Origin of the sequence: Microbacterium sp., assembly GCF_041641055.1 — a bacterium.
Classification (GTDB): domain Bacteria; phylum Actinomycetota; class Actinomycetes; order Actinomycetales; family Microbacteriaceae; genus Microbacterium.
In genome coordinates this window covers 55,690-111,005 of record NZ_JBEPZB010000002.1, presented here as the reverse complement: position 1 = coordinate 111,005, position 55,316 = coordinate 55,690, and the positions used below count along the sequence as shown (strand labels likewise).

The following is a 55,316-nucleotide window of genomic DNA, read 5'->3' as shown; positions in this document are numbered from 1 at the left end:
GCGGTATCGAGGAGCGCGTCGGCGCGGGTCTCGATGAGGTCGCGTCGTTCGGTGAGCGCCTGCCGGAACTCGCTGCTCACGGTGCCGGTGGCTTCGGGGATGAGTCCAGTGATCAGGCGGGGTGCCTTGCGGGCGCGGCCGGACCCCGCTGGCCTCGCTGTGGCTCGGGAGACGCGGTAGTGGAGGACGGCGGCGATGTCGTCGGCGTCGGTGAACCCGCGCGCCCGCACGAGGCGCGGCAGCAGCGTTTCGATGTCGTGGTGGTTGGCCTCGGCGCGGCGGAGCTCGGCGGTCAGCGCCCCGAACGTTGGGGATGCGATCGCGTCCTCGGCCTCCTCCTCGGTGAGACCGGACGCGCGGACGAGGAGCGCCCACCTGTCGCGTTGCGCGGCTGCCGCCAGCGTCTCGTACTCGGCCGCGAGCTGGCCGATGTTCGCCCAAGCGTCCTGTTCGGCGGTGATGGTCTCGTGGGCGGAGAGCTCGGCACCGACGTGCTGGAGCACCCCGAACAGCACCGACCGGGCGGTGGCCTCGGTGTTGTCGCCAGGATGCGGGCCGTCGTGGGAGTCGTCAGGCTTGTCGGTCACGACGTAGGCGCGGTTCGTCTCCCGTCCGCGGGTGAGCGCCACGTACAGGTTCTCCCTGGTCATGCTCGCGTCCGCGAGCACATGCGAGGTGTCCACCGTGATGCCTTGGGCCCGGTAGGAGGTGACGGCGTAGCCGAGGTCGAGGTGTTCGGCCACATACGCGGCGGGGAGCACAACCGAGGCTCCCCACTTGCGGTCGGCGCGGCGGAGGGTGAGGGAGCCGTCGTCGCGGACCTCGGTGACCGTCCAGCGGTCGCCGTTGCGGACCCAGCCGCGGCCGGCGCGCAGGCGGCGGTCGTTGTGCCGGGTGATGACCGAATCCCCGACGGCGGCGCGCGTGCCGTCCAGCAGCGCTACCTCGCGGCGAGCGTCCACGGTGCCGTCGAGGATCAGGTCCGTGCGAGCGCGCTGGTTAAGCGCCTGGATGGATTCGTTCGAGTCGGTGACCAGCACCGTCGCCCGTCCGGCCTGCCTGTCGGCTTGCCACGCAATGTAGGCGGCGTCGACCATCGTCTCCATCTCGCCGCCCTGGATGCGGTCGTGCTCTATGTAGGTGTCGATGACCTCGGTACGCCCGTGCCGGAGCCCGAGGGACGCGGTCTTCTCCCATATGTTCGTGAAGCGGTGGATGTCGACCAGTTCGGGGGCGTCGCCGCGGTCGTGGATGAGGAGGGAGAAGGCGCCGCCGGCGTCGACGGACTGGAGCTGTGCGTAGTCCCCAACCAGCAGCACTTTCGCCCCGGCCTCGGAGGCGAGACGGGCGATGCGGTCGAGGGACAGGGTTCCCGCCAGCGACGCCTCGTCCACGATGACGAGCTGCCCCTTGCGGAATGTTTCTCCCTGGACGAGGTGGTTCTGCCACCACTTCGCGGTGTTCTCCGTCTGGATGCGGAGGTCATCGGCGAGCACCTGCGCTGCGACCGCAGATGGCGCCAGTCCGACCACGGACCCGCGGCCGTGCTCGTGCTCCCAGGCCCGCCGCAGAGCGTTCATGGCGGTGGTCTTGCCCGCCCCGGCGGGGCCGACCAGGACATCGACGATGCGCCCAGACACCGCGACGGATGCGAGCGCAGCGGTTTGCTCCTCGCCGAGCACCCGCCCCTGCCGGTCGGGGCGGGCCGCGATCCGCTCCACGGTTTCCAGCGGCACCGTGGGAGCGGTCGTCGTGCGGGCGCGCTCGAGGAGGCGGTCTTCGGCGGCGAGCAAGAGTTCGGAGGAGAACACCGTCGAGTGCTTCGGGCGGAACACGCTCGTGCCGTCCGGGCGGCGGAACGCCACCGGGCTTGACGTGAGTTCCGGTGGGGTCAGCCGCAGTGAGGCGGCTTCGGCGGCGTCCATCACCAGCCCGACGATCGCCTCCCGATCCGTGGTGGACGCGAAGCGGTAGCCCATCGTCTGCCGGGCCGCCTCGGCGGTGAGGTTCCACCGCCTCCAGGTGGACCGCTTCTCGCCGACCGTCTCGACCACGCTCTGCCCGAGGGAAGCAATCACATCCAGCGGGACGTCGTCGGCGCGTAGCAGCAACGGCGCCTCCTTCGTGGTGACGCGCCGCGCCCACGCGGTCGCATCCCGCCCGAGCAGGCGGCCGGCTCGCTGCCGCCATTCGGCGGTCAGGTCGGCGAGGGACCGGACCTGCTTCTCGGGCCTCGTGATGAGGGTGGCTTGGGCGCGGAGCTTGAGGATCGTCGCCGTCGACGGTTGCCGGCCGTGCTTCTCGACGTACTCCGCGATGAGGCGGTTCTTCTCCATGTCGATGTGCCGGGAGCGGGAGGAGAACTCCGCCACCAGCTGCTCCGGCACCGTCGTCACCGCCCAGGCGGGGTTGCGGTCTCGCCCCATGTCGCGGGCCTCCCACTCCACGCCGAAGGCGCGTGTCAGGTGGTCGGCGAACACTGCCTCGTGCAGCTCGGAGAGCGCGACCGTGGCGGCGTGCATCGGGCGCCCGTCGAGGGAGCGCCATTTTCCGTCGAGGACGGTCTGCACCTTGTTCGAGATGACGACGTGCGTGTGCAAGTGTGGGTCACCCGCGCGGGAGTCGTAGTGGTCGAACGCTGTGGCGATCAGACCGCGGACATCGACTTGTGCAACGGCGCCGTTGCGGGCGGTTGCGCCGGTGCGGGTGGCTGCGACCTCCCGCTCCATGAACGCAACCACCTCCGCGACCGCCGCATGATGCGCATCCGCGATCAACGCCTGCGTCCCCGCATCCGCAACCGCCCACAACACGCTCGCGGACTTCGGGACCGAGAACGTGAAGTCGTACCCGGCGACGGCGCGACGCGTCCCGCGCGCTCGTTCTTCTGCCTCGATCTGCGCTACCGCCTCGGCGCGACTGACCGGTCCGAGCACCGGGTCGAGCGCGGCGGTACGCTCCTCGACACGCCCAGCCACAGTCTTGTAGGCAGGATACGCAAGGCCCAGTGGGTCGCCCGTGACCGGGTTCCGGCCCATACCGACGAGGAGCTGAAGCTGGGACTCAGAGACCTGATCGTCGACCTGGATCGCGCTGCCGAGCGCAGCGACGCCCGCGCCGAGCCAGTGACCCGGCGGACTGCCTTCCTCGGCGTAGTAGCGCATGAACGGTGTCGAAAGCGATCGGTCGCCGTCACCGGCCGCGACGCTGCGCAGCAGGTACCTGTATCCGTCGCCTGCCGACATGACGCGCATCGATACCGTCATGATGAGCAGGTGGGGCCATGTCTCCCGCAGCATCGACTTGCAGTCCGAAGGTCACCACTCGCGCGAGGGCCGGAGGGTGGTCACCTTGAGGCGGTTCGCTAATCTCCCCAGTATTCGAGGTCATAGGTCAGGCACCACTGGTAGCTCTCATTGCTCAAAGCAGACTCGATCGCTTCATACAGGTCCGGCATCAGGTAGCCGAACACCTCGTCCATGGCATAGGCGGTGTCGTGGAACTCAACGAGTTGAACGTACGCTTTGTCCTCACTGTCCCAAGGCATCCCCGCGTTGTCTAGAGAAGTGAAAGTCATGTGGAATCGGTCGAGCATCTGCTCGATAGCGGCGTCCCAACCTCCGGTGAAGCCGCCCGCCCACTGAGGTCGACCACCATCAGGAGATACCCATGGCAGGCCGACGGAAATCTCATCCAGAATGGCTGTCGCTCCCGCTTCGCTAGACACGATCATGGAGACGTCGCCGAGCTCGAACTCCAGGTCGCCTCGCACACGCCATTCGCGTTCCCATCGCCAGTCGTTCGGACGCTTGCTCTGGCGGTTGCGGACGCCATCAATGTATGGAGTCAGTTGCCAGATCGGCGCGTCTGGCATGTCTTCTGCGTCATCCATCGCGGCGCGAAGCGCTTGCCACTGCGGCGAGGGGTCGCTGAGATACCAGACAGGTTGAGCGTCCAACTTCATGCGCAACCTCTCCTTATCGAAGACGATTCCCCACGGACGCCGCGAAGTCATACGTCCAAGCTCGTGCAGCGGCGTCTCAGTGAGACAAACCGACTGGTGAAGGTGCTGGACGCCTGAGTAGTACCTCCCGGCGCCGAAAGGTGCACGGGCCTCGATCGTGCCCGTTGTCAGTATCGAGATCAGGTCGTCCTCCGAGCGCGTGAGATGCACCAACCAGCGCGACAGATCGGAGGCTTCGCCATGTTGCGCTGTCCCCTGCCATTCGGGCTTGACGTTCATTGGCCCCTCCTCTTGAAGCCCCAGGGTACCCGCGCGCTTCCTCCGCGCTCTGGCGCCTCGCTTACATACAGCATCGTCTTCTTGCGGACGACGAGGGCCGTGAGACCTCGACCTGCAAGACGCGTGGTAGCTCGAAGGCGGTACAGGGACTAGCGAGCAGCCAGAGCGAAATCGAGCATGCCCTCATCGTTCAGAACGCGAAGAGCTTGCGCCGATACCTAACGAAGAACTGGACAATTCGACGGCGCCCACCAAAGACGAGGCCGGACCCCGGCCACAGCATGTGTGGTCGCGCTGGAACTAACAGCACACGATGCGCTTCGCTCCCACCTCGCGCTCGGTTGGGAATCAACACCGACGACATCGCGAGCCCTTGGCAGGCTGCACTGGCCTCTGGTGCCCGATTCTGAGCGGGCGGGATACTGCCATTTCTGGAGGTAATCGTCGCGCCGGGCGCCTGGAAAGTTCCCGTGGCGTTCGGCACCCCGCGTTCGGCTCTTGTGGCGAGCAGAAACGACTAGCACCGGCGCCGGGGGGAGTTCTCGGAAGCGCGGGACGCTACTCGCCTGGAGTAAGGCCGGCGACGAGATTGAACGCGCCGGTGAGGATGTTGAGAGAGACCACCCCGACTACATCGGCGATCTCACGATCGCTGTATCCAAGCTGGCGAAGCCGGTCGATCTGGACGTCCGTGATGGCGGCCGGAGCGCGATAGATGTGGAGTCCGAGTTCGATCATGCCCGCAATCGCGGGGTCGTTCGAGCGCCCCTGTTGTGCGAGCTGGATCTCTTCCTCGCGCACGCCGAGCGACCTTGCGCTGCTGATGTGGGATTCGAGGCATAGCCCGCAACCTTGCTGCGCTTGCACCGCGATCGAGATGAGCTCGCTCGTCTTCCGATCCAGTTTGGCGCGCCGCATCGCCTTACTGAGCTGCAAGTAACCGCCGAGCACCGCCGGGGAATGGGCCATGGTGGACACCATGTCCCCGACGGCGCCATGCCGACTAACGAGGTCGCCGAGCAGATCACGAGAGGCGCCGATGGCGGTCTCGGGAGTCAAGCGGGACAGACGAGGCATGGGATCCTCCTTCGTCATCACCCGGCTATCGAATCCGGCCGAGATCGTGGATGCCGTCACGATCTTGCGCATGGAAGATCGCATTCGACGCCAGCGCACCGGCATGCTCGTTCGCCAGGCGGTAGAAGTCACGGCGTCCTTCCTGCTGGCATGCGATGATGCCGACGGATTCGAGAGCGACAAGTTCCCCGCTGACCTGTTCGAGGGAGAGGTCGGCGATGTCGGCAAGCAGACCCCCGGACATCTCGCCATCTTGCAGCGCGAGCACAATCTTGACGCGAACGGGCGAGGCTAGAAGAGCGAAGACCGCAACGGCGGCGTCGAGATATGGCGTTTCATAGTTGACGTTCTCGTGCTGTCCCTGCCTCATGATAGCCATCATACCCCGTACCCGTAGGGAGTAGTAGCGTGATAGCTCGATCTACTCTCCTGTGAGCGTCTCACGCACCACCCGATGACCGTTCGATCTGGTCATCGCGAAGCCCCTGGCGACTCCAGAGAGGTTCATTCAGCAATGACTGTCGGGTCGATGCAGAGGAAGCGACCATCCACGCGTTCCACTCCGCGGCGGATTCGGCGGGGCGCTTCCTTCGAGCATGGCGGCGATGAACAAGGCTCCGACGAACACCTCACAGGCAAGCTCATCGTGGGGCGTCTGGAGGCGGTTCAGAGTTGCCGCCAAGCTCGGAGCGGGACCGCTCACGCCCGTTTGGGCCCTGATGGAACTCGCACCGCTGGCGCAAAGGACTGCGCCGACATCGCTGTGTGCAAGATCGGCGAGGGTGAGCTGCACGGCATTGATTGCCGGGTATAACAGGAGCCGAGCGAATGCTCTCGGCGATGGTGGCCAGGGTTTCGGCGCGCCGGGCGACCAGGGCGATGTTCCACCCTTCCGCCGCATACTTGGGGGCCATGGCTTGTCCGGTACCAGGACCGGCTCCGAGGATGAGGAGCGTGTGGGTCATCGTATTCCTAGTGAGTCAGGAGCCTGCTGGTGCAGCGGGCGAAGATCCTCACTCTCTACCCCTGGGGTAAGTAGTGAGGTTGGAGAATTTGTTCAGCGTGATTGCGGGCCGGTCCGGCGCACCTCTGTGAGCCCTGCGACGACCGGGCCCCGGTACAGAAGATGTCCGCGTCGGAGGCTTATCCGCGTCCATCGGCCTGCGCGCCACACCAATGCACTCTCGGTCGGCACGCCGACGAAGCCGAAGGCTACGGCAGCGAATGCGACGCCACGGGGAAGGTCTGCGAGCTCCTTCTCGGGCTGCCCCCAGATCCGGGCGCGCACCTTGCCGACGATGTCCCTTCCGGGATTGTAGGGGAGCGCTTGGGCGACTTCAGCATTGCCTGCCTGCGCGACGCGGCTCAAGGTGGCCGCGTTGACCGTCCCGGTCTGCGACCATCCCCCTCGAGGGATCTCCACGCTCGCCCATCCGCGCGCGACAGACACCTCCGGAAGGCGCAGGGCGACAGGGTCAAGGGTCTCGGTAAGCGACTCGACCGTGAGGTCGCAGACCAACTCGGGGTCTGTGCGGAGCACACGGAGCGCGAGCACCATCGGAGTCGAATCCAGCAGCCCCTGCGGGGCCAGTGCAGCCGCGGACATCACCAGCGTCCCTCGTGCCGCCTGCAGTCGGACGGCTTCGTCCCCTACATGCGCTGCGCGCTCGGCGAAAACGAGCGCATCCCGAGCCGACTGGGCATCGGCCAGGATCAGCTGTTCGGTCATCTCACTCCTGTCATCATCAGGCGGTGCGCGGGGAGACCCGGTAGCCGACCGCGAGTAGCATGTCGCGGCCTTCTGCCGTGACGAGTCCTTCATGCCAGCGAGGGGACCAGGCCCAGTCGATGCGGTACTCCACGCCAAGGTGCGCCAGATGAAAGTCGATCTCCCGTTCGATGGTGTCGGTGAGTGGGCACTCGGGGGTGGTCAGCGTGAGGGTCAGCGCGTACGCTCCGTCTTCGCGCCGCTCGACCCCGTACACCAGCCCGAGGTTCACGATGTCGACCTCGAGCTCGGGATCGAAGACGTAGGTGAGCGCGTCCCAGACCGCCTGCGTTGTCACGCGGCCGCTCAGATGATGCCGCTGAGCTTGTCCTCGAGCGCCGGCTTGGGCATGGCGCCGACGATCTGGCGAATCACCGTGCCATTCTGGAACACCTTCAGCGCCGGGATCGAGGTGATCTGGTACTTCTCCGCGAGGGCGGGGTTCTCGTCGACGTTCAGCTTCGCGATCCGTAGCCTGCCGTCCTGCTCGGCAGCGATCTGATCAAGGATCGGCGCCAGTGCACGGCACGGCCCGCACCAGGCAGCCCAGAAATCTACGAGCACGGGGATGTCGCTTTGGAGCACGATCTCGTCGAAGGTCTGCTCAGTGACGATGACGGGCTGACTCATAATGATTCCTTCCTGCGCGGCGATCCCGCTGTAGGTCATGGACCGGATGGCCCACCATCCACAACACACTACCCCCTAGGGGTATTCCCGCCGTCATCACAGCAGCCGCTACTCGGTGACATTGATCACCCTTCGTTTACCGTGCGGGGGTACGGTACTAGCGTTAGGCTAGGAGGGATGATCAGCCTGTCCGCGCTGCGTACCCGGCTACCGCGATCGACGCGGTGGCTGCTCGTGGTGTGCTTCTCCGTCGCGATCATCGTCGGGTTGCTGGGCATGCACACCCTGGCCTCCTCCCACGCGCCTGCGATGTCGTCGACGACGGCCGAGATGGCCGGCAGTGCGGTGTCGGAGGGTCATCATGGTGCCGCGTCTGCCCCGGCGGAGCACTCGGAGCATGCGTGTGCGACGTGCAGTCCAGAGGGCGGTCACGACGCGCTGATGGTGATGTGCGTGCTGGCGCTGCTGGCGACGGTGCTGTTCCTGCTGGTCCCCCGGCTGATCGGCCTATCCCCGCACGGACGGGCCGTGTGGTGGTCTGTGGTGTTCGTGGCCCGGCCGGCTCCGAGCCGCCCGCCCTCACTGCGGGAGTTGTCGATCAGTCGGACGTGAACGCGCCTGACCCCGCCGTCCGGTGGGGTTCCTGCTGTGCCCGTTCGCGGGCGTTCACGTACATCCAAGAGAAGGACTGATTGATGATGATGAAGAAGAAGCTCCGCACCGCAGCACTCGTCGCCGTTCCGCTGGCGACGGCCCTGTTCCTGGCCGGGTGCGCCGACAACGGCGGCTCGATGCCGGGCATGGATCACGGCGACGGGTCCTCGTCGGCGCCGTCGGAGTCCGCAGAGACGGACTTCAACATGGCCGATTCGATGTTCGCGATGATGATGATCCCCCACCACCAGCAGGCGGTGGAGATGAGCGACATGATCCTCGCCAAGAGCGACGTCGACCAGCAGGTGCTGGATCTGGCGCAGCAGATCAAGGATGCGCAGCAGCCCGAGATCGACACGATGCAGGGCTGGCTCGATGACTGGGGCATGTCCGCCGACGATATGGACATGGGCGACATGGACCACGGCGGCGGGATGATGTCTGAGGAGGACATGGCGCAGCTGGAGGCCGCGACCGGCACCGAGGCTGCCAGGATGTTCCTCGAGCAGATGATCGAGCACCACAAGGGCGCGATCGAGATGGCCGAGACCGAGCTGGCCGACGGGAAGAACCCGGACGCGAAGGAACTGGCCCAGGCGGTAGTGGACACGCAGTCCGCGGAGATCACCACCATGGAAGATCTGCTCGCTCAGCTCTGAGGCACCCCGGTGGGGCGTCACCGTCTGGTGGCGCCCCACCCTGATCGTGGAGGGTGCATATGCACGTCCGTTTCAAGACGGCGGCCGTGATCGCCGCCGTCATGTCCGTGCCTGTCGTGTTGGCGGGGTGCGCGAGCACGCCCGCGTCGACAGGGGAAGAACACACCGAGCTATCCACGCATGTGCACGCGGTGGTCGTGGCCCCAGAGACGGGGCAGCTGCTGCTGGGCACCCACGAGGGCATCTACGAAGTGTCCGAATCGGGTGAGCTCGGCGGCCGGGTCAGCATCGCCGACTTCGACGCGATGGGGCTGACGGCGACGTCGCAGGGCCTGATCGCGTCCGGGCACCCGGGCCCGCAGACCCCCGAAGAGTGGGGAGCACCGAACCTGGGAGTGATCCGCAGTGTCGACGGCGGCGCGAACTGGGAACCCGTCGCGTTCACCGGAGAGAAAGACTTCCATGCGCTCACCGCGGGCGCCGATGACACCGTGTACGGGTTAGCGACCGACGACACCGACCTGTTGCGCAGCGTCGATGCCGGCGCCACCTGGACACCGACGGGCGCACAGGTGCCGGCGGTCAGTTTGACCGCGGATGCCAGCGGCCGGGTAGTCGCGGCGACCGCGGACGGGGTGACCGTGAGCACCGACCGAGGCGCGTCGTTCTCGGCATGGCCGGATGCGCCGCTGCTGTACACGCTAGGAGCGTCCCCGGATCGCAAGCGGCTGGTCGGGGTCGGCACCGATGACCGGATCTGGGTGATCGGGTCCGGGGAGGACCAGTGGCAGGAAGCGGGCACGGTGCACGAGCAGGCGCAGGCGGTGGGGATCGACGCGGACGGCCGGGTCGTCGTGGTCGACGCCAGCGGCATCACCGTGCTCCCCCAGTAGCGGGGGCCGCACGGCGGCTGCGGTGACGGGTGGAGGTGCCTACGGGAGTCGAACCCGTCTGGGCGGCTTTGCAGGCCGCTGCCTCGCCGCTCGGCCAAGGCACCAGGTTCCCGCCCGACGCGGGGCGGGGGAGGCCGGACGGGTCGTCCGTCTGGTCCGGGTTAGGACCGGACCAGACGGGCGATCGCGTCGCTGGCTTCCTTGATCTTCTGCTCGGCCTGGTCGCCGTCCATCCGTGCTGCGTCGATCACACAGTGCTTGAGGTGATCGTCGAGCAGCCCGATCGCGACGGCCTGCAGGGCGCTGGTGAGAGCGCTGATCTGGGTGAGGATGTCGATGCAGTACTTCTCGTCATCGACCATTTTCGAGATCCCGCGCGCCTGACCTTCGATGCGCTTGAGTCGGTTGAGGTACTTGTCTTTGTCGGTGATGTACCCGTGTTGGGCATGGGTGGTGTCGGCAGTGGGATTGGACATCTCGGTTCCTCTAGTTCATTGTTCGAGCACCGCACGGGTGCTGGCCTCGGGTGTGAGGTCGATGCGGCGCAGCAGCTGGGCGTTCAGGGCGACCACGACAGTGGACAACGACATCAGGATCGCACCGACCGACATCGGCAGGACGAACCCGATCGGAGCCAGCACGCCGGCGGCGAGCGGCACCGAGATCAGGTTGTAGCCTGCAGCCCACCACAGATTCTGCTTCATCTTCCCGTACGCCGCGCGGGACAGCTGGATCACCGACAGCACCGACCGGGGGTCGGAGCTGGCCAGGATCACCCCGGCGGAGGCGATCGCGACGTCCGTGCCGGCACCGATCGCGATGCCGACGTCGGCCTGCGCCAGAGCGGGGGCGTCGTTGACGCCGTCACCGACCATGGCGACCTTTCGGCCTTCCTTCTGCAGCTCGGCGACCTTGCTGGACTTGTCCTCGGGACGCACGTGCGCGAACACCCGGTCGATGCCCAGCTCGCTGCCGACGGCGTTCGCAACGGCTTCGGCGTCACCGGTGATCATGACCACCTGAACGCCCAGCTTGTGCAGCGCCTCGACGGCTTCGCGGGACTCGGGACGGATCTCGTCGGCGAGCTTGAGCCCACCGATGACCTTCCCGTCACGGGTGACGTGCAGGATGATCGCGCCCTCACCACGCCAGCTGTCAGCCTGGTCGACCTCACGGGCGCCGACCTCCTCGAGCAGGCGCGGACCGCCGACCCGGATCTCCGCACCGTCGACGGTGGCCGTGACGCCCACCGCGGGCGAGGAGGTGAACCCGGTCGCCTTGGGAAGGGTGAGGTTCTTCTCCTGCGCGGCACGGACGATGGCCTTCGCGAGCGGGTGCTCACTGTCGGCCTCGGCCGCCGCGGCGATCGCGAGCACCTGGTCAGCGTCCAGGTCACCGACCGGCTCCACGGCAGAGACGGTGGGCTCACCCTTCGTGAGGGTGCCGGTCTTGTCGAACAGGACGGTGTCGACGGTGCGCATGCTCTCCAGCGCGAGCCGGTCCTTCACCAGCACCCCGCCGCGGGCGGCCCGCTCGGTTGCAATGGACACCACCAGCGGGATCGCCAGGCCCAACGCATGGGGGCAGGCGATCACCAGGACGGTGATAGTGCGGACGACGGCTTCATCGGGGCTGCCGACGAGGGTCCACACCACCGCGGTGATGGCGGCGGCGATCAGTGCGAACCAGAACAGCAGGGCCGCGGCACGGTCTGCGATCCGCTGCGCGCGGGAGGAGGAGTTCTGCGCCTCGGTGACCAGCCGCTGGATGCCGGCGAGGGTGGTCTCATCGCCGGTGGCGGTGACCTCCACGCGCAGACCGGAGTCGGTGGCGACGGTGCCGGCGGTGACCGGGTCGCCGGTGCCGCGGGCGACCGGGCGGGACTCGCCGGTGACCATGGACTCGTCCATGTCGGCGCGCCCGTCGACGATCTTCCCGTCGGCGGGGACGCTGCCGCCGGGGCGGACCACGACGACATCACCGACGGCCAGGTCGGCGGGTGAGATCTTGACGATCTGGTCTCCTTCGACCCGCTCGGCCTCATCGGGCAGCAGCGCGGCCAGGGTGTCCAGGGCGGAGCTGGTCTGGGCGAGGGAGCGCATCTCGATCCAGTGGCCGAGCAGCATGATCACGATCAGCAGTGCCAGCTCCCACCAGAACTCGAGCTCGTGGTGCAGCAGCCCCAGCGTTGCGCCCCAGGACGCGAAGAACGCGACCGTGATCGCCAGGCCGATCAGCAGCATCATGCCGGGCTTGCGGGAGCGCAGCTCGCTGACCGCTCCGGTCAGGAACGGCCACCCGCCCCACACGTACATGACGGTGCCGAGCACCGGGGCGATGAACCGGGCCCAGCCGGGGACCTCGTAGCCGAGGATCATCGCGAACATCGGGGAGAACGCCACCACGGGGACGGCGATGATCAGGTTGATCCAGAACAGCCGCCGGAACTGGCCAACGTGGTCGCCGTGCCCGGCGTGACCGCCATGGCCTCCCCCGTGGCCGGAGTGGTCCGCCTGGCCGCCGTGCCCGGCGTGCTCGCCGTGGCTGGGCTGCACGTCGTGCCCGGCGTGGGTGTCGTGCTGCGTGGGCGGCTCCGGGGTGTGGTCGCCGTGCTCGCCGGTGGCGGTGGCGGCCTTGCCGGTGGGGTGGGTGTTGTGGTGTGCGTGCGGGTCGGTCATCAGTTCACTTCCCTGTGCCTAGCGGCTATTTCGAGTCTGCCGTACCGGTCCCCGTGGAGGCGAGGGCCCCCGCGTCGGTCGCGGTCGAGGTGTACAGCTTGGGCATCCAGCCGAAAACGGCGGGCGCGGCGTCCAAGCCGAGGACACCGACAGGGACCGCGCCATGCTGGCGGATGACCACCAGCGGCTCAGAACTGTCGATGTGGGTGTCGGTCCGTGTATCGGTCAGTCCGGCCCCGGCGATCATTGCACCGTGGACGGTGGCGGTGAACGGGGCGCGAGGCTGGTAGCTGCCGGGCTGCTCCCCCGCGCCGATGTCAGCGAGGAGAGTGCGGGCGGCGTGCTCGCCCTGCGCGGCCGCGTCCGACCAGTGGTCGATGCGCCACACGCCCAGCGTGGAGTCATCGTGCACAGCGACCCCTCCAGCGGCGTAAACGCCCGGGAGTGCGGTGCGCAGGCTGTCATCTACGTCTACGCCCGCGTTCCATGGTGCAGGGGCAGTAGGTTCAGTGCCATGGGCGACGATAAGCAGGTCGGAGGGCAACACGGTCCCATCGTCGAGGGTGACCTCGATACCGTCCGCTGTGTCGCGGATCGTTGTGATCGCACGGCCGAAGGCGGTGTCGAGGACAGCCTGGTGTGCTTCGGCGAGGCGCTGCGCGAGCTCTTCGCCGAAAACGGTCGTGCCTGGGAGCTCAGCCCGCGCGATCAAAGTGACCTGGTGGTCGCGCTCACGAAGCAGGCTCGCGGTCTCGGCGGCGACCAGACCCGCGCCAGAGATCACGACTCGCGCCGGGCGGCCCAGATCTGCGAGGAAGTCGCGGACCGCGATCGCATCGTCGAGCGAATGCAGCGTGGTGATGCGTCCCGGCTGGACGTGCCCGGTAGCTCCCCCGAGTCCGTCGCCAAGCAGGCGAGGTGCGCTGCCGGTCGCGATGACCAACGCGTCATATTCCTCGATTCGTCCCGAGGCGAGCCGGACGATGCGGGCATCCGTATCGACCTCGACCGCTGTGTCGGCAACAACCTCCGCCCCTGGCATGGCCGCCTGCTCCGGCGTGAGCAATCCGATCGCGACGCCCTTGTTCACGAGGGTGCGGTTGTACGGGGTCTCGGCCGTCCGCCCGATTAGAGTCACAGTCACCGCATCCGAACCGGCGAGAATCCGTACGGCGGATGTGCCTGCGGCGCCAGCGCCGAGGACGACGACTTTCTGGGGGGTCATTAGGCTCCTTGAGGATTGTGTGCGGGACCCGGGGACACGCTGTTCTCGGGTCAGAATCAGGCGGCCCGGATGTACTTCTCCGGATCGGCGTCGAACAGGGGCGGGCAAGCAGAACAGCAGAACCAGTACCGTTCGCCGTCATAGTCTCGGTAAAGTCCCTGCGCCTCGGCGACGCTCTTGCTGACAGTGCTGCCCGTCATCACCGGACAGATGACGATATCGTCGGAGGGCGTACCTGCAGGCGCCTCATGGTGGTGTTCGTGATTCATGGCGATGATCCCTTGTCCGTTGTTGTCTCACCGAGAGGAGCAGCCCCTCGGCCAGTGGCGACGCTCAGCCCCTGACACCACCATCGTATACCCCGTATGGGTATGACAACAGTGAGTTCTGATCTTCTATTCCTGGTTGCCAGTCTCGACGCGGATCTTCATCGGGATCTCGACGTTGAGGCCGTCCTGCGAACGGTTGTCGACGACGGGGGTGGTACGCCGCGGCGCGATCCCATCAGCAGAGCCGAACCAGATTGTGGCGTCGGGGGTCGGGGCAGGTTCACGTTGATCGAGAGCACTGTCAGATGCTGCCTCGTGTGACGTTGCCGGTTCAGTCGCGGTAAGCGAGGACGGTCATCATCCCGGCTTCACCATGGTAGATGTTGTGGCAGTGGGTCATCCATCGACCGGGGTTGTCGGCGTCGAACTCTAGGTTGAGGGTCTGCCCGGGCAGCACAATGGACGTGTCCTTGCGGGGCCCGCCGCCGGTGTGCTGGTAGGCATGCCCGTGCAGGTGGAATGGGTGCCACATGTCGGTGTCGTTGGTGACGGTGAGTCGGACGCGCTCCCCCGCGACGATCGCGTGGGCGTCGCGAAGGGGGTCGTTCATATCGAACCGCTTGCCGTTGAAACCCCAGTCATACTTCGCCATGCTGCCGGTGAGGATCAGCTCGATGGTGCGGTCGGTGGCACGGCGGTCGAGCTGGGCATCTGAGGCGGCGGCGAAGAGCTCTGCGGTGGCCACCTGGCGCCCCTCCCCCAGTTCGGGGATCTCGACATCGACGGCCGGCGCCTGCCCGCCCCCGGTGCGGACGATGGCGAAGGCGCGTTCGCGTTTACCTTCCGCCTCAGCGATGAACGGGAACACTCCGTCGCTGAGGGTAACGATCACGTCGTAGCGTTCGCCCATGCCGATGAGCACGCTGTCAACTTCGAGCGGGTCGACGGGGTATCCGTCGGTGTGGGTGACGGTGAGCCGGTGCTCGCCGAGCGCGACGCGGAACGCGGTGTCTCCGCCCGCGTTGATCAGGCGGATGCGGACCCGGGTTCCGGGGGCGCCGGTGAACTGGGCGGGGTCGCCGGTGGGTTTGCCGTTGATCAGGTAGTGCGGGTAGTAGACGTCGCCGGCGTCACCGCCGAGCAGGTCGGAGTCGGCACCCATCAGCATGTTCCCCATCCGCATGAACATGTCCTCCATCCCGCCCATGTCCCCCATCCCCTTACGCAGCTCCTCGAGCACCTCGTCAGGGGTGGCGGTGACCCCGTCGAGCCAATCGTCGAGGATGATGACCCACTCGTCGTCGTAGCGGAGCGGTTCGTTCGGGTCCTCGACGATGAGCGCACCATACAGCCCACTGTCCAGCTGCGCGCCGACGTGCGGGTGGAACCAGTGCGTGCCCGGATCGGGGGCGATGAACTCGTACCGGAAGGAGTCGCCCGCGGCGATGGGCTGTTGGGTGAGCGGCGGGACGCCGTCCATGTCGTTGCGCAGCGCGAGCCCGTGCCAGTGCACGGACGTGTCGAAGGGGAGGTCGTTGCGGACGGTGGCTTGCAGGGTGTCGCCGGCACGGACGCGGAGTACGGGGCCGGGGATACTGCCGTAGGAGAACGTGGAGGCCGACGTCCCTGCCAGGTCCAGGGTCGCGGCCGCAGCGGTCAGGCTCGCGGTGACGACGCGGCCGGTGCTACGCCGGTCTTTCTCCGTGCGGTCGACGGCGGGCCCAGTGGGCGGCACCCACGTGGGGGTCGGGGTGCAGGAAGCGAGAGCGGCGACGGCAACGGCACCCACCCCGAGGGAGAGGAAGCCTCGCCTGGTCACCAGTAGCGGTGGGCGGGAGGTGGGAGTTGTCATGTTCTCACGGTTCCTTTCTGTTGAGGAGACACAGATGTCGAAGCGGCACCGGCACGGTCGGTCAGCCGTAGCCGGGCGACGGTGGCGGTGATGCTCAGCAGCACGACCACCGCGCCGAGCGCGATCGCGGCACCGGGGAGGGTGAGCAGGGGCACGAGGAGTCCGGCCAGCACGGTGGGGACGGACATGGCGAGGTAGGAGATCGTGTAGATGACCGCCATGACTCTCGCTCGCTGCTCGGGATCCACGTGCGGCAGCAGAGTACGCATCGCGCCCATGAAGGCGGTGCCGAAGCCCGCCCCGACGATCGCGACGCTGGCCAGGTAGCCGGGGAAGCTGTGCACAGACAGGGCGAGCACGCTGAACAGTGCGCCCAGACCTAGGGAGACCGTGCCGAACAGGCTGATGCGTCGCGGGCGGGAGCGGTGCAGCAGGAGCGCCGCGGCGACGCCGGCCGCGGCCAGCACGAGGATCGATAGGGCTTCCTCGACGTGGGTATGAGCCGCGAACTGAGTGGAGATGATCACCGGGCCCAGCGCGAGAAACATCCCGTTGGTGACCCATCCAGCGATCACGGCCGGGACGACGGAGACGAGGACGCGTCTCGTCGAGGCGGGCAGTCGCTTTCGCCGGGCCAAGGTAGGGCGCTCATCACGCAGCGGCGCGTGGTGCGGTTCCGGGATGGTCCCGGCGGTTCCGGCGATCAAGACGAACAGGGCGGCCAAGACCAGGAAGACGGTGCCGGCATCGATGCCCTGCAGATCAAGTAGTCCGGCCGCGGAGATCGCTCCGATGCCGAGCCCCGCCATCGGAGCGGCGGTGTTGGCCAGTGCGGCGGCCCCCGGTCGTCCGGCGGGTTCGAAGTCCACCATCATCGCGTTCAGGGCGGGGATGAGCAGTCCTGCCGCGAGCCCCTGTAGCGCGCGGGCGGTGAGCAGTTTGGTGAAGGAGTCGGCTGCCCAGAACAGCAGCAGGCTGGCGGCGAGCAGGAGGGCTCCGACGATCAGGACGCGGCGGCGGCCGAATCGGTCGGACGCGGATCCGAGCACGAGGAGTGCGATCAGGAGGGGGATGGCGTAGATCGCGAAGATGACGGTGGCGGCGACCGGCGGCAGTTGCAGGTCCTGGATGAGCTGAGGGTAGAAGGGAGAGGGTGCGGATGCCGCGGCCATCAGCAACACGGTGCCGGTGACGCTGAGACAGAAGCCGCCGCGTGCGCGGCTGGTCCGGGTGGGTGCGTTCATGCCGCCACCACGTGCAGCCGTGCCGAATTCTGATGCACCGCGGTGACCTGATCGATCCCGGTGACGCCGACGATCGTGTCGCCCGCCATGTGCATGACAAGGGTGTCCTCGAAGCGGGTGTGCTCGTTCGTGGTGGTGGTGTAGCCGATGCCGGAGATCACCGTGCCGTGGATCAGCGCGCCGTATGAGCTGCGCGGTCGGTACGGGCCGGGGTCGTCGCTGTCGAGGTGGTCGTGCAGCAGGGCGGCCGCCGCGTGGGCGCCCTGCGCGGCTGCGTCGGCCCAGTGGTCGATTCGCCAGGTGCCGAGGTGGTCGTCATGATGCGTCACGGCAGCGCCCGCGGCGTAGATGCCTGGTGTACCCGAGCGCAGGTGGTCGTCGACGTCGACTCCGCGGGTGAACGGGTGGGGTGCGGTCGGGAGGGCCCCCAGCGCGATGATGAGCAGGTCCGCTGAGAGGGTGGTGGTGTCGTCCAGGGTGATTCCCAGCAAGGGCCCGCGGTCGTGGAGCGCGGTGATGGTGCGTCCGAGGAAGGTCGTGACGCGCCCGCGGTGCGTGTCCGCGATGCGGGCGGCGAGGAGGGTGCCGAATGCGGCCTGTCCGGGAATGCGGGCACGGCTGATCAGGGCGGCGTGGTGTCCCGCCTCGCGGAGAGCGGAGACGGTCTCCGCGCCGGTGAATCCGCCCCCGTAGACCGCGACACGTTTCGGGCCAGGCCGGTGCGTAAGGATGTTCCGGATTCTGTCGGCGTCGTCCAGGGTGTGCAGGGTGAGAGTTCTCGGGGTGACGGCGGGATCATCGACGCCGGGGAGGGCGGGATCCAGCGGGCGGGGGTGGCTGCCGGTGGCCACAATGAGTGAGTCGAACGACAACTGAGCTCCCGTGCTCAGCTGTACCGTACGGGTGCACCGGTCGACACTGGTGACTGTGTCGCGGACGACAGTGATCTCGGGCAGGTGCGCCTGGATGCTCTCCGCGAGGGTAGGGCCGAAGGCGATGCCTGTGATGTGCATGCGGATGTAGGGAGTCTCATCGGTGCGAGCAACGAGGGTGACGGCAACACCGCCGCGTCGCGAGAGGACCTGTGCGGCGGCGACACCTGCGGCCCCGGCGCCGAGGATGACGACCTGGTGGACGGTCATGGGTACAGCTCGCTTCCGCTGAGAGGGGTCGGGGTCGCAGGGCTGCGAACGAGACGTGGTCAGGGCTGGATCAGCCGGGCGATAGCCACGGACATCGCCGTGATTGTCAGCTCGTCATCGAGGGTGCCGGTGGCTTTTGCGTGGCGGAGGTGGTCGTCGAGGAGGCTGAGCGCCACACCTTGCAGTGCGCGTTTGCTGGCGGAGATCTGGGTGAGGGTGTCGATGCAGGGGCGTTCCTGGTCGATCATGCGGGTGATGCCGCGGATCTGTCCCTCGAGGCGGCGGAGTCGGTTGCGGTAGGTGCGCGGGTCGGTGATGTAGCCGTCCGCGGCGGGTGTGGGGATGGTCATTGGTGGGGTGTCCGTGTCCCGGGCCCACACGACGGTGGTGTGGGCCCGGGAGTGAGGATCAGGCCATGGCGGCGGCGTACTTGGCCGGGTCCGCGTCGAACGCGGGACCGCAACCGGCGCAGCAGAAGTAGTACCGCTCGCCCTCGTAGTCGCGGAACAGGCCGGCGGCCTCGGCGGTGGCCTTGTTGACGGGGGTGCCGGTCATGACCGGGCAGGTCGTCATGTCAGCGCCGGTGGTGCCGTCGAGGAGGTTCTCGCGTCCGCCGGGGGCGGGGGCGCTGGTGCTGCAACAGCTGGTCATGGGTGGGTGTTCCTTTCGTGTGGTGATGGAGTGCGCTGGCGGGAATTGCCCGGTCAGCGCGCGATGCTCTTGAATCCGCGCAGACGCAGGCTGTTGCCAACGACGAACACGCTGGACAGGGCCATGGCGGCCCCGGCGAGCATCGGGTTGAGGAGGCCGAGAGCGGCGACCGGGATCGCAGCCGTGTTGTAGGCGAACGCCCAGAACAGGTTGGTCTTGATCGTGCCCAGGGTCTTGCGGGACAGGCGAATCGCGTCGGCGGCGCTGCGCAGGTCGCCGCGGACCAGGGTGATGTCGGATGCTTCGATCGCGACATCGGTGCCGGTACCCATCGCCAATCCCAGGTCGGCCTGCGCCAGGGCCGGGGCGTCGTTGACGCCGTCTCCGACCATCGCGACGACCTTGCCCTCGCCCTGCAGGCGGGTGACGACATCGACCTTGTCCTTGGGCATGACCTCGGCGATGACCTGGTCGATCCCGACCTCCGCGGCGATCTGGCGGGCGACCGCCTCGTTGTCGCCGGTGAGCAGCACCGGGGTCAGGCCCAGCGCCTTGAGCTGGGCGATGGCCTCCTTGCTGGTCGGCTTGACGGTGTCAGCGACGACGAGGATGCCGCGCGCGGCCCCGTCCCATCCGACGGCGACGACAGTCTTGCCCTCGCTCTCGGCCTGCGCCTTCGCGAACGCGACCTCGGAACTCAACTGCTGCGACCACTCGGCCAGCAGCGACTCCCGGCCCACGAGCAGCGCGTGCCCGTCGACGACACCCTGGACGCCCTTGCCTTCCAGGTTGGTGAACCCCTCCACGGCCGGCAGGGTGCCGGTCTCCTGGGTGGCGCCCTTGGCGATCGCCTGCGCGATGGGGTGCTCGGAGGCATCCTCGAGCGCGCCCGCGAGGCGCAGCAGCTCGTCGCGGTTCACACCGGGTTCGGTGACCACGTCGACCAGGGTCATCTTGCCGGTGGTGACGGTGCCGGTCTTGTCCAGCACCACGGTGTCAACCTTGCGGGTGGACTCCAGCACCTCCGGGCCCTTGATCAGGATGCCCATCTGCGCGCCACGGCCGGTGCCGACCAGCAGCGCGGTCGGGGTCGCAAGACCCAGAGCGCAAGGGCACGCGATCACGAGGACGGCGACGGCGGCGGTGAACGCGGCGGAGATCGGGAAGCCCGCACCCCACCAGGCGCCCAGCGCGATCACCGCGATGAGGATCGCGATCGGCACGAACACACCGGAGATCCTGTCAGCCAGGCGCTGCACCTCGGCCTTGCCGGTCTGGGCGTCCTCGACGAGCTTGGCCATCTGAGCCAGCTGCGTGTCGGAACCCACCCGGGTAGCGCGGATGACCAGGCGTCCGCCCGCGTTCACGGTGGCGCCGGTAACCGGGTCACCCTCGCCGACCTCGACCGGCACGGATTCGCCGGTGAGCATGGACGCGTCCACCGCGGAGGTGCCGGAGACGACGACACCGTCGGTGGCGATCTTCTCGCCCGGGCGGACGACGAACTCGTCCCCGACCTGCAGCTCGTCGACGGAGATCTTCGTCTCCACCCCATCGCGCAGGACCGCGACCTCCTTCGCGCCGAGCTCGAGCAGCGCGCGCAGCGCCGCCCCAGCCTGCCGCTTGGACCGCTTCTCGAAGTAGCGGCCGGCGAGGATGAACATCGTCACCCCGGCGGCGACCTCGAGGTAGATGTTCGCCGCCCCGTCAGAGGGCGCGAGAGTCAGCTCGAACGGGTGCGTCATCCCGGGGACGCCGGCGGTGCCGAAGAACAGGGCGTACAGCGACCACAGGAACGCCGCGGTGGTGCCCATCGAGATGAGCGTGTCCATCGTCGCCGCACCGTGGCGGAGGTTCGCCCAGGCGGCCTTGTGGAACGGGAACGCCGCCCACACGATCACCGGCGCGGCCAGCGCCAATGACGCCCACTGCCAGTAGGTGAACTGCAGCGCGGGGACCATCGCCATCGCGATGACCGGGACGCTGAGGATGATCGAGACGATCAGCCGGTTGCGCAGGCTGGTCAGCTCCGGGTCCGCGTCGTCCGCGTCCCCACCCTGGGTGGTGTCGTTCTTGGTCTTCTTCGGGGCCGGGAGCGCGGCGCTGTAGCCGGTCTTCTCGACCTCGGCGATCAGCAGCGCCGGGTCGTACCCGGCGGGCACGGTGACCTTCGCCTTCTCGGTGGCGTAGTTCACCGTCGCGGCGACGCCGTCGAGCTTGTTCAGCTTCTTCTCGATCCGCATCGCGCAGGAGGCGCAGGTCATCCCGCCGATCTGGAGTTCGACTGCGGAGTCCGCGGTCGAGCCTGCGGGGGCTGTGGTGCTCATGGTGTTCCTTCTTCTCTCAGATCACCGCGGGGCGGTCAGTGACCGTCGCCCGTGTCGCTGTGGGTGTCGTCCGTGTCCGTGCCGGTGCCGTGACCGGCGTCGACGACGAACTCGGCGGTGTGGACCTGCCCGTCGACCTGGAAGTCGAGGTAGAGCAGGTACCGGCCGGCGGTGGGCGCCTCGGCTGCGAACCGGATGTCTGGTCCGGCGGTGTCGCCGTCCTGCGGTTCGTCGCCTTCGGCGTGCACGTGCAGGTACGCCAGGTCGCCGTCGCGCAGCGCGACCAGGTGCCCGAAGGCGCCCAGGTACGGCTGCAGGGTAGTGACCGGCTGCCCGTCGCGGGCGACCGACAGGGTCAGCTCGGAGCTCTCCCCCGCGATCAGGTCCCCGTCGAGAGTGACCGTGTACCCATCGACCTCGCTGGTCGTGGACGTGGCGGTCGCCGGGTCCGGGGTGAACTCCCCCGCGACGTCGACCGTGCGGGTCAGGGTGACCTTGTCGGGGCCGTCGGTCACGTCCGGCACGAAGTCCGCGTAGATCCGGTAGGTGCCGGCCTCGGCCCACTCCCATGACGTCGACCAGGTGCCGGTGGCCTCATCGAACGTGGGGTGCACGTGCCGGAACTGGGTTCCGTCGGTGCGCACCGCGATCAGATGCAGATCCTTCTCGTGCGTGGTCTCGTACGCGGTCAGCGGCCTCCCGTCGGCGTCGAGGATCTGGAAGCTGAACACGCCGGTCTCGCCCGTGCCGGTTGGCGCGGTGATCGGGCTGAGTTCGTATCCATAGCCGGAGAGGGAGACGCCGGGGATGGTGGCGGTCGCGGTGGGGTCCGTGTCGGTCATGCCGGCGTGGTCGCCCATCGAGCTGTCGCTGGCGGCGGCCGTCCAGTTGGCGACGGCGCTGTCCGGGACGACAGCTGCCGCGATGCCGAACGCTGCGCCGAAGGCCACGACGACGCCGGCGCCGTAAAGGCTGAGTCGTCCCGCAGCGTTCATCAGGCGCGCACCGCCGAGTAGCCGGCCTCGTCGACAGCCGCCAGCACGGCGGCGTCATCGAGGTCGCTGGCGGACGAGACGACGAGCTTGCCGGTCTGCGCGCTCACCTCGATCTCGTCGACCCCGGGGATCTGCGAGACCTCTTCGCGAATGGACATCTCGCAGTGTCCGCACGTCATGCCGGTGACCTGGTACTCGCTGGTAGCCATGATGGGATTTCCTTTCGGGTCTCGGTGCGAGCCCATTTGTGGGCTCCGATCTACTCTAACACCCCTACCCCCGTAGGGTATTCCCGAACTGGGGATCCGATTCTGATCGCGCCACCGTCGCCACCAGGTCCCCGCAGCGGTCAGGGGATCGGCTCAGCCTCCATCACGAGCAATGCGAGGGCCCGGAGTGTGGACGTTTCCATCCTGGCCCCGTCCCACAACGCCGTCACACGAGTGACAAGCCCGTCCGTGTCGAGTTCCAGCCCTGTAATGCCTTGCGGCACAGGCGACGAGCCAGCGCGCCGCTCATAGCCACCGCCGCGGGAGAAGCCGAGCACGTGACGCACCGCCGAGCCGACGCCGTACGGAAGGAAGGTGACCGCTCGGTGCAGATAGCGCTCGATCGCCCGCCGTCCCTCGACGCGCGTGCGAAGCGTATGGTCCTCCCAGACGGCGGTGGGCGAGAGGAATCCCGCAACCGTTGCCGCGTCGCCATCCGCGAGCGCCTCTCAGGCCCCGGGCGACGCGCGTGATCGTGGGGTCGCTCGCATCCACCACCGCATCCTCGGCCAGTTGGGTGTCGAAGTGGGACTCCGGTGCGCGCATCGCACTGACCGGGTGCAGTCGGCCATCCCAGTAGTCCACATTTCGGTGTACGCGGCCCTGGCTGACGTCGATGGCGGAGGCAGCCCAGATCTCCGCCCCGAACATGTCATGAGTGTCGTAGGAGAACACCACGGCGCTGTGTTCGTCCCCGAGGACGCGCAGCAGATCAGCGCGTGAGTTCGGCCCGAAACCCGAGGCGAAGTTGCGCTCCGTGTCGGACATGCCTGGGTTGTCCATCCCGAAGCCCAACACGGCGTCGCGGAAGCGGGCCCGTTCGGCGTCGAACAGTGCCATCCATCTCGCGTGCCCCCGCTGCCCACCTGCGACTTGGCTTCGAAGAACTCCTGAAAGAAGGTCGCCGCAGCCGCAGTGGCGTGTGACGTGTCGGGCTCCGGGACCGGGCCGTGGATTGATGTGCTCATGATGCCTCCTGGTTAATTTGCCTCAAGCGTCAAGTTGGACGATAAGCAAAACTTGCCGCATCCGTCAAGTACGATGGTGGTCATGGTGAGAGCGGATGCGATGCGTAACCGGGAGCGGATCCGGGAGGCCGCGACCGTGGTGTTCCGCCGCAGCGGGATGAGCACGCCTCTCGACGAGGTCGCTGCAGAGGCGGGGGTGAGCAAGGGGACCATTTATCACCGCTTCACGAGCCGGGCAGGCCTTGTCGATGCCGTGGTGGAGACCGAGATCGAGCACCGCTTCCAGCGCGTGTTCGACGACGTCATGATCATCCAGGATCCCGGCCAGCGGTTGACGGCTTACCTCACCAGGATGTGGCAACTCGAATACGACGAGCCGATGGTGTGCGACGTGCTGGCTCAAGTCTGTCCCGATTCAACGAAGATGCAGCACGTGTGTCGGCTCGCATCCGAGCTCGCGTGTCGACTCTTGACTGACGCCCAGGCGCAGGGGGCAGTACGGGCAGACCTCACACCCGCCGACCTATACCACTTGCTGTGGAGCGTCGCGGTGGCGTTGCGGCAGGGACCTCTGCCGGAGCAACATGACTTCCTGCGACGCTGTCAGTACCAGCTGGACGGCATCCGTTGGGTGATATCCGCAGTAACGGCAGCCCCTCACGACACGCGTGCTGGGGCACCCAGCCCAGTGCGAACATCGGCCAAACGCGCAGAGTCATCTAGGGAGTGTCTGACAAAGGTCGCGAGCATCGGCTGAGAGCTTTGATTCCGTGTCGCGATTCCAGGTGCTTTCGGATGCTCAGTGGTCGTTGATCGAGTCGATGTTGCTCCGGACGACGGGTCGGCCGGGGCGGAAGTTCTCTGACGCGAGGCTGATGGTAGAGGCGATCATCTACCGGTATCGGTGCGGGATCGCGTGGCGTGACCTGCCCGAGGTGTTCGGGCCGTGGCAGACGGTGTGGACCTGGCATCATCGGACGGCCGCCGACGGGACCGGGGATCGGGTGCTCGCGAACGTCACCACCGTTGCAGATGCCGGCGGGATGATCGATTGGTCGCTGTCGGTGGACTCCACGATCGCTCGTGCCCATCAGCACGCGACCAATACGACCCGGCTCACAAGGGGCTGGGTCGAATTACACGAATCTGATGCTCGAGCCGCCTGATCATGGCATCGGTCGCTCCCGCGGTGGCCTTTCCACGAAGATCCACCAACTCGTCGACGGCAACGGGCTGCCACTGGTCACGCTGATCACGCCTGGCCAGGCCGGCGACTCACCGATGTTCCTGCCGCTTATGGCGCAACTGCGCGTCGCGCGCGAGAAGGGTCGGACGCGAACCCGACCAGATGCGGTCCTCGGCGATAAGGCGTACTCGTCCCGTGCGATCCGTGGACATCTCCGCGCCCGCGGGATCAAGGCGGTGATTCCGGAGCCGGACGATCAGAAGGGCCACCGCAAACGGCGAGGATCACGCGGCGGCAGGCCAGTCGCACTCGACGTCGCAGACTACAAAAGCCGAAACGTGATCGAGCGTCGCTACTGCCACATCAAGCAATGGCGCGGCCTCGCGACCCGCTACGACAAGCACGCCGTCATCTACCGCGCGGCGGTGGTCCTCAACGCGGTCATCGCGTGGACTCGAGAGCTTTCGAAGGCCTGATGCAGGTTTTCAGTCGCGATTCGGCTCCTCACCCGCCACGCTTCGTTCAGTAGATCATTCCCATCGCTGTTCGCACTTCCGTCAGCGTATCGATGGCGATTTCTTGCGCCCGCTCGTTGCCTTCGCGAACGACGGCCTCCGCGTCCCTCACCGTGAGCGCGCTCAGACGTGCGCGATGGTCAGCGAGATATTCGTTCACGGCTTCGGTGGTGAGTCGCTTGAGAGCGCCCGCACCAGCTGCGCCCACTTCGTCCGCAATGCTCTGCGGACTCCGCCCAAGCACGACCGCCGCTGTCGCCAGCAGACCAGAAACCCCGGCTCGGTTCTCCGGGTCATACGTGATCGTGCATTCAGAATCGGTGGGGGCGCGCTTGATGATCGCGGCGGTCTCATCGGCGGTCATGCCCAGCGCGATCGAGTTGCCATAGCTTTTCGACATCTTCCGCCCGTCGAGACCCAACAACTCGGGCGCGTCGGTGAGGAGAGCCGCTGGCTCAGGGAACACGTGCCCGTAACGTTCGTTGAACCGGCGCGCGATGGTGCGGCTGACTTCGACATGCGGCAGGTTGTCCTTCCCGACCGGAACGAGGTCGCCCTTGCAGAACAAGATGTCGGCGGCTTGATGCACCGGGTAGGTGAGAAGGAGGCCACTCAGCGCCCCGCCAGATGCGGCAAGCTCCGCTTTCACCGTGGGATTTCTACGCAGCTCGGCTTCTGTCACCAAACTGAGGAAGGGGCGCAGAAGCTGATTCAACGCCGGCACGGCTGAGTGAGTGAAGATCGTCGTCGACCGCGGGTCCAACCCAGCGGCGAGATAGTCGAGGACAGCACCGTAGACGTTCTCTCGGACGTTGCCGACTGTCAGCACACCGACGGCGGGCCCCGGCAGGACACCTCTATCGTCCTTCCGGGCCAGACCCTCACTGTCGATTTCGATGCCGACAACCCCGGTCAGTGGTTGGCGCATTGCCACAACATCTATCACGGGGAGAGCGGCATGATGGGCGTGATCGGCTATGAGGAGTGATCGATGGGAATCCTGACGATGAAGAGGCAGCAGGTGGCGCGCGCCTGGCGGCGCGCGGAGACAATCCGTTCCAGAATTGCGCGTGCTGCCGCTCTCCTGGCGGGGATCACGATGGCGGCGACCGCGTTTACAGGATGTGCCGCGGAAGACCTGTCGGTCGACGCCTCGAACGACTTCGACCAGATCGCCGAGACCTACGGCCTGGATGGGCCTGATGCGCGGACTGTGATCGAGACGCTTGAGGCCATGCCGCTGGACGCACGTCCCACCGGCCTCATCGCCTCGTGCAACCCGACGCGCTTGTCCTGTCGGACCAGTCGACGGGGCCGAGGCCGCGCTGCCCCTCCCTGAGGGCGAGTTCTATCTGTCCATTGCTCCGTACCTCGGGCAGACACACGAGTGCTTTTCCCACAGTCTGACAACGTGCGTGGGGGAACTTCGTGGCGAGGATGTCTCTGCGCTCATCACCGATCGGGTGGACGGAACGGTGCTGTTCGACGGTCGTGTGACCACGAACGACAATGGGTTCGTCGGCGTCTGGCTTCCCCGCGAGAAGGACGCGACGATCACGGTCGACTATGCGGACCAGACGGCGACTGCACTGGTGTCCACCGACGGCGATTCGCCCACGTGCCTGACGACGTTGCGCCTCTCCTGACGTTCCGAGACAGCTGTACCCGGCGGGCTGTGAGACGGGCGGGTTCCGTTCGACGCTTTCATCGTCGCGAATCGACAACACCGCGTGAATGCGATACCATCGCTATATGGCGATGAATGAACGGGCTGCAGAGCGTCTGGACGAGAGCGCGGGCGAAGTGTACGCGCACCTGTTCCAAGCGCTGGCAGAACCGACACGGCTTGCGATCCTGCAGCACCTCGCTTCAGGCGAGCATCGGGTGCGGGATCTCGTTCGGCACATGGGCTTCGCGCAATCGACGGTCAGCAAGCACCTCGGCTTCCTGGCCGAGTGTCAGCTCGTCCGTGCTCGATCCGCCGGCCGAGCGTCCTGGTACTCGTTGGCTCAACCCGAGCGTCTGAGCACGATCATCACCGCCACGGAAGAGCTTCTGGGAGCGACAGGCGCACGCGTGGTGTTGTGCGCCCACCTCAGAAACCCGCAGGTCACAACCACCGAGCAGAAGGAGAAATAGGCAGACATGGGAATCGGACACAATCACGACCACGGGGGCGGAGACGGCGGAGTACAGACCGCTACTGCAGGACACCGACGTCGGCTGATGATGGTGCTTGGCATCTACTTGACCATCATCGCCGCGGAGCTCATCGGGTCATGGATCACGGGCAGCCTTGCCCTCATGGCCGAGGCCATGCACATGGCGATCGATGGCAGCGGCATCTTGATCGCATTGATCGCGACCTACCTCGCGACGCGCAAGCCGTCGAGCAAGCGTACGTACGGCATGATGCGAGCGGAGATCGTCGCGGTTCTCATCAACTGTCTGCTCCTGTTCACCCTGGGAGGATTCATCCTCTTCGAGGCGGTCGATCGCTGGTTCAACCCCGAAGATGTCGAGGGTGGCGGCGTGATCGCCTTCGCGATCGTCGGTCTGATCGGTGCGTCCATCTCCCTAATCATCCTCAGTCGAGGCGCCAAGGAGAGTCTGAACGTCAAGGCGGCCTTCCTCGAGGTCATGAGCGACGGAATCGGCGCAGCAGCGATCATCGTCTCGGGCATCCTCAACGTCACCATCGGTTGGCAGCAGGGCGACGCGATCGCCGCCGCCGCGATCGGCGTGATCATCCTCCCCCGCGCATTCATGCTGCTGAAGCAAGCCATCAACATCATCCTCCAGGGCGTCCCCGATGGAATCGACATCGAGGAAGTACGTGGCGAAATCGAGGGCACCGCCGGCGTGAAGGCCGCCCACAGCCTCCATGTGTGGGCGCTCACCAGCGGCGTGTTCGTCTTGAGCGCGCACATCGTCCTTGACGACGAGGCCGCCGCGAACGGATCGGGCACGCAGGTGCTGGACGAACTCACGGAGAGCATGCGAGAGCACTTCCGCATCGAGCACTCGACCTTCCAGATCGAGGAAGACGGACACCTCGAGCATGAAGGTGCGATGCACCGGGACCTCGCAGGTCTCACCACGACGCCATCTGTCAGCGGTGGGCAGCACGCGGGCCACAGTCACTGACCAGCCCGCGTTGAAGGGGGCGGGTTCCGCGAAAGCGGACCCGCCCCCTTCAACGCGTTGTCATCCCGCTGCGGGAATTGCGCGTCACGATCCGAATGCATATCATCGTCGCAAGGCGATGATTAGCGTGCGAAACGGATGCGGACGACGCGGGCCAGATACGACGGCAGGAGACAACGTGGGGGCAGGGCACGAGCACGCAATCGTCACCGAAGAGACGGTGGGACAAGCCGGAGACTACCGCCGCAAGCTCCTCATCGCCTTCAGCATCACGGCCACGATCGTCGTCGCGCAGGCTGTGGGGTCGATTGTCACCGGCAGCTTGGCGCTGCTGACGGATACCGCCCACGCTGTGACCGATGCGTCAGGTCTCCTGATCGCTCTCATCGCCGCGACCCTGATGCTTCGCCCATCGAACGCGCGCCGGACCTGGGGATTCCGCCGCATCGAGGTCATAGCGGCGCTCGGACAGTCAACCCTGCTGCTCGTCGTCGGGACATACGCCGCTGTGGAAGGGGTCAAACGTCTCTTCGAGCCGCCGGACGTCCCTGCGGCGGAACTGCTGGTGTTCGGGATCGTCGGATTGATCGCCAACGTCGTCTCCATCATGATTCTCTCCTCCAGCCGAGGCGCGAACTTCAACATGCGCGCGGCGTTCCTGGAAGTCCTCAACGACGCGCTCGGATCACTGGGCGTGATCGTGGCCTCCATCGTGATCGCCACAACCGGGTTCATGCAGGCCGACGCGATCGCGGGCCTGTTCATCGCGGCGCTCATCGTGCCCCGAGCGTTCATGCTGATGCGGGAGACCACCGGTGTGCTGATGGAGTTCACGCCGAAGGGATTGGACTTGGATCAGGTGCGGGTGCACATCCTCGCTCTGGATCACGTCAAGAGCGTCCATGATCTTCACGCGTCGACGGTCGCCACGGGACTCACCACCATCACGGCGCACGTCGTCGTCGAGGACGAGTGCTTCACTGATGGGCACGCGGTCGACATGCTCCGCGAAGTGAAGAGGTGTGTTGCCGAGCACTTCGAGATCTCCGTGCGGCATTCGACGTTCCAGATTGAGACCGAGCACATCGGCGACGACGAACCCGACGCCGTGATGCACCCTTGATCGCGTTCGCCCGGTGCGCTCAGCCCCCGATGTGCTGGCCGACGCGATCGCTCCAGTTCTCGATCGCATCGTCGTCGATGGCGGAGACTCCCACCAATGTTCCGTCCGCGTCCACGTGGAGCGTGGCGCCCCCGCTGTCCGGAACATCCTTGATGAGGGCCGGTGCCGTCCTTCCGACCCCACGGATCGCCTTCTCGTACACGAGTGCGTCCCACGAGCTTCGCGCCACGTAGGGCTCCTGCGCGGGACCCAAGCCGACGTCCGACAACAGCACTCGCGCCGCGTGCTCTCCTTGCGCAGCGCTGTCGTCCCAGTGGTCGATCCGCCAGCTCTCGTTCCCCGCTCCGCGCCAGGTCGCCACTCCGCCCGCCGCGTAGACGCCGCCGACAGGGCCTCTCCCCCATTCATCGACCGGGACGCCGCTCGGCCACGGGAGCGGCGCCTGCGGTTCCGATCCGACTGCGACGATCATGAGGTCCGCGTCGAGCGTCTCCTCGTTCTCGAGCCGGACGCTCACCTGCTCGGCCGCCACGCTCACCGACGCGATCGCGCTCCCGAAACGGACGGACACGCGATCGCGATGCGCATCCGCGATCTCCCTCGCAAGCGCCATGCCGAACGCCGACGCCCCCGGCTGTGCGCTGCGCGCCACCAGGGTGACGTCGTGACCGTCCGCGTGCAGCGCCGATACTGTCTCGGCCGCAGTGAAGCCGGAACCGTAGACGATGACTCGGCGGGGCGCTCCACTCGCTGTGAGCAGCGCGTTCACCCGCACTCCGTCCTCGACTGAGTACAGAGGGGTCACACGGTCCGCTCCTAAAGGATGGCCGATCACGCGGACCTCGACGTCCAGCGGGAGCGCGACGCCGCCTGTCGCGACGATAAGGGAGTCGTACTCTAGCTGTGCACCGGCGGTGAGTCGGGCCTCTTTCGCGACGGGATCGATCGAGATGACGGTGTCTTTCACCACCGCGACGTCTGGGAGTGGGAGGGCGATCTGTTCGGGGCCGATGCGACCGTGCGCCACGCCCTTCACGTACACGCGATTCGACGGCGTTTCACCGGTACGAGCAACGAGAGTGAGGTCGATCTGGGGCACCGATGCGAGCGTTCGCGCGGCAGACGTTCCTGCGGATCCGGCTCCCACGATGAGTACGCGGTGCTTCGTCATATTCTTCCCGCTTTCGTTCAGGTAGGTAAGGTGACGCTTACCTCAAAGCTATTCGAGACCCGCGGCTCAGAATGGAGCATAAGACGCACCTTCAGGGCCCGGAGGCGCATCTTTCACGGGCTGACGGGCGGCGACCTCAACTACTACTTCAGTTACGCCCACGCATGTCACCACCATTCGCTCGGGTTGGATCCTTCAAGAGGGCTTGCGCCGGAGTCGATGGTCACCAGAGACCTCATTCACCGCGTGTGCGAAGTCTCTGCGAGCACCGTGAGCGATCCGCTGACGTCGCGACCGGTCATCATCCCCTATGGCGCGCCGTCATAGGACATCGCACGCCCCGACGCATGGTCCAGGGCGTGCGATGAGCGAACGCCGTCACGGCGAGGTCAGGCCCCGACGCGCTCCCGTTCGCGCGTCGGCACGGCGGTCGGCGGGTCGAGCTTCCGTGCTACGGACGGCCGGCGAGCGGCGCGGACGCCGTTCAGGATGACGAGCACCTCGGCGATCTCGTGCACGAGGACGACACCGGCCAGACCGAGAACTCCGAACAGTGCGAGCGGGAAGAGGACGACGATGATCGCCAGGGCGAGGCCGATGTTCCACGTCATGATCCGTCTTCCGCGCCGCGCATGGGAGAGCGCCCCGGGGATGAGCCTGAGATCGTGGCCGGTGAAGGCGACGTCGGCGGATTCGATCGCTGCCGCAGAGCCTTGGACGCCCATAGCGATCCCCACGGTGGCGGACGCCAGGGCAGGCGCGTCGTTGATGCCATCGCCGACCATAGCCACAGGGGACCTCACTGCCAGAGACATGACGGCATCGGCCTTGTCCGTCGGCAGCAGTTCGGCCCGAACGTCCGCGATGCGCGCCTCAGCGGCGATCGCGCGGGCCGTGCGACTGTTGTCACCGGTGAGCATCGCCGTCTCGATCCCCATCTCCGCCATCAGCCGGACGGTCTCCGCCGACTCAGGCCGCAGTTCATCACGCACGCCGATGAGTCCGGCGAATCGCCCGTCCGCTTCCACGACGACAACCGTCATACCCTGTTCCGCCATGTTCTCGGCGACTTCGCGATGCGTGCCGGGATCGATCCAGCGGGTGCTTCCGACTCTCACCCGGGTGCCGTCGACGTATCCTGTCAGTCCGCTCCCGGCATCCTCCTCGACGTCGCGCCCCGGCTGGACGCCCGGAGCGGCGGCGAGGATCGCGGACGCGAGAGGATGGGTGCTGGAGGACTCCAGCGCGGCAGCGAGGGAGAGAACCTGCTCCTGCGTGCGTCCGCTGGCGACGACTTCCACGATCTGAGGCGTGTTGCGGGTGAGGGTTCCGGTCTTGTCGAACGCGACGATGCGGATGGTCCCCAGCTGTTCGAACGCCTGCCCGGACTTGATGACCACCCCGTACTTCGACGCGGAGCCGATAGCGCTGATCACCGTGACCGGCACGGCAATCGCCAGTGCGCACGGGGACGCGGCCACCAGGACGACCAGAGCCCGCTCGATCCAGGTGGTCGGGTCGCCGACGATGAATCCGAAGACTCCGACCAACGCGGCGACGACGAGCACTGTCGGCACCAGTGGGCGGGCGATCCGGTCCGCGAGCCGCGCACGCTCCCCCTTGCGTGCGTGCGCCTGCTGCACCAGCGCCACGATCTGAGTGAGCGAATTGTCCCTGCCGTCGGCGGTCGCTTCGATCCGCAGCGTGCCGGAGCCGTTGACCGCACCTGCGGGGATCGGGTCGCCGGGGCGGGCGGGCACAGGGATGGACTCACCCGTCACGGCAGACGTGTCGAGGCTCGAGGAGCCGCTGACGACGACACCGTCAGTGGCGACCCGTTCGCCGGCGCCAACGACGAGGACATCCCGCTCCCGCACGTCGGTGACGAGAACCATCTCCTCTCTGCCGAACCGCGATACGCGCGTGGTCTCCGGTATCAGCGACAACAACGCCCGCAGGCCCTCCTTCGCTCGATCCATGGCACGATCTTCCAGCGCCTCGGCGAGGGAGAACAGGAAGGCGAGGGCGGCCGCCTCCCCGACGTGACCGAGGAGCACGGCACCGGCAGCGGCGATCGTCATGAGCAGTCCCACGCCCATTCGTCCGCGAATCAGCCGTCGCATCGTCCCCGGGACGAAGGTGTATCCGCCTGCAAGGAGCGCGATCCACTGCAGTGCCGTCGCCCCCACGGCGACGCCGCCCCACTCCAGCCCGTATCCGACGGCGAGGGTGAGGCCGGACAGGGCCGACGGCAGCAGGGCGATGTCTCGCCACCATCGTGGCCGCGACGTAGGCTCGTCGGCGGCCTGGCCGCTGCCGAACAGCGGAGGGAGCGCGGGCCCGCAGCACGCATCCCCTTCCCCGTCCGGTTGACGACCATCCGTGTCCGAGGGCTTCGGTGATTCCTTCCTCGGCGCAGGCTCATCAAGGTCGCAGCATTCGGCGCTCATCGCGTCTCCATTCGTCGGGTTCTCTGTTTCTGGGCACGATCGACTTCGCGATGCGTCTGGCAGCGACGTGCTCTAGAAGGCCGTAATCGCGGCGGCACCGCACCCGGGTGTCGTGCACTCGGGGTCGATGCACTCCTCGCTCTCGTCGATGGCGAGGGTGACGTCGACCAGTGCGCCGAGGGCGACGCCGAGATGCGGATCGGCGATCTCGTACCGTGTCTGCCGCCCTTCGGGCTCGGCGACGACGATGCCGCACCCGCGTAGGCAGGCAAGATGGTTGGACACGTTCGTGCGTGTGAGGCCGAGGTCGCGTGCCAGCACAGCAGGGTAACCCGGGGACTCGAGCAGAGACAGCAGGATCCGAGATCGGGTCTGATCGGCCATGGCACGGCCGAGTCGATTCATCGCGTCCACACGTGAGGCAATAGTCAGCATAGGGTGACCATACACTAGATGCTGATCTATCGACAATGGGGGGTATCATCGAATTGCGGTGATGAGAACGAGCGATTTGACCGCAGCTGTCCGGGTGCAGGAAGCGATCAGCGGTGGCACGCAACAGGCGTTGTCGACGGATTGCCTTCGTGCTGCGCCCTGGCCGGTAGGGGCGACGGCGACATGTGCGTTCTCCCTCCTGCCGCGTCGTGGAGGTAACTGGACAGAATGGCAGAAGACATTCGATACAACGAACATGCCCAGAAGAGCGGCGCAGTCTCGGAGGCGGGCAGCGAGGCGAGGGTAGTGCCGCGAAGCGTCACGGTGGTGATGATCAGCGCGACGATAGCGGCCGTGTTGATCATCGGGTTGCCCGTTCTGGTCACCGTGTTTCAAGGGGCTGCGCCGTACGACCGTCTCTTTCGGAGTTTTCCCGGTCTGTTGACCGGGGTCAGCACATCCGTGTTGCGCAGCGCGGCGGAGACGTCGGCACTCGTGACAATCGGAGCGCTGGCATATGCCCTGTTCCTCCGGGTGGGAACGTCGAGGGCGACACGCACGGTGGAGGAGTCGCTGGAGATCACGGTGTTGCGTGTAGCGGCGGGCCTGTGGTCTGGCTGTGCGGGACTGCTCGTCGTCTTCACGGCCTTCGACGCCAACGGCGTCTCTGTAGAGCGCCTCGCCGAGCCGAATGCGCTGCCATTCCTCTGGAGCGCTTCAGATGCGCCGAAAGCGTGGACCGTCGCGTTCCTCGCCTCGACCGTCGTCTTCTTTGCTTCTTTCGTTGCGGCGCGGTGGACAGGACTGCTGGTGCCGATGGGGGCAGCAATGATCGGAGCGCTTGCTCCCGTGGTGTCGGGTCAGGTGTTGGTGGGCCCGAATCATGATTTCGGCGGCGACGCCGCTGTTTTCCAGACCATCGGCGTCGTCCTGTTCTTCGGTGTTCTCGCCGTGCTGCTCGTGCGATCGATGTCTGGGCGGCTGATCGCGATCCCGACGCTGCGCCGGACCGCCGCAATCGCGATGATCGCTGTCCCGGTGATCGTCGTCACCGAGGGCGTGCTGACGGTGTTCAAGCTTGCAGGCACAGGCCTCTTCGACTCCGTGACGGGCGGGCTCATGCTGGCACGATGGCTGTGCCTGGCGGCGATCATCGTCGCAGCGGCACTGTACATGGTGTGGGTACGGCGCGGAGTGCTGCGCGAAAGCCGGATCTATGGTTTGCTTCTCGTCTCCGGATTCGCGGTGGCGGGCTGGATCGGCGTTTCCGTGGCGATGACGCGCGAGCCGCCGCCACAGTACTTCGTCCCGACCAGCATCTCGCAGGTGTTTCTGGGATTCGACCTGCCCGAGGCGCCGGGGATGACGGCGCTACTGACACAGTGGCGCCCGAACCTTCTCTTCGTCGGTGTCTCCGCGGCGGCGGTGAGCGTCTATCTGGTGGCGGTGCGGATGCTGTCGCGCCGCGGCGACCGGTGGCCGGCCGGACGCACGGCCGCATGGATTGTCGGCTGGACGCTGGTAGTGATCGCCACGAGCTCGGGCTTCGGCAAGTATTCCGGGGCGGACTTCGGAGTGCACATGATCGTGCACATGAGCTTGAACATGCTCGCACCGGCAATCCTCACCCTCGGTGGTGTCGTCACCCTGCTGCTGCGTGCCACCAGCGCAGGCGGACCGCTCGCTGGAGCACACGAGTGGCTCACGCGGGTATTGAAATGGCGGGTACTGCACTTTTTGTACAACCCGCTCCTCGTGTTCGTGCTGTTCGTGGGCTCCTACTACGGCCTGTATCTGACCGGGCTCTTCGGCGAGCTGATGCGCTTCCACTGGGGTCATCAGTTGATGAACGTGCACTTCCTCGTCGTGGGATACCTGTACTACAGCCTGATCATCGGCATCGACAAGCCTCCTCGATCTCTTCCTCACGTCGGCAAACTCGGGTTCGTTCTCGCAGCCATGCCGTTCCACGCGTTCTTCGGCGTCATCCTGATGACCGGCAGCGGCGGCGATACGCTCATCGCCGAGAACTTCTACCGGTATCTCTCCATGCCCTGGGCCGATCTCCCGGCCTCTCAGGCGATGGGCGGCGGCGTCGCCTGGGCCGGGGGCGAGATCCCGCTGATGATCGTGGTGATCATCCTCGGCATCCAGTGGGCGCGTCAGGACAGCCGAGAGGCCCGCCGCAAGGACCGCCACATGGATGCCGGCCTGGATCCCGATTTCGATCAATACAACGCCATGCTGGCCCGGCTCTCGAACACCCGGAGCACTGCCGATGAGAGGGGCGGGGAAGAACGATGACCGCTGTAGAAATGACCCCGCCCATCGAGCTGGATATCTCCGGCATGACCTGCGCCGCCTGCGCTGCGCGGGTCGAACGCACTTTGAACAAGCTCGACGGTGTCCACGCGTCGGTGAACTACGCCACAGAGCGAGCCGTAATCGTCGGGTTGCCGTCGCACGATCTAGGCGCTGCAGTGTCCCGAATCGAGGACGCGGGCTACGGTGCGCACGTACGTCAGGGCTCTGACGATGCCTGGTCCCGACGCACCACCGAGTCGCGGATCACCGCGCTGCGGCGACGCCTCATCCTCGCCGCGTTCCTGACGGTACCGCTGATGGACATCACCATCGTGCTCGCGCTCGTTCCCCAGTGGCGCTTTCCGGGTTGGGAATGGCTCTGTGTGCTCCTCACCGTACCGATCGTCACTTGGGCGGCATGGCCGTTCCATCGTGCGACGCTGCGGAACCTGCGGCATCGTCAGGTCAGCATGGACACTCTCGTCTCTCTTGGGATCGTTGCCTCCTTCGGCTGGGCCATCGCCACCCTGATCTTCGACATCGGGCACAACTCCGGCAGCGGATTCTGGCTCGGGTTCGGCGCGACGCCGACAGGCGCGGATGCCGTCTACCTCGACGTCGCGGCCGGGATGACGACACTCCAGCTGTCGGGGCGGTACTTCGAAACGCGCTCACGACGTCGAGCGGGAGACGTTCTGGGGGCGCTCAACGCTCTCGCGGCCACTCACGTGCGCATCGTGCGCGAGGGCATCGAGTCCCGCGTGCCGGTCGAGCAGCTCCGGGTGGATGACACCTTCGTCGTGAGGCCCGGCGAGACGATCGCCGCGGACGGCATCGTCCTCGACGGCACCGCGGCGGTGGACACGAGCATGATGACGGGAGAGCCCCTGCCCACCACGGTGTTCCCCGGGTCGGCAGTGGTCGGTGGCACGATCAGCACGGACAATCGCATTGCCGTGACCGCCACTGCGGTCGGCACGCACACGCGTCTCGCTCAGATGGCCTATCTGGCAGAACAGGCGCAGGCGCGCAAGGCGCGCGTGCAGACCGTGGTCGACCGCATCACGGTCTGGTTCGTCCCCGGCGTCATCGTGCTGTCGATCATCGTCGGCGCCGGATGGGCGTGGGCCGGATCCCCGCTCGCCCAGACCATCGGAACGGCGATCAGTGTGCTGATCATCGCGTGCCCGTGTGCACTGGGCTTGGCGACGCCGACGGCGCTGATGGTCGGCGTCGGACGCGGCGCGAGCCGCGGCATCCTCATCAAGGGCCACGATGCCCTAGAATCCAGCGGAACGATCACCACCGTCGTGCTCGACAAGACCGGGACGTTGACCACAGGTGCCATGTCCGTCGCGGCCGTCATCGCGATCGATGCCGACGAGCGCGATGCGATCAGGCTCGCAGCCGCCGTCGAGCGCGGTTCCGAACACGCGATCGCACGCGCCATCGAGAAGGCTGCTCAGGATCACGGGCTCGAACCGCCCACAGCCTCTGGTTTCCATGCGTTCCCGGGACTTGGTGCGGCGGCCATCGTCGACGGCAGTGAGGTCATCGTCGGAAGTCCAGCGCTCCTGTACTCGCGGGGTATCCCCGTGAGTGCAGACGCACGCGAGTCTATCGCCAGGGCAGAAGAGCACGGCCACACCGTCGTCGCGGTCGTCCGGGAGGGCGCGCTCCTCGGCGTCGTCGCGCTCAGTGACACCATCAAGCCCAGCGCCGCGGTCGCTGTCGATGCTCTGCACGCCGAGGGGCTGCGCACGATCCTGCTCACCGGAGATTCCCAGCCCGCCGCCGAACGGATTGCGCGCGCTCTCGGTATCGACGCGGTGCGCGGAGGGGTGCTCCCGGATCAGAAAGCCGACGCCATCCGTGCCCTGCAAAAGGACGGCGCGCGCGTCGCGATGGCCGGCGACGGCATCAACGACGCTGTCGCTCTCGCCACGGCCGACCTGGGTATCGCGGTGGCCTCAGGATCGGACATCGCGCTCAAGGCCGCCGACATCATTCTCATCCGCGAAGATCTCCGCGCGATCCCTGAAGCGATCGTCCTCTCCCGCAAGACTCTTCGCACGGTACGGACGAATCTTGTCTGGGCCTTCGGCTACAACATCGCCGCCATTCCGATCGCGGCAGCGGGCCTGCTCAATCCCCTCATCGCTGCGGCCGCGATGTCCCTCTCATCCGTCCTCGTCGTCTACAACAGCCTGCGCCTGCAGAATACGCGGCTGGACTCCGCTCCTCACATGGTCAGTGCCCCTGAGACCGAACTCAGAGGCGGGCAGCCCGGATGAGTTCGCGGGCGTATTCGCCGAGGTCTCGTTCGCTTCCCCGCCAGATGGCGGTGATGGGTCGGCGAACGGGCGGGTCCAGCGGGATCTGGAGGATGCGTCCGAGCCGAACGTCGTCCGCGATCACGTGCGCGCTCGTGACTGTGGGGGCGATCCCTGCCTGGACGGCCGACCGGATTGCTGAAGAGTTATCCATGACGATTGCGGGCGGTGCCGGGGTGTATCCGGCATCGTGAGCGGCGTGCTCCCAGGCCAGTCGTGTGCCGCTGCCGGGTTCGCGCGTGATGAGTGGCACAGAGGCAAGGTCGGAAACACGAATCTGCGTGTTCTGGGCAGCTGGGTCCGACGTCCCGACTGCAACGACAAGCTCGTCTTCCACGAGGACTGCGTGTGAAAGGTCGCGAGGCAGATCCGGGGTCTCAATGAGCCCGACGGAGGCCTGTCCCTCGCGTACCAGCCTTGCCACGTCTTGACTATTGGTCGCCCGTATTCGGATCGTCGTGGGTTCACGGCCGGCGGCGAGTTGGGTCTGGCGTACTCTGAGCAGCCAGGTGGGGAGCAGGTGCGCAGCGACGGTTTGGCTTGCGGCGATCGTGACCTCGCGCATCTGCGTGCCCCTGAGACCATCGACGGCGTCTGCGAGCGTGTCGGCGGAATGGAGCAGATCCTGCATCCATGCGGCGAAGACTTCTCCGTCGGCGGTGGCGCGGACGCCTGCGGGCGTCCGTACAAGCAGCTCGAGACCGAGGGATCGCTCCATCGCGCGTATCCGGGTAGACGCGGCCTGCTGCGAGATACCGAGTCCCCGGGCGGCAGCGGAGATTGATCCGTCCTGTAGGACGCGCTGCAGGAGCCTGAGGGCCGAGATGTCCGGGAGCGTGACCACGGGTACAGCCTAACCTTGTGGGGGTATCCAGTCGGGGCAGATTCCCGCGGGGTCTAGCCGCCGAGGAGACTGGCTGGTGTGAATCTGTCTGCCGTGATCGACCGCGTCCGCACTCTCAGCCCGGGAGTCGGGTTGTGTCTTCTCATCGCTGCTGTTTCGCTCGTTTTAGGGCATTTTCTTCCCGTGGTAGGCAGCGCTCTTCCTGCAGTGTTCATCGGATTCGTGATCGCCGCGATCCGTCGGCCGGGGACGGCGGTATTGCCCGGGGTGGGGTTTTCGAGCAAGATGCTGTTGCAGGTGGCCGTGACGCTGTTGGGTACCCAGCTATCTCTCCGGGATGTCGCCGAGGTCGGTGTGGAGTCGTTGCCGGTGATGCTCAGTTCCCTTACCGTTTGCTTGCTTGGCGCAATATGGATCGGCCGGGCGTTGGGAATAGCGGCGCGTCTGCGGACCCTCATCGGTGTGGGGACGGGTATCTGCGGGGGGTCCGCGATCGCCGCGGTCGCACCGGTGATCGGGGCAGCGAGCGGTGAGATCGCGTATGCGATCAGTACGATCTTCGTGTTCAACATCATCGCTGCAGTGGTGTTTCCGATCCTCGGGCATCTCATGGGCTTGGATGCGCACACTTTCGGGCTCTTGGCGGGCACTGCCGTGAACGACACGAGCTCGGTGGTTGCCGCTGCGAGCGCGTTCGCAGCCTCGGCTCTCGGATTCGCTGTCATCGTCAAGCTGGTCCGAACGCTGATGATCGTTCCGGTGTCCATCGGGCTGTCACTGCTCGAGGCCCGCCGCTCAGGGGCATCTGCCAGGGATCTGCTGCGCAAACCCAACCGGCTCGTTCCCTGGTTCCTGCTGGGGTTCCTTCTGACGACCGTCGCGAACTCGGTGGGATGGGTCTCGCCCGTAGTGCAGGCCGCAGGGTTGACGGTGAGCACCACACTCATCGCCGCGGCTCTGGCCGGCATCGGATTGTCGACGAACATCTCGGCGGTTCGGACTGCGGGGTGGCGTCCCTTGATCCTCGGCGGGATCCTCTCGATACTCGTCACGGGCACTGCGGTTGCGGCGCTCTTTGTCACCGGATATCTGGGCTGAGGTGGCGGGGGTCGCGGACCCTCGCCGGAGAGCGATGCGGGCCGTCCTCGTCGTGAGGACGGCCCGCACGGATGACATCAGTGGACGGGCTCACCCGCTGGGTCGAGTACCCACCAAACGTCCATCAGGCCCTGCCCGGCCGTCATACCTGCTTCGGTGTCCCCTGCGAAGTAGTACAGCGGCCACCCGTTCAGCGTCAGCTGGTCTTCGCCGTCGACGCCCGTGATCGTTCCGGTCTCGCCCGAGACCCCGTCGAGCTCGACGTCCGCATCGGCGGGGACGGCGGGCCACTTGGTAGCGCATTCTCCTGCACACGCCGACGCATCAGCCCCCTGCGTGTCCTTGTCGAAATGGTAGACGACATTCCCGTCGGCGTCGACGATGACTTCGCCCAGTTCGGTGTCTGCTGTCGTGAGGGTGAAGCCGGCAGGAGTTTCCTCCATCGGGGGTGTCGATGGTGGGTCGGTGGCCTCTGCACCGCCTCCGGTCCCGTCGGAGGCGCACCCGGCGAGCGCCAGGCCGGAGATCGCCAGCACTGCAAGGGTGGTTCGCGAGTTTCATCTTCATCGGGCAGGTCCTTTCGTCGGTGATCGTCGCGGTCGCGACTACTGGGAACACGACGTCAGGGTGCCCTGGGTTCACCCGTGCAGCGGGTTGCTGAGGACCGTCTCCCCTTTCGCTGTGCGGATCTCGAGCGTCTGCATGTCATCGAGTTCCATAGCGGTGGCCGCGTCCAGGGTGATCTCGCGTCCGGGTACGGCGCTCCAGCTGGCGACTTCACGGAGCCCACCGTTCGCGTCTGTGATCACGAGAGTGTAGGACCAGGGGCCGTTCTCGTCACCCCACTCACCGCCTTCGGGGTAGTCGCATGTGATCCGGACGCTCGTCCCCCATGCGACGCTTCGCAATTCGACATCAGCAACCATCTCGGTGGCAGTGACAGCATCCATGGCGATTACCGCATCCGGCCGGTCCGGGGCAACGATGCCGGGCATAAGGATGATGCCGATGACAACGGCGGCAGCAGCGAGACCGGCCACGACGCCTCGCACACGGCGCACCTGTCTGCGCCGAATCCGTTGAATGGTGCGCTCGACGAGGTCCGCGGGAGGCCGGGCCTGGTCACCGCTGTCCGTTCGGTCGGCCCCGTCTGCGGTGCTGAGATCGGCCCGCGCGAGCAGTCCGGGCATGCCAGCGAGAGATCCGACGGCATCGCGGCATTCCGAGCATCCCTCGAGGTGAGCTTCGAATCGGCGGCGGTCGACTGGGGTGAGGGCGCCGAGAACGTATGCCGCGTCCCATTCCGCCATCGCACGATGCTCTTCACTCATCTGCTCACTCCTCTCTCTTGGAACGCTAACCGCAAGGCGCGAAGCCCATAGTGCAGGCGGGATTTCACGGTTCCTTCTGCGATCTGCAATTCGTCGGCGAGTTCCGCGGTCGTGAGAGAACCGAAGTAGGCGCGTACGATCACCTCACGGTGGTTCTCGCTGAGCGACGCCAGCGCGTCATCGATCAGCATTGCGTCGAGCATCTGGTCGACACGATCGGTGACGGCACGGTCCGGTACCCGGTTCGTGGTGCTCTCATGGCGTCGCTGGGCGCTTCGGACACGATCGATGACGACACGTTTCGCGACGGTGAAGAGCCACCCGCCGACGTCTTCGGGCGGCTCATCGAGAATTCGTGGCGCCTTCCATGCCCGGATGAGGGTCTCTTGAACGACATCGTCCGCTTCGGACGCATCTCCTGTCAAAGAGACGACGTATCGCCACAGCGGTGCAGCATGCCGCTCATGCAACTGCCTCAGGGCCTGCGCGCGAGCCTGCCTCATCCGACGATCTCCACCCTTTCAGCTCGTCCAACACCTCACCTCATCCACGTTAGAGACGGACGCGGAGTTCAATCTCTCGTCAGTCGATGTGGGGCCTCGAAGCTGGGGCGAGTCCGAGGAGAACAGCACACCCGCCCTGGCCTCGCGTCCGATGCCGGTATCGCCCTGTATTGCGTCTACTCCGCAAGACCTGCCACCACCCTCGCCCGTCCTACCCCTCAGGGGTAGGGTATAAGAGGTTCATCTGGAAGGAATATCGATGAAAGTGCTCCTCACTGGTTCGACGGGTTACATCGGCTCAGCCATTCTCACCTCACTGACATCGGCCGGTCACGAGGTCACCGCGCTCGTGCGCACCGAGGACGCCGCCACCGCAGCCGGTCGCGCCGGCGTCGCTCCGGCCGTCGGCGACATGCGCGACGCCGGCCTCGTCACCGAGCTCGCCAACACAGTGAATGCCGTCATTCACGCTGCGACCCCCGGCGACGAAACCAGCAGCGATGCGGACAACGAGTTCGCCGACGCCGTGCTCGCAGGTCTCGGGGACCGCGGCGCGGCATTCATCCGTACCGGCGGAATCTGGATCCATGGATCCGGAAGCGATCTCACCGAAGAAACACCTCACGATCCGCCCGCGCTCGTGGCTTGGCGATCCGAGATCGATCGACGCATCCTCACGGCCTCAGGGATCCGCGCCGTTCTCGTGGAACCAGCCATCGTCTATGGTCACGGCGGCGGCATCCCCAACATCGTCACCCGCGCGGACGCCATCGGTTCCCCGCCGGGCCTGCAGCTCCTCGGAGACGGTACGCAGCACTGGGGCACAGTACATGTCGACGACCTCGCCGACCTGTACGTTCTCGCGCTCGAAAAGGCCCCGCACGGAGCGGTGTACCTGGGCGCCAGCGGTCACAACCCCACTGTCCTGCAGATCGGAGAGGCCGCCAGCCGCGTCCGTGGCTTCAATGGAAAGGTCACTCCGGAATCGACTGCGCGGACGGTCGAGCGTCTGGGCGCCTTCGGCGAAGCCCTGCTCCTCGACCAGCAAGCGAGCGGCCGGCACGCCCGGGAGTCACTCGGGTGGGCTCCGAAGCACCCCACGCTCATCACGGAGATCAACGAGGGGCATTACACCGACTGAGACGTCAGCCGCAGTTCAATCGCTTCTGGAGGTCTGTCATGGCGGCAATTTCCGCCGACTGATTCTGCGAGATCTGCTTTGCCGTGTCGAGGAGCCGGGGGTCCGCACCGAGCTCGACGACGGCATCGCTCATCTCGATCGCGCCGCGATGGTGGCGGATCATGAGATCTAGGAACAGGCAGTCTTGAGCGTCCCCACGAGCCTGTTGCAGCTGCGCGATTTCCTCGCTGGTCGCCATTCCCATCGCAGCTTCACGGTCTGCGGTGGTTTCGCTTCCGCTGGATCCATGATGCTGCCCGGTATCAGCGTCGCCCATCCACGTCATGAGCGGCTCTCCGGCCTGCGGCCTGCCCCATGAGACGAGCCATCCGAACATCTCGCCGCGCTGTCCGGCTTGGGCGGTGGCGATGTCGTAGGCGAGCACACGCAATTCGTCATCCGTGGTGTCCCGGTAACTGATCATCGCCATCTCGACCGCCTGGGCGTGATGTACCTGCATGTCTCGCGCGAACCCTACATCAGCGCGATTTGGCTCTGCGACAATGGTGGGCGGCCCGCCTGACGCAGAGAATCGTCCAACCGCGAACGCGAGCACGAGCGCGGACCCGACAGCCACCACAGCCATCAGCCAACGCGTTCGCCGGATTCGGATGAGGCCACGTCCTCCAGTGCGGCGACGGGGTGCTGGTATGTGACCTGTCATCGTTGGTCAGCTCGTCTGGCCCGGGCCGTCAAGGGCCCCGGTGCAGGCGGCGTTGGGTTCGGGCACGTTCTGGCTGCGCCAGTATTCCTCGAAGAATTCACTGATTCGCTCATCTTGCACGGAGTCGACGCGTAGCTGCGCATTCCAGGCGCTCACCGCCACCGGGGATCCGAGATCGGGGTACGGAGAGAGAAGCGCATAGGTGGAGGGAATCAGTTGCTTCAGTGAAGCGAGGTCGTCCCCATCGATGAGGTCCGGGTCGTAGGTCACCCACACGGCACCGTGCTCGAGAGAGTGCACCGCATTCTCATTCGTCTGCGGTTCGGTGTATGTGCCGCAGTTGAGCCAGTACGGGTTGTGGGGGCCGCCAGCGGGCGGCGTCTGCTCGTATTCGACGGTTTGCTGCGTGTGTTCCGTGGTGTGCGAGAACGTTTCGACGCCGTCCATGTCGTCTCCCGCACTTCCGGCGGAGTACTGCGCGGGTGGCGTCGCTGAGAAGGACGCGGCAAGAGCGCCGACCGCGACGACGGCCAAAGCGGCCGTGGCGACTCCCCCGCCGACCCAGAGCACGACCTTGCGCCGACGCTCAGATTGGAGTCGGCGCTGATACGCCGCTACCTTCGCTTGGCGCCGCTCCTGTCTCTGCTGCTTCACAGTCGATCGGGACTGATCTCGCCCGTTAGGTGTGTTCATTCGTTGGCCATCCCGTCCTCTGTTGCCCGGGCCCGTCTGTACCTGGGCTTGTCGCGGTAGGAGCCCCGCAGTCGGCTTCGTGCCGTTCCTGCAACTACCGGAGCGCCCGCCCGAGCCTGCCTCTTTCAGCCTCGCCGCACATTCGCCCCGTCTGTCTCCTCATCTCACCCACGATGATGTCGGACACGAAGTTCAATCACCATGGAGGTCAGTCGTTGTTCGACGGCTGCGACACGGACCTCCGAGGCAGAGCGCGCACCAGTGGTGCATCAGTCCAGACCGGGCCGAGCTTCGCCGCGCCTCCCGGGGAACCGAGCTCTGTGAAGAAGTCGACGTTCGCCTGCGCGTAGTCGGCCCACTGATTGGGCAGATCATCTTCGTAGTAGATGGCCTCAACCGGACAGACCGGCTCGCACGCACCGCAGTCCACGCACTCGTCGGGATGAATGTAGAGCATCCGGTCCCCTTCGTAGATGCAGTCCACGGGGCATTCATCCACGCAGGCCTTGTCCTTCACATCGACACAAGGCAACGCGATCACATAGGTCATTAAGCACCCCGTTTCTGCCCTCAGCCCTTCCGTTTTCATCCTCTTGTTCGGGCTGCGGGCACGGAAAGCATGATCCGTGCACGACATGGACCGTCCGGCTCATGCCGCGCGAAGCAACATCTAGATGTCGGATTTAGGTAAGCCTTGCTTCATTGATGGACGTTATGCTGGGAAGCGAGCACGTGTCCTGGATCAGGCCCGGGTCGTGAGATCGGAACAGTCACGCGAGGCACATCCCCCACCGCGCCGACGTCGCGTAGCGAATACTCAACGCGAGAAAGGAGCGTGAGGATGCATACCATGACCGAGGCGGAGGTCCTCCCTCCCACAGCTCAGCTTCTGGGAATGGAGGACGTCGAACATGCCCGTCCGATATGTGCTCACTCCCACGACTTCGGCGTGATATCGCTCGCCCGTGCCGGGCACGCCAGCCATCAGACCGAGAAAGGCCTCGCGCGTGTGGGAGCGGGCACTCTCACTCTGCTCGGCCCGAGCAGCTGGCATGCGTATGAACCCGATCCCGTCATCGAGCTCACCAACCTCTACATGACCCGCGCCCTGCTCGCCGTGGGCACGAGCAGGCACCTGACGACAGAGGTTCCTGCCCCGCTGCGCGACGCGCTGGACCCCGAGAACTCTCAAGGCTCTGTCATCAGCTTCGCGCTGACGGAGCCAGATGTGACGGCGCTCAAGCGGGTCTTCGCGCAGGTACGCGGGGATGACGGGCCGCGGAGCATCTTCTCGCAGCTGGCTCTGTACTACCAGCTCCTGGACGCTCTCGTTCCTGCGGTGACCGCGGCGCCGATGCTCATGGCCTCGTCATCCGCTGACCATCAGCACAGCCCGCTGGCCCCGGGGCTACGCAAGTACGGAGAGCATGTCACTCATGCGATCGCTCTCCTTCATGACCGCATCGATCACCCATGGACTCTCGGAGAACTGGCGGCAGGCGTGAGCATCTCCAGTTCTCAGCTCGTGCGCACCTTCCGTGCCGACACCGGCTCGGCACCGATCGCATATCTTCAGTCGATCCGTGCCGAGCGAATGGCGTACCTGCTGCGCACCACCGATCTCAGCATTGCCGCTGTCGGGCGGGCAGTGGGCTGGCCGGACCCGAGCTACGCGAGCCGCCGCTTCAACGCGCACTGGCGGCTCAGCCCCTCCGCCTACCGGCGAGGTCTGAGCTAGGGAATCCACCCGCTCGGATGAAGATGGCCAGTCATCCGCATTCAACGTCGAACGGCGAAACCGAGCGCGCTGAGCATCTCGATGCCGTCAAGCGTGATCCGCTCCGGCCCCCATGGCGGCATCCATACCCAGTTGATCCGGAAGGCCTCGACGACGCCCTCGAGCGCCTCGGCGATGTCGCCCTCGATGACGTCGGTCAACGGGCAACCGGCGCTGGTGAGCGTCATGGTGATGATCAGCACATCATCCTCGTCGAAGGCGACGTCATAGACGAGTCCGAGGTTGACGATGTCGATGCTCAGTTCGGGATCGAAGACGTAGGTCAACGCGTCGACGACCTTCTCATACCTGGTGACGCCCAGAACCTCAGGCGCGATCGGAGCCTGAACCTCGCTCATGCTGCACTGAGGAAGCGGTCGTATCCCTCGGACTCCAGGCGCGCAGCGAGCTCGGGGCCGCCGTCCTCGACGACACGGCCGGCGACGATCACGTGCACGAAATCCGGAAGGATGTATTTCAGGATGCGTGTGTAGTGGGTGATCATGAGCACGCCGAGCCCGGTACGGTCCTTCACACGATTGACGCCTTCGGAAACGATGCGGAGCGCATCGACATCCAAGCCGGAGTCGGTCTCATCGAGGACTGCGAACTTCGGCTCGAGAAGGTCGAGCTGAAGAATCTCGTGCCTCTTCTTCTCACCCCCGGAGAATCCCTCATTCACGTTGCGCGAGAGGAAAGCGGAGTCCATCCGGAGCTTCTCGAGACTGCTCTTGACCGTGTTCGTCCAGGTTCTCAGCGCGGGTGCATGCCCGCTGATCGCCGTCTTCGCCGTGCGCAGGAAGTTGGACACGGTGACGCCGGGAATCTCGACCGGATACTGCATCGCAAGGAACAGGCCGGCACGTGCCCGCTCGTCCACACTCATCGCGAGGACGTCCTCGCCGTCGAGCGTGATGCTGCCCTCGGTGATCGAGTACGCCGGGTGCCCGGCGATCGCGTAGGAGAGGGTCGACTTGCCGCCACCGTTCGGGCCCATGATGGCATGGACCTCTCCGCTGGCGAGACGCAGGTCGATCCCGCGCAGGATCTCCTTGTCGCCCTGGTCTGTTCTGACGCTGGCATGGAGGTTGTGCACCTCGAGAGTTGACATCGTGATGGCCCCTTAGGGATCGTATGGGCCTGTCCATTCGGACAGGAGTCGGGAGTTGATGATGGTGTCAGGCGGTACTGGTTCGGACGCGGATCAGACAGCGACGGGGGCTTTGACCTCGCTGCTCACTGTGTATTCGCCGATCTTTCGCTCGACCAGGCCGATGAGGCGCTCCTCCAGCTCGGGAACGCCGATCTTCTGGATCAGCTCGGAGAAGAACCCTCGCACGACCAGCCGTCGCGCCTCAGCCTCGGGGATACCCCGAGACTCCAGGTAGAACAGCTGCTCGTCATCGAAACGGCCTGTCGCGCTCGCATGGCCAGCACCGACGATGTCGCCGGTCTCGATCTCAAGGTTCGGCACCGAGTCCGCGCGGGCTCCATCGCTCAAGACGAGGTTGCGGTTCTGTTCATAGCTGTCGGTACCGGTCGCGGCCGGTCCGATGAGCACGTCGCCGATCCATACAGCCCGGGCGCTGTGCCCCTGAAGCGCTCCCTTGTAGGTGACGTTGCTGACCGTGTCGGGGGCATCATGATGAACGTAGACCTGCTGCTCGAAGAACTGCCCAGCTCCCGAGAAGTACAGACCGAGTGCGTCCGTGGCCGAGCGTCGTCCAGCGAGGTGGATGGACGGGGCGAGTCGCACCAGACCACCACCGAGCGTGACGACGATGTGCTTGAGCGTCGCCCCCTCGCCGAGACGTGCGAAGTGAGCGCTGAGATGCACCGCGTCGTCTGCCCAGTCCTGAACGCTGACCACGGTCAGCGCGGAATGGTCCGCAACGACGATCTCGACGTTCTCAAGCAGTTGCGCGGTGCCGGTGCTGTCGAGCACGACCGTCGCCGTGGCATCGGGTGCCGTGGCGATGAGCGTGTGCGCAGCCCGGGGTCTCTCACCCAGGCCTTCCCGCACGATGATCGCCTGTTCGGGCTGATCGCCCGTGGCTTCCACGAGCAGCACCTGCTCGGTCGCTGCCCAGGCCGAGGCATGGACTCGGTCCTCCGGTAATCCTGCGGTCCCGACGGACGCCTCCGCGAACGGAACCCATGAGACGCGGACCCCGGCGCTCGCGGTGACTCCGATCGGGAACGAAGTGCCGTCAAGTGTGTGGTCGGCGAGAGCGGCGACGGGGATGAGCGGTGTGTACTTCCACCCCGGGTCCTGCGATCGCAACGGCCCGAAGTCCTCTGGATCGGCCGAGTGGAGCCGACCTGCGCGGCTCTGCACAGGGACGTAAGGGGCCTCGACGTAGACGTCTGAGCCAGCGGGAGCAGAGGCGCTCATCCGACCGATCCTTCCATGCCCATCTCAATGAGCTTGTTCAGTTCCATCGCGTACTCCATCGGCAGCTCGCGCGCGATCGGCTCGATGAAGCCCCGCACGATCATGGCCATCGCCTCGTCCTCGGGCATGCCGCGGGACTGCAGGTAGAACAGCTGCTCCTCGCTGACCTTCGAGACCGTGGCCTCGTGACCGAGCTGGACGTCATCCACGCGGATGTCGATCGCCGGGTAGGTGTCGGAGCGCGACTTCGTGTCGACGAGCAGCGCGTCGCACCGCACGGTGTTCGCGGAGTGGTGGGCGTTCGCGTCGACGCGCACCTCACCGCGGTAGCCCGCGCGTCCGCCGCCGCGGGCGATCGACTTCGAGACGATCGACGACTGCGTGTAGGGCGCCATGTGGATCATCTTCGCGCCGGCGTCCTGGTGCTGGCCGGGACCGGCGAAGGCGACCGAGAGCGTCTCGCCCTTGGCGTGCTCGCCCATCAGGTAGATCGACGGGTACTTCATCGTCACCTTGGAGCCGATGTTGCCGTCGACCCACTCCATCGTCGCGCCCTCGTGCGCGACCGCGCGCTTGGTGACCAGGTTGTAGACGTTGTTCGACCAGTTCTGGATCGTCGTGTAGCGCACGCGGGCGTTCTTCTTCACGATGATCTCGACCACGGCCGAGTGCAGCGAGTCCGACTTGTAGATCGGGGCCGTGCAGCCCTCGATGTAGTGCACGTAACTGTCCTCGTCGGCGATGATCAGGGTGCGCTCGAACTGCCCCATGTTCTCGGTGTTGATACGGAAGTACGCCTGCAGCGGGATCTCGACGTGCACGCCCTTGGGCACGTACACGAACGAGCCACCCGACCAGACGGCCGTGTTCAGCGCCGCGAACTTGTTGTCACCGGCGGGGATGACGGAGCCGAAGTACTCCTCGAAGAACTCGGGGTGCTCGCGCAGCGCCGTGTCGGTGTCCATGAAGATGACGCCCTGCTCCTCCAGGTCCTCGCGGATCTGGTGGTAGACGACCTCGGACTCGTACTGCGCGGCGACACCGGCGACGAGACGCTGACGCTCGGCCTCGGGGATGCCCAGGCGCTCGTACGTCTCGCGGATCTCCTCGGGGAGGTCCTCCCAGGACTGCGCCTGCTTCGCGGTCGAGCGCACGAAGTACTTGATGTTGTCGAAGTCGATCTCGCTGAGGTCTGCGCCCCAGGTCGGCATCGGCTTGCGTCCGAAGAGCTGATATCCCTTGAGACGGGTCTTCAGCATCCACTCCCGCTCGCTCTTCAGCGCCGAGATGTCTCGGACCACGGCCTCCGAGAGACCGCGTCGCGCGCTCGCTCCGGCGGCATCGGCGTCGTGCCATCCGAATTCGTACACCCCCAGTCCGTCGAGCTCCGGGCGGTCGATCAACACATCCGACAAGCCTTCACCTTCCTTTCATATCCGAGTCGGCCGGGACTCTCCTGACACACAGGCCGCATCCCTCCGCACGCGCTTTCCTTCTATGCCACGTGCTGACTGGTTCAATCTTCGAACACCCTCGCGCGCCCAAAAAGGTCGATCTGCGCGTTCAGTTGATCGTGCGGCCCATACGTGTGTCCAACGCCATTCGCAGGATGCCGACGGTGCCTCGGCGGTCTCCGTCCGGAATGCGTCGCCGTGGCAGAAGGGTGTCATCGGCGGCTGTTCGGCATCGCACGCGAGAGTCGCCTCGCGAAAAGCACTCCGACGAGATCCTCCGAACAGTCGCATCACGACAAGGGACAACGTGGCACGAGATCTGATCCTGGCCGATCCGCAATCCGCCCGGGACGCGCTCGTGTTCGCCGAGCGCGCGGCTCAAGTGGGGGACGCGGCCGTACGGCTCCAGGCAGAGCGGGGCACGCTGGCGATGTACGCAGCCGCGCTGGCCCCGCAGGGCCTCCTGGATTCGACTCCCCTGGTGCTCGCTCTACGCGTGCTCCGCGCTGACTACGACCTCTCCTGCGATCTCACCGTGGAGTCATTGGCGGCGACTCCCGATCGGGCGGCTCTCCGCCTGCCGCAGCTCGCAGTCTCCCGCGGATGGGCGAGCGCGGCTGTACCTCGCGACGGATGGGCGCAGACCGGAACGGTGGGAGCGTCCGAGTTGCAACGCGTGGCACGAGCGGGAAACGCCGAGGTGGTCCGGGCGCTCCCCCGCACACCCGGAATGGACGTCGTGCGCAGAGTGCGCGCTCAAGTATGGGGGCAACCAGCCGAAGAGCTCGCAAACCTGCCCCGCGGTGTCGCGTTCGCTGCAGCGGCGTTCGGCTTCATCGGCGAAAGCACCGAGAGCGCATCAGTGTGGCGCGTCGGCCGGTGGGCACGAGTGAGCCTCCTGCGCGGGCATCTCCTCTATCGGGGCCCCGTGACCTCTGGTCTCACGGCAGTACGCAGGACTGGCGCCGCCTCATCGCGGTAGGGCGTTCTGTCCACGACAGCTCAAGCATGCCCGAGCTGATCCGACCTTCTGTCCCAGTAGAGGCCCTTCGACGATCACACGTGACTCAACGCGTGCTCATTCACCGTACTGCGGTGGCCCAGAGCTCTTCTCCATCGCTAACGGGCGTCAAAAGCGTCGCTTCCGGTTATCATCGAAATGTGTCGATGAGTTGGAGACGATGGCGAGGCCAGACCGGCCCCTGGCGCGCTGCCAGCATGCCCGCACGCGCCCGGACCCTAGGCCCTGCTCGTCCCTGCCCGAACGAATCGAACGTTCTCCGCCCCCTGTCGTTATCACAGAGAGATGGGATGAAGTGAAGATCACACCGGTGCGTCATGCGACATTGCTCATCGAAGTGTCCGGCTTGACCGCCCTCGTAGACCCAATGCTCGGCGCGAGCGGAGTGCATTCGTCTTCGGAATGGGTTGCCGACCGCCAGCCGGAGGACCTTTTGGTCGGGCTCGGCGTGCCCCTGAGTGCGCTCCTCTCCCCCGACGTCGTGGTCGTGACGCATACGCATCCAGACCACTGGGATGCTGCCGCCGCGTCATTGCTTTCACGGGAGGTCCTGATTCTTGCACAGAGCGATGAGGACGCTGAACTACTCCGAGGCCAGGGATTCGTCCGAGTGACGGTCCTGGACGACGAGATCAAGATCGGAGGTGTCTCCTTTGTGCGCACCGACGGCCAGCATCCAACAGAGGATGGCATGCGCGCCGAACTTGACGACGATGACGCGATGGGAGTTGTGATTCGGCATCCTGACGAACCGGTACTGTACATCGCTGGCGACACGATCATGCACCACGAGGTGCGTACTGCGCTGATCCATCATCGCCCAGACCTGATCATTCTGAATACCGGAGGACGTCGCGCCGATCAGACATCTCGCGCCCTCATGAACGCGGGGGACATTATCGACGTGCTGCGGTTCGCACCTCAGGCCCGGGTCATAGCCGTACACATGGGTGCGTTGCCCGAATACTCGACCAGTCGCGATGACGTCCGACGGCTCGCAGAAGACCGCGGGCTGACCGACAGCATCTTGGCACCGGAGAATGGCGAGTCCCTTGTGTTCTCTCTCATGTGACTCATCCTGAGCGGCACTTCCAGCCGGAAGCGTATTATCGACACATGGCGATGGAAGAAGACGGCGGGGTCGCCGCTTGGGCTGAAGAAGTGTCTGCGATGTCGGCGATGGCCGGGTTGTTCCAGAGCTTCAGCGATCCGTCTCGCCTGGTGATCCTCCGTCACCTACAGTTCGGAGAGCACCGAGTAGTCGATCTGACGGCGCATCTGGGGCTCTCTCAGAGCACCGTCTCCAAGCATCTCGTGAGCCTCAAAGAGGCAGGCCTGGTGGTATCGCGCCCCGAAGGTCGGGCGTCGATGTACTCGCTCCAGCACCCGGAAGGTCTCGTCGAGCTTTTCGCGGCGGTTGAGGCATTCCTGAAGTCACGGGCGGACGCGCGGTGAGGCCCTAGGCCGACGCGCGTGGATCAGTCGATCTGCCCGATCGATTCGCGCTTCTCGGCCTGGAACTGGTCCTCGGCACGTCCTCGCGCCCAGTAGGCGGAGATGGAGAGCATCTCGCGGGGAACATCGTGACCACGCAGGATCGTTCGCACACGTTTGATGCACTCCCGCTCGCCATGGGCGAAGACCTGAGGTGCTCCGTCCTCCCACCTCATCTCTTCCAGTGCGGCGAGCAAGTCTTCGTCCGACAGTACCCAGGTGATAGCGATCCCCGATGGCGCTGGCGGTAGCACGCGGTCTGCGGAGTCGCCCACAGAAATCAGGACATGGCCGCGGACATCTTCGGGCATCGACTCGATGGCGCTGGACAGCGCGGGCAGGGCGGTGTGGTCGCCGATCAGCAGGTGCCAGGGGGCGGTGGTGTCGGGGCGGTACTTCCCGCCGGCTCCGGTGAGCACGAGGGTGTCTCCCGGGCGGGCGTTGCGGGCCCACGGCCCGGCGACTCCGTGTGTGCCGTGGATGACGAAGTCGATGGACAGCCACCGTTCGTCGACGTTGGAGGCGCGCACGGTGTAGGTCCGGCGGCTCGGTACCTTGTCCGGGGAGGTGGCGCGCAAGGCTTCGAGATCGTAGGGCGGGGTCAGTCCATGCTCGGGATCGGCAAGCAGCAGCTTCACGTAGCGGTCGGTGAAGATGTTGTCCTCGTAGGCGTCGAAGCCATCGCCTCCGACGGTGATCCTGATGAGGTTCGGGCTGATCTCGTCCACGTGCTGGACGGTGAGGATCGCCTGGGGGCGTGCGGGACGCGTGTGCGGTCTGATCATTGTGCTGGTCCTTCTTTCAGGTGAGCATGAGGTGAGCGTGCGGCGGCGGCCGGTGGGTCAGCGCGCGGGTCGTCGATCGGGACGATCAGCGGACATCCGCGGGTGGGGTGTTCGGTGACGAGTACGGGCTGCCGGTAGACCCGCTGGATGGTGTCAACGGTGAGCACGTCCCTCGGCGAGCCGTCGGCCACGATGCGCCCCTGCTCCATGAGCACGACGCGGTCAGCGTACGCTGCCGCGAGGTTGAGGTCGTGCAGGACGACGATGACGCAGGCCCCTTCATCGCGCAGTTGACGCGCTTGCCGGAGGACTGCTTCCTGGTGGCGCAGGTCGAGAGCGGCCGTCGGTTCATCCAGGAGCACGATGGGCGTGGTTTGGGCGAGTACGCGCGCGAATGCCGTTCGTCCCATCTCACCTCCGGACAGCGTCTGCACGTCCCGGTTGGTCATGTGCGACATCTCCACCGTCTCGATCGCGGAGGAGACGATCTGCTCGTCTCGCTCGTGGTCGGGTGGATACGAGAGACGGGCGAGGCGAACGATCTCGGTCACGGAGTAGGAGAACCGGACGGCGTGGTCCTGCGGGAGCACTGAGCGTCGGCGGGCGAGCTCTTTCGGGGAGAAGGAGGACACCGGTCGCTCGTCGAGCATGACCCGTCCGCGTTCGGGTTGCACGTCGCCGGCGAGAACGCTGAACAGGGTCGACTTGCCGGCGCCGTTCGGTCCGATGAGCGCGGTGAGGACGCCGCCGTGCAGGTCGAGGTCGACGTTGTCGAGGACGACGGTGCCGCTGTAGCTGAGGCGGATGCCGTGTGCGGACACGGTGGTCATGCGCGCATCTCCGTTCTGCGGCGGGCGAGCAGCCAGAGGAAGAAGGGTCCGCCCACGATGCCGGTGAACAGGCCGATGGGGATCTCCGATGGAGGGTTCAGGGTGCGTGCGCCGATGTCGGCGAGGACGATCATAAGTGCTCCGCCGAGCGCGCTGATCGGCAGCAGCCAGCGGTGGACCGGGCCGACGGCGAGTCGGACGATGTGCGGGACGACCAGTCCAACGAACCCGATCGAGCCCGCCAGCGCGACCGCTGCTCCCACAACGAGAGAGGTGGCGATGACCAGCAGCAGCCGGGTGCGTTTCACGTGCAGCCCGACATGCTGCGCCTGTCGTTCGCCGAGCGCGAGGACGTCCAGCGGCTTCGCGAGCAGCACCAGTAGGATCGCACCGAACACGAAGAACGGCAGCCCTGCCGCGAGGGAGTCCCAGCTGGCACGGTTGAGCGAGCCCATCGACCAGAACGTGATCGCCTCGAGTTCGGTGGACGAGGCGATGTAGGTGAAGAACCCGTTGACCGAACCCGCAACCGCCGTCACCGCGATCCCGACGAGCAGGATTTGCACGGTGCCGCCCCTGCGGCCAGGGCGGGCGAGCACATAGATGAGCGACGTGGTGAGCATCCCTGCGACGAAAGCCGCCGCCGGCACCGTCCACGTGCCCAGGAACTGCAAGCCCAGTACGATGGCGCCGATCGCGCCGAGCGAGGCTCCGCTGGTCACGCCGATCACGCCAGCATCGGCGAGCGAGTTGCCGAACAACCCCTGCAGGGACGCGCCCGCGATCGCGAGGCATGCGCCGACCATTGCCGCCAGCAGCACGCGAGGCATCCGCACGTCCCACACGACCGCCGCCTGACTGGCCGGGATGTCTCCGGCGTCGGCCCACCCCATCCCCACGGCAAGGGACCGCAACACCTCAGCCGGGTTGAGGCTGAGCGGTCCCACGCCCACCGCGACGATCATCGCTGCCAGAAGCAGGATCGCTACGAGGCTGATCACGAGTATGCCGCGGGGGCGGCGGACCATTCCTTCCTGGT

Annotated in this window: 56 protein-coding genes, 1 tRNA gene and 1 pseudogene (1 of these 58 running past the window's edge); 19 read left to right on the top strand and 39 right to left on the bottom strand. The window is 66.2% G+C overall.

Annotated features, from left to right (window positions below; translation table 11 throughout):
• The 7 genes from mobF to trxA form a co-directional block, all read right to left on the bottom strand.
• A protein-coding gene (gene mobF, locus ACESK8_RS01965) for a MobF family relaxase (RefSeq protein ID WP_372967102.1) crosses the window boundary here: on the bottom strand, window positions 1–3,266 show its 5' portion. Its footprint begins 283 nt before the window's first position; only the first 3,266 of its 3,549 coding nucleotides appear in the window; it begins with the start codon at window positions 3,264–3,266; its stop codon lies beyond the left edge, outside the window.
• Between the two features lie 98 nt (window positions 3,267–3,364).
• Window positions 3,365–4,243 (bottom strand): hypothetical protein, encoded by an 879-nt coding sequence (locus tag ACESK8_RS01960; protein WP_347125502.1) that lies wholly within the window; start codon window positions 4,241–4,243, stop codon window positions 3,365–3,367.
• A gap of 558 nt (window positions 4,244–4,801) precedes the next feature.
• Complete coding sequence (locus ACESK8_RS01955; RefSeq protein WP_347125500.1) at window positions 4,802–5,392, bottom strand: carboxymuconolactone decarboxylase family protein; 591 nt, start codon at window positions 5,390–5,392, stop codon at window positions 4,802–4,804.
• Window positions 5,346–5,690 carry a metalloregulator ArsR/SmtB family transcription factor gene (locus ACESK8_RS01950; protein ID WP_347125498.1) on the bottom strand — a complete coding sequence of 115 codons (345 nt, stop codon included), beginning with the start codon at window positions 5,688–5,690 and terminating at the stop codon, window positions 5,346–5,348. The genes ACESK8_RS01955 and ACESK8_RS01950 overlap by 47 nt, the downstream gene beginning before the upstream one ends.
• Before the next feature lie 687 nt (window positions 5,691–6,377).
• A complete protein-coding gene (locus tag ACESK8_RS01945; RefSeq protein ID WP_347125496.1) occupies window positions 6,378–7,049 on the bottom strand; it encodes a hypothetical protein in 672 nt (223 codons plus the stop codon).
• Between the two features lie 16 nt (window positions 7,050–7,065).
• On the bottom strand, window positions 7,066–7,386 hold the full coding sequence (locus ACESK8_RS01940) for an iron-sulfur cluster assembly protein (protein WP_347125494.1): 321 nt from the start codon (window positions 7,384–7,386) through the stop codon (window positions 7,066–7,068).
• Window positions 7,387–7,394: 8 nt separating this feature from the next.
• Window positions 7,395–7,718, bottom strand: a complete 324-nt coding sequence (gene trxA, locus ACESK8_RS01935; protein WP_347125955.1) for a thioredoxin — start codon at window positions 7,716–7,718, stop codon at window positions 7,395–7,397.
• A gap of 177 nt (window positions 7,719–7,895) precedes the next feature.
• On the opposite strand from trxA, the gene ACESK8_RS01930 reads away from it, so the two are divergent.
• From ACESK8_RS01930 to ACESK8_RS01920, 3 genes are all read left to right on the top strand, one after another.
• Window positions 7,896–8,330 (top strand): DUF6153 family protein, encoded by a 435-nt coding sequence (locus ACESK8_RS01930; RefSeq protein ID WP_347125492.1) that lies wholly within the window; start codon window positions 7,896–7,898, stop codon window positions 8,328–8,330.
• Between the two features lie 83 nt (window positions 8,331–8,413).
• On the top strand, window positions 8,414–9,031 hold the full coding sequence (locus ACESK8_RS01925; protein WP_372967020.1) for a DUF305 domain-containing protein: 618 nt from the start codon (window positions 8,414–8,416) through the stop codon (window positions 9,029–9,031).
• A 59-nt stretch (window positions 9,032–9,090) separates the two neighbouring features.
• On the top strand, window positions 9,091–9,924 hold the full coding sequence (locus ACESK8_RS01920) for a F510_1955 family glycosylhydrolase (RefSeq protein WP_347125490.1): 834 nt from the start codon (window positions 9,091–9,093) through the stop codon (window positions 9,922–9,924).
• A 30-nt stretch (window positions 9,925–9,954) separates the two neighbouring features.
• On the opposite strand, the gene ACESK8_RS01915 is transcribed toward ACESK8_RS01920, so the two are convergent.
• The 13 genes from ACESK8_RS01915 to ACESK8_RS01855 form a co-directional block, all read right to left on the bottom strand.
• A tRNA-Cys gene (locus ACESK8_RS01915) sits at window positions 9,955–10,028 on the bottom strand.
• Window positions 10,029–10,085: 57 nt separating this feature from the next.
• Entirely contained in the window at window positions 10,086–10,400 is a 315-nt protein-coding gene (locus ACESK8_RS01910; protein ID WP_347125488.1) for a metal-sensitive transcriptional regulator, read from the bottom strand.
• A 15-nt stretch (window positions 10,401–10,415) separates the two neighbouring features.
• Entirely contained in the window at window positions 10,416–12,602 is a 2,187-nt protein-coding gene (locus tag ACESK8_RS01905) for a heavy metal translocating P-type ATPase (protein WP_347125486.1), read from the bottom strand.
• A gap of 25 nt (window positions 12,603–12,627) precedes the next feature.
• Window positions 12,628–13,827, bottom strand: a complete 1,200-nt coding sequence (locus ACESK8_RS01900) for an NAD(P)/FAD-dependent oxidoreductase (RefSeq protein ID WP_347125484.1) — start codon at window positions 13,825–13,827, stop codon at window positions 12,628–12,630.
• A gap of 56 nt (window positions 13,828–13,883) precedes the next feature.
• Window positions 13,884–14,096 carry a YHS domain-containing protein gene (locus ACESK8_RS01895; protein ID WP_347125483.1) on the bottom strand — a complete coding sequence of 71 codons (213 nt, stop codon included), beginning with the start codon at window positions 14,094–14,096 and terminating at the stop codon, window positions 13,884–13,886.
• A 331-nt stretch (window positions 14,097–14,427) separates the two neighbouring features.
• Complete coding sequence (locus tag ACESK8_RS01890; RefSeq protein ID WP_347125481.1) at window positions 14,428–15,948, bottom strand: multicopper oxidase family protein; 1,521 nt, start codon at window positions 15,946–15,948, stop codon at window positions 14,428–14,430.
• Complete coding sequence (locus ACESK8_RS01885) at window positions 15,945–17,192, bottom strand: MFS transporter (protein WP_347125479.1); 1,248 nt, start codon at window positions 17,190–17,192, stop codon at window positions 15,945–15,947. The genes ACESK8_RS01890 and ACESK8_RS01885 overlap by 4 nt, the downstream gene beginning before the upstream one ends.
• The gene (locus tag ACESK8_RS01880) at window positions 17,189–18,334 is read right to left on the bottom strand and encodes an NAD(P)/FAD-dependent oxidoreductase (RefSeq protein ID WP_347125477.1); all 1,146 of its coding nucleotides are present in this window, start codon (window positions 18,332–18,334) and stop codon (window positions 17,189–17,191) included. Before ACESK8_RS01880 ends, ACESK8_RS01885 begins: the two co-directional genes overlap by 4 nt.
• 59 nt (window positions 18,335–18,393) lie before the next feature.
• Window positions 18,394–18,684 carry a metal-sensitive transcriptional regulator gene (locus ACESK8_RS01875; protein ID WP_347125475.1) on the bottom strand — a complete coding sequence of 97 codons (291 nt, stop codon included), beginning with the start codon at window positions 18,682–18,684 and terminating at the stop codon, window positions 18,394–18,396.
• Window positions 18,685–18,742: 58 nt separating this feature from the next.
• A complete protein-coding gene (locus tag ACESK8_RS01870; RefSeq protein ID WP_347125473.1) occupies window positions 18,743–18,985 on the bottom strand; it encodes a YHS domain-containing protein in 243 nt (80 codons plus the stop codon).
• A gap of 53 nt (window positions 18,986–19,038) precedes the next feature.
• The gene (locus ACESK8_RS01865; protein WP_347125471.1) at window positions 19,039–21,312 is read right to left on the bottom strand and encodes a heavy metal translocating P-type ATPase; all 2,274 of its coding nucleotides are present in this window, start codon (window positions 21,310–21,312) and stop codon (window positions 19,039–19,041) included.
• A 35-nt stretch (window positions 21,313–21,347) separates the two neighbouring features.
• Window positions 21,348–22,307 (bottom strand): heavy-metal-associated domain-containing protein, encoded by a 960-nt coding sequence (locus ACESK8_RS01860; protein ID WP_347125469.1) that lies wholly within the window; start codon window positions 22,305–22,307, stop codon window positions 21,348–21,350.
• On the bottom strand, window positions 22,307–22,516 hold the full coding sequence (locus ACESK8_RS01855; protein WP_347125467.1) for a heavy-metal-associated domain-containing protein: 210 nt from the start codon (window positions 22,514–22,516) through the stop codon (window positions 22,307–22,309). The genes ACESK8_RS01860 and ACESK8_RS01855 overlap by 1 nt, the downstream gene beginning before the upstream one ends.
• A 1,110-nt stretch (window positions 22,517–23,626) precedes the next feature.
• Between ACESK8_RS01855 and ACESK8_RS01850 the strand changes: the two genes are divergently transcribed.
• A complete protein-coding gene (locus tag ACESK8_RS01850; RefSeq protein ID WP_347125463.1) occupies window positions 23,627–24,301 on the top strand; it encodes a TetR/AcrR family transcriptional regulator in 675 nt (224 codons plus the stop codon).
• A gap of 13 nt (window positions 24,302–24,314) precedes the next feature.
• Window positions 24,315–25,206 (top strand): IS5 family transposase gene (locus ACESK8_RS01845; RefSeq protein ID WP_347125461.1). Its coding sequence is split into 2 segments (ribosomal slippage): window positions 24,315–24,665 and window positions 24,667–25,206, totalling 891 coding nucleotides; the frame shifts between segments, so codons are not numbered across the junction.
• A 46-nt stretch (window positions 25,207–25,252) separates the two neighbouring features.
• Here the strand turns inward: ACESK8_RS01845 and trpS are convergent.
• The gene (gene trpS / locus ACESK8_RS01840) at window positions 25,253–26,122 is read right to left on the bottom strand and encodes a tryptophan--tRNA ligase (RefSeq protein WP_347125951.1); all 870 of its coding nucleotides are present in this window, start codon (window positions 26,120–26,122) and stop codon (window positions 25,253–25,255) included.
• On the opposite strand from trpS, the gene ACESK8_RS01835 reads away from it, so the two are divergent.
• From ACESK8_RS01835 to ACESK8_RS01810, 6 genes are all read left to right on the top strand, one after another.
• Entirely contained in the window at window positions 26,021–26,233 is a 213-nt protein-coding gene (locus ACESK8_RS01835; RefSeq protein WP_347125949.1) for a multicopper oxidase domain-containing protein, read from the top strand. The two genes, trpS and ACESK8_RS01835, sit on opposite strands and share 102 nt — an antisense overlap.
• A 3-nt stretch (window positions 26,234–26,236) precedes the next feature.
• Window positions 26,237–26,584: a hypothetical protein gene (locus ACESK8_RS01830; RefSeq protein ID WP_347126037.1), complete on the top strand. Its 348-nt coding sequence runs from the start codon at window positions 26,237–26,239 to the stop codon at window positions 26,582–26,584.
• Complete coding sequence (locus ACESK8_RS01825) at window positions 26,472–26,891, top strand: CueP family metal-binding protein (protein WP_347125459.1); 420 nt, start codon at window positions 26,472–26,474, stop codon at window positions 26,889–26,891. Before ACESK8_RS01830 ends, ACESK8_RS01825 begins: the two co-directional genes overlap by 113 nt.
• Window positions 26,892–26,997: 106 nt before the next feature.
• Window positions 26,998–27,384, top strand: coding sequence for a metalloregulator ArsR/SmtB family transcription factor (locus ACESK8_RS01820; RefSeq protein WP_347125457.1), 387 nt, complete (start codon window positions 26,998–27,000; stop codon window positions 27,382–27,384).
• Window positions 27,385–27,390: 6 nt separating this feature from the next.
• A complete protein-coding gene (locus ACESK8_RS01815; protein ID WP_347125455.1) occupies window positions 27,391–28,392 on the top strand; it encodes a cation diffusion facilitator family transporter in 1,002 nt (333 codons plus the stop codon).
• A 178-nt stretch (window positions 28,393–28,570) separates the two neighbouring features.
• Window positions 28,571–29,515, top strand: a complete 945-nt coding sequence (locus ACESK8_RS01810; protein ID WP_372967101.1) for a cation diffusion facilitator family transporter — start codon at window positions 28,571–28,573, stop codon at window positions 29,513–29,515.
• Between the two features lie 19 nt (window positions 29,516–29,534).
• On the opposite strand, the gene ACESK8_RS01805 is transcribed toward ACESK8_RS01810, so the two are convergent.
• The 3 genes from ACESK8_RS01805 to ACESK8_RS01795 all read right to left on the bottom strand — a co-directional run bounded on the left by ACESK8_RS01805 (window position 29,535) and on the right by ACESK8_RS01795 (window position 33,571).
• Window positions 29,535–30,686, bottom strand: a complete 1,152-nt coding sequence (locus tag ACESK8_RS01805; protein WP_347125451.1) for an NAD(P)/FAD-dependent oxidoreductase — start codon at window positions 30,684–30,686, stop codon at window positions 29,535–29,537.
• Between the two features lie 389 nt (window positions 30,687–31,075).
• On the bottom strand, window positions 31,076–33,136 hold the full coding sequence (locus ACESK8_RS01800; protein WP_347125449.1) for a cation-translocating P-type ATPase: 2,061 nt from the start codon (window positions 33,134–33,136) through the stop codon (window positions 31,076–31,078).
• Window positions 33,137–33,208: 72 nt separating this feature from the next.
• On the bottom strand, window positions 33,209–33,571 hold the full coding sequence (locus ACESK8_RS01795) for a metalloregulator ArsR/SmtB family transcription factor (RefSeq protein WP_347125447.1): 363 nt from the start codon (window positions 33,569–33,571) through the stop codon (window positions 33,209–33,211).
• Window positions 33,572–33,799: 228 nt separating this feature from the next.
• On the opposite strand from ACESK8_RS01795, the gene ACESK8_RS01790 reads away from it, so the two are divergent.
• Together ACESK8_RS01790 and ACESK8_RS01785 are read left to right on the top strand one after the other, a co-directional pair.
• Window positions 33,800–35,875, top strand: coding sequence for a cytochrome c oxidase assembly protein (locus ACESK8_RS01790; protein ID WP_347125445.1), 2,076 nt, complete (start codon window positions 33,800–33,802; stop codon window positions 35,873–35,875).
• Window positions 35,872–38,169, top strand: coding sequence for a heavy metal translocating P-type ATPase (locus ACESK8_RS01785; RefSeq protein WP_347125443.1), 2,298 nt, complete (start codon window positions 35,872–35,874; stop codon window positions 38,167–38,169). The genes ACESK8_RS01790 and ACESK8_RS01785 overlap by 4 nt, the downstream gene beginning before the upstream one ends.
• Here the strand turns inward: ACESK8_RS01785 and ACESK8_RS01780 are convergent.
• Window positions 38,147–39,052 carry a LysR family transcriptional regulator gene (locus ACESK8_RS01780; protein WP_347125441.1) on the bottom strand — a complete coding sequence of 302 codons (906 nt, stop codon included), beginning with the start codon at window positions 39,050–39,052 and terminating at the stop codon, window positions 38,147–38,149. The genes ACESK8_RS01785 and ACESK8_RS01780 overlap by 23 nt on opposite strands.
• Before the next feature lie 78 nt (window positions 39,053–39,130).
• On the opposite strand from ACESK8_RS01780, the gene ACESK8_RS01775 reads away from it, so the two are divergent.
• Window positions 39,131–40,150, top strand: coding sequence for a putative sulfate exporter family transporter (locus ACESK8_RS01775; protein WP_347125439.1), 1,020 nt, complete (start codon window positions 39,131–39,133; stop codon window positions 40,148–40,150).
• A gap of 77 nt (window positions 40,151–40,227) precedes the next feature.
• Here ACESK8_RS01775 and ACESK8_RS01770 read toward each other — a convergent pair whose 3' ends face one another.
• The 4 genes and pseudogenes from ACESK8_RS01770 to ACESK8_RS01755 form a co-directional block, all read right to left on the bottom strand.
• Complete coding sequence (locus ACESK8_RS01770; RefSeq protein ID WP_372967019.1) at window positions 40,228–40,593, bottom strand: hypothetical protein; 366 nt, start codon at window positions 40,591–40,593, stop codon at window positions 40,228–40,230.
• A 195-nt stretch (window positions 40,594–40,788) separates the two neighbouring features.
• Window positions 40,789–41,340 carry a hypothetical protein gene (locus tag ACESK8_RS01765; RefSeq protein WP_347125435.1) on the bottom strand — a complete coding sequence of 184 codons (552 nt, stop codon included), beginning with the start codon at window positions 41,338–41,340 and terminating at the stop codon, window positions 40,789–40,791.
• A gap of 36 nt (window positions 41,341–41,376) precedes the next feature.
• Window positions 41,377–41,460, bottom strand: a pseudogene (locus tag ACESK8_RS01760) (zf-HC2 domain-containing protein); the annotation flags it as partial.
• A 17-nt stretch (window positions 41,461–41,477) separates the two neighbouring features.
• Complete coding sequence (locus ACESK8_RS01755) at window positions 41,478–41,984, bottom strand: sigma-70 family RNA polymerase sigma factor (protein ID WP_347125433.1); 507 nt, start codon at window positions 41,982–41,984, stop codon at window positions 41,478–41,480.
• A 259-nt stretch (window positions 41,985–42,243) separates the two neighbouring features.
• Between ACESK8_RS01755 and ACESK8_RS01750 the strand changes: the two genes are divergently transcribed.
• Window positions 42,244–43,125, top strand: a complete 882-nt coding sequence (locus tag ACESK8_RS01750) for an NAD-dependent epimerase/dehydratase family protein (RefSeq protein ID WP_347125431.1) — start codon at window positions 42,244–42,246, stop codon at window positions 43,123–43,125.
• Between the two features lie 4 nt (window positions 43,126–43,129).
• Here the strand turns inward: ACESK8_RS01750 and ACESK8_RS01745 are convergent, their stop codons facing one another.
• From ACESK8_RS01745 to fdxA, 3 genes are all read right to left on the bottom strand, one after another.
• Window positions 43,130–43,750, bottom strand: coding sequence for a DUF305 domain-containing protein (locus tag ACESK8_RS01745; RefSeq protein ID WP_347125429.1), 621 nt, complete (start codon window positions 43,748–43,750; stop codon window positions 43,130–43,132).
• 84 nt (window positions 43,751–43,834) lie between these two features.
• Entirely contained in the window at window positions 43,835–44,275 is a 441-nt protein-coding gene (locus ACESK8_RS01740) for a DUF3105 domain-containing protein (RefSeq protein WP_347125427.1), read from the bottom strand.
• Window positions 44,276–44,729: 454 nt separating this feature from the next.
• A complete protein-coding gene (fdxA, locus tag ACESK8_RS01735; protein WP_347125425.1) occupies window positions 44,730–45,071 on the bottom strand; it encodes a ferredoxin in 342 nt (113 codons plus the stop codon).
• Window positions 45,072–45,362: 291 nt separating this feature from the next.
• Here fdxA and ACESK8_RS01730 point away from each other — a divergent pair, with 291 nt between their 5' ends.
• A complete protein-coding gene (locus ACESK8_RS01730) occupies window positions 45,363–46,259 on the top strand; it encodes a helix-turn-helix domain-containing protein (protein WP_372967018.1) in 897 nt (298 codons plus the stop codon).
• A 41-nt stretch (window positions 46,260–46,300) separates the two neighbouring features.
• On the opposite strand, the gene ACESK8_RS01725 is transcribed toward ACESK8_RS01730, so the two are convergent.
• From ACESK8_RS01725 to sufB, 4 genes are all read right to left on the bottom strand, one after another.
• The gene (locus ACESK8_RS01725; protein ID WP_347125421.1) at window positions 46,301–46,657 is read right to left on the bottom strand and encodes a metal-sulfur cluster assembly factor; all 357 of its coding nucleotides are present in this window, start codon (window positions 46,655–46,657) and stop codon (window positions 46,301–46,303) included.
• Window positions 46,654–47,409: a Fe-S cluster assembly ATPase SufC gene (gene sufC, locus ACESK8_RS01720; RefSeq protein WP_347125419.1), complete on the bottom strand. Its 756-nt coding sequence runs from the start codon at window positions 47,407–47,409 to the stop codon at window positions 46,654–46,656. The genes ACESK8_RS01725 and sufC overlap by 4 nt, the downstream gene beginning before the upstream one ends.
• 93 nt (window positions 47,410–47,502) lie before the next feature.
• The gene (gene sufD, locus ACESK8_RS01715; RefSeq protein WP_347125417.1) at window positions 47,503–48,693 is read right to left on the bottom strand and encodes a Fe-S cluster assembly protein SufD; all 1,191 of its coding nucleotides are present in this window, start codon (window positions 48,691–48,693) and stop codon (window positions 47,503–47,505) included.
• The gene (gene sufB, locus ACESK8_RS01710; protein WP_372967017.1) at window positions 48,690–50,108 is read right to left on the bottom strand and encodes a Fe-S cluster assembly protein SufB; all 1,419 of its coding nucleotides are present in this window, start codon (window positions 50,106–50,108) and stop codon (window positions 48,690–48,692) included. Before sufB ends, sufD begins: the two co-directional genes overlap by 4 nt.
• Window positions 50,109–50,454: 346 nt before the next feature.
• On the opposite strand from sufB, the gene ACESK8_RS01705 reads away from it, so the two are divergent.
• The 3 genes from ACESK8_RS01705 (at window position 50,455) to ACESK8_RS01695 (ending at window position 52,623) form a co-directional block, all read left to right on the top strand.
• Entirely contained in the window at window positions 50,455–51,129 is a 675-nt protein-coding gene (locus ACESK8_RS01705) for a hypothetical protein (RefSeq protein WP_347125413.1), read from the top strand.
• 334 nt (window positions 51,130–51,463) lie between these two features.
• The gene (locus ACESK8_RS01700; protein WP_347125411.1) at window positions 51,464–52,240 is read left to right on the top strand and encodes an MBL fold metallo-hydrolase; all 777 of its coding nucleotides are present in this window, start codon (window positions 51,464–51,466) and stop codon (window positions 52,238–52,240) included.
• Between the two features lie 44 nt (window positions 52,241–52,284).
• The gene (locus ACESK8_RS01695; protein ID WP_347125409.1) at window positions 52,285–52,623 is read left to right on the top strand and encodes a metalloregulator ArsR/SmtB family transcription factor; all 339 of its coding nucleotides are present in this window, start codon (window positions 52,285–52,287) and stop codon (window positions 52,621–52,623) included.
• Between the two features lie 23 nt (window positions 52,624–52,646).
• Here ACESK8_RS01695 and ACESK8_RS01690 read toward each other — a convergent pair whose 3' ends face one another.
• Genes ACESK8_RS01690 through ACESK8_RS01680 form a run of 3 tightly spaced genes read right to left on the bottom strand, consistent with a single transcriptional unit; the run spans window position 52,647 to window position 55,305 of the window.
• On the bottom strand, window positions 52,647–53,390 hold the full coding sequence (locus ACESK8_RS01690; protein WP_372967016.1) for a siderophore-interacting protein: 744 nt from the start codon (window positions 53,388–53,390) through the stop codon (window positions 52,647–52,649).
• 53 nt (window positions 53,391–53,443) lie between these two features.
• Window positions 53,444–54,277 (bottom strand): heme ABC transporter ATP-binding protein, encoded by an 834-nt coding sequence (locus tag ACESK8_RS01685; protein ID WP_372967015.1) that lies wholly within the window; start codon window positions 54,275–54,277, stop codon window positions 53,444–53,446.
• The gene (locus ACESK8_RS01680; protein WP_347125403.1) at window positions 54,274–55,305 is read right to left on the bottom strand and encodes an iron ABC transporter permease; all 1,032 of its coding nucleotides are present in this window, start codon (window positions 55,303–55,305) and stop codon (window positions 54,274–54,276) included. Before ACESK8_RS01680 ends, ACESK8_RS01685 begins: the two co-directional genes overlap by 4 nt.
• Between the last annotated feature and the right edge of the window lie 11 nt (window positions 55,306–55,316).

What these genes read in the sequence shown, in the direction of transcription:
- ACESK8_RS01795 (WP_347125447.1), bottom strand. Translation starts at nt 33,571, where the DNA reads ATGCTGACTATTGCCTCACGTGTGGACGCGATGAATCGACTCGGCCGT.
- ACESK8_RS01680 (WP_347125403.1), bottom strand. Translation starts at nt 55,305, where the DNA reads ATGGTCCGCCGCCCCCGCGGCATACTCGTGATCAGCCTCGTAGCGATC.
- ACESK8_RS01830 (WP_347126037.1), top strand. Translation starts at nt 26,237, where the DNA reads ATGGGAATCCTGACGATGAAGAGGCAGCAGGTGGCGCGCGCCTGGCGG.
- ACESK8_RS01955 (WP_347125500.1), bottom strand. Translation starts at nt 5,392, where the DNA reads ATGCGCAAGATCGTGACGGCATCCACGATCTCGGCCGGATTCGATAGC.
- ACESK8_RS01885 (WP_347125479.1), bottom strand. Translation starts at nt 17,192, where the DNA reads ATGAACGCACCCACCCGGACCAGCCGCGCACGCGGCGGCTTCTGTCTC.
- ACESK8_RS01890 (WP_347125481.1), bottom strand. Translation starts at nt 15,948, where the DNA reads ATGACAACTCCCACCTCCCGCCCACCGCTACTGGTGACCAGGCGAGGC.
- ACESK8_RS01805 (WP_347125451.1), bottom strand. Translation starts at nt 30,686, where the DNA reads ATGACGAAGCACCGCGTACTCATCGTGGGAGCCGGATCCGCAGGAACG.
- ACESK8_RS01770 (WP_372967019.1), bottom strand. Translation starts at nt 40,593, where the DNA reads ATGGAGGAAACTCCTGCCGGCTTCACCCTCACGACAGCAGACACCGAA.
- fdxA (WP_347125425.1), bottom strand. Translation starts at nt 45,071, where the DNA reads ATGACCTATGTGATCGCGTTGCCTTGTGTCGATGTGAAGGACAAGGCC.
- ACESK8_RS01850 (WP_347125463.1), top strand. Translation starts at nt 23,627, where the DNA reads ATGGTGAGAGCGGATGCGATGCGTAACCGGGAGCGGATCCGGGAGGCC.
- ACESK8_RS01855 (WP_347125467.1), bottom strand. Translation starts at nt 22,516, where the DNA reads ATGGCTACCAGCGAGTACCAGGTCACCGGCATGACGTGCGGACACTGC.
- ACESK8_RS01945 (WP_347125496.1), bottom strand. Translation starts at nt 7,049, where the DNA reads ATGACCGAACAGCTGATCCTGGCCGATGCCCAGTCGGCTCGGGATGCG.
- ACESK8_RS01895 (WP_347125483.1), bottom strand. Translation starts at nt 14,096, where the DNA reads ATGAATCACGAACACCACCATGAGGCGCCTGCAGGTACGCCCTCCGAC.
- ACESK8_RS01790 (WP_347125445.1), top strand. Translation starts at nt 33,800, where the DNA reads ATGGCAGAAGACATTCGATACAACGAACATGCCCAGAAGAGCGGCGCA.
- ACESK8_RS01930 (WP_347125492.1), top strand. Translation starts at nt 7,896, where the DNA reads ATGATCAGCCTGTCCGCGCTGCGTACCCGGCTACCGCGATCGACGCGG.
- ACESK8_RS01875 (WP_347125475.1), bottom strand. Translation starts at nt 18,684, where the DNA reads ATGACCATCCCCACACCCGCCGCGGACGGCTACATCACCGACCCGCGC.
- ACESK8_RS01815 (WP_347125455.1), top strand. Translation starts at nt 27,391, where the DNA reads ATGGGAATCGGACACAATCACGACCACGGGGGCGGAGACGGCGGAGTA.
- ACESK8_RS01740 (WP_347125427.1), bottom strand. Translation starts at nt 44,275, where the DNA reads ATGGACGGCGTCGAAACGTTCTCGCACACCACGGAACACACGCAGCAA.
- ACESK8_RS01755 (WP_347125433.1), bottom strand. Translation starts at nt 41,984, where the DNA reads ATGAGGCAGGCTCGCGCGCAGGCCCTGAGGCAGTTGCATGAGCGGCAT.
- ACESK8_RS01900 (WP_347125484.1), bottom strand. Translation starts at nt 13,827, where the DNA reads ATGACCCCCCAGAAAGTCGTCGTCCTCGGCGCTGGCGCCGCAGGCACA.
- ACESK8_RS01750 (WP_347125431.1), top strand. Translation starts at nt 42,244, where the DNA reads ATGAAAGTGCTCCTCACTGGTTCGACGGGTTACATCGGCTCAGCCATT.
- ACESK8_RS01725 (WP_347125421.1), bottom strand. Translation starts at nt 46,657, where the DNA reads ATGAGCGAGGTTCAGGCTCCGATCGCGCCTGAGGTTCTGGGCGTCACC.
- ACESK8_RS01745 (WP_347125429.1), bottom strand. Translation starts at nt 43,750, where the DNA reads ATGGCTGTGGTGGCTGTCGGGTCCGCGCTCGTGCTCGCGTTCGCGGTT.
- ACESK8_RS01905 (WP_347125486.1), bottom strand. Translation starts at nt 12,602, where the DNA reads ATGACCGACCCGCACGCACACCACAACACCCACCCCACCGGCAAGGCC.
- ACESK8_RS01730 (WP_372967018.1), top strand. Translation starts at nt 45,363, where the DNA reads ATGCATACCATGACCGAGGCGGAGGTCCTCCCTCCCACAGCTCAGCTT.
- ACESK8_RS01950 (WP_347125498.1), bottom strand. Translation starts at nt 5,690, where the DNA reads ATGAGGCAGGGACAGCACGAGAACGTCAACTATGAAACGCCATATCTC.
- ACESK8_RS01800 (WP_347125449.1), bottom strand. Translation starts at nt 33,136, where the DNA reads ATGAGCGCCGAATGCTGCGACCTTGATGAGCCTGCGCCGAGGAAGGAA.
- ACESK8_RS01925 (WP_372967020.1), top strand. Translation starts at nt 8,414, where the DNA reads ATGATGATGAAGAAGAAGCTCCGCACCGCAGCACTCGTCGCCGTTCCG.
- ACESK8_RS01685 (WP_372967015.1), bottom strand. Translation starts at nt 54,277, where the DNA reads ATGACCACCGTGTCCGCACACGGCATCCGCCTCAGCTACAGCGGCACC.
- sufC (WP_347125419.1), bottom strand. Translation starts at nt 47,409, where the DNA reads ATGTCAACTCTCGAGGTGCACAACCTCCATGCCAGCGTCAGAACAGAC.
- ACESK8_RS01785 (WP_347125443.1), top strand. Translation starts at nt 35,872, where the DNA reads ATGACCGCTGTAGAAATGACCCCGCCCATCGAGCTGGATATCTCCGGC.
- ACESK8_RS01865 (WP_347125471.1), bottom strand. Translation starts at nt 21,312, where the DNA reads ATGAGCACCACAGCCCCCGCAGGCTCGACCGCGGACTCCGCAGTCGAA.
- ACESK8_RS01910 (WP_347125488.1), bottom strand. Translation starts at nt 10,400, where the DNA reads ATGTCCAATCCCACTGCCGACACCACCCATGCCCAACACGGGTACATC.
- ACESK8_RS01870 (WP_347125473.1), bottom strand. Translation starts at nt 18,985, where the DNA reads ATGACCAGCTGTTGCAGCACCAGCGCCCCCGCCCCCGGCGGACGCGAG.
- sufD (WP_347125417.1), bottom strand. Translation starts at nt 48,693, where the DNA reads ATGAGCGCCTCTGCTCCCGCTGGCTCAGACGTCTACGTCGAGGCCCCT.
- ACESK8_RS01765 (WP_347125435.1), bottom strand. Translation starts at nt 41,340, where the DNA reads ATGCCCGGACTGCTCGCGCGGGCCGATCTCAGCACCGCAGACGGGGCC.
- ACESK8_RS01695 (WP_347125409.1), top strand. Translation starts at nt 52,285, where the DNA reads ATGGCGATGGAAGAAGACGGCGGGGTCGCCGCTTGGGCTGAAGAAGTG.
- ACESK8_RS01820 (WP_347125457.1), top strand. Translation starts at nt 26,998, where the DNA reads ATGGCGATGAATGAACGGGCTGCAGAGCGTCTGGACGAGAGCGCGGGC.
- trxA (WP_347125955.1), bottom strand. Translation starts at nt 7,718, where the DNA reads ATGAGTCAGCCCGTCATCGTCACTGAGCAGACCTTCGACGAGATCGTG.
- ACESK8_RS01880 (WP_347125477.1), bottom strand. Translation starts at nt 18,334, where the DNA reads ATGACCGTCCACCAGGTCGTCATCCTCGGCGCCGGGGCCGCAGGTGTC.
- ACESK8_RS01960 (WP_347125502.1), bottom strand. Translation starts at nt 4,243, where the DNA reads ATGAACGTCAAGCCCGAATGGCAGGGGACAGCGCAACATGGCGAAGCC.
- ACESK8_RS01860 (WP_347125469.1), bottom strand. Translation starts at nt 22,307, where the DNA reads ATGAACGCTGCGGGACGACTCAGCCTTTACGGCGCCGGCGTCGTCGTG.
- ACESK8_RS01920 (WP_347125490.1), top strand. Translation starts at nt 9,091, where the DNA reads ATGCACGTCCGTTTCAAGACGGCGGCCGTGATCGCCGCCGTCATGTCC.